Origin of the sequence: Plesiocystis pacifica SIR-1 (genome assembly GCF_000170895.1) — a bacterium.
Lineage (GTDB): Bacteria > Myxococcota_A > Polyangia > Nannocystales > Nannocystaceae > Plesiocystis > Plesiocystis pacifica.
The window spans coordinates 1-56,356 of sequence record NZ_ABCS01000003.1 but is presented as its reverse complement, the minus strand read 5'-3'; the positions used below and the strand labels follow the sequence as shown (position 1 = coordinate 56,356).

The window sequence follows — 56,356 nt, the reverse complement described above, 5'->3', positions numbered from 1 at the left end:
GTGGCCTCGTCGCCACCCTCACCCGAGCCCTGCGTGGGCCATCCGTAGCCCGCCCTGCCCTTCACTTGGCGATCGTTCTCGAGCCTCCTTCACCGCAGCCTCCGCGCTGCCGACCTCGCTCCCTTCGACGACCACGCCCGGAAGAGTTGCGAGAGCCGTGCCAACGCGAGGCGCGAACGGGGGGCTCCGCCGGCCCCCCGCTCGTGCTCCCCCAATCATGGCTGTCCCACCTGCGATCGCGCGCAGCTTGTAGCTCCAAGGGACACCCCGGCCACAACAGGGCATCGGGCCAACGCCTCGCTCACCCCTTCGCAACGACGCTCTGCGTCGAGGTGGGTCGGCCTGCCCCGTCGACGGCGCTTGCCAACGCGCGCGCGCAAAATTCACAACCCCCACCGCGAGCGCGCTCGCGCGGTGGGTGGACGCGTGCTTCGATTGACTGACCGCCATCCCAGAGGCGTCGCGTTTTGACCCCGGGCCGACCCGAGCCACACCCCAATTCGATCGATCGGGAAATACGCGCACTCTCCAAGGTGGTGTGAATTGGTCACTCGGTCAGGCGAGCGCGGACTACCGTCGCCCACACCCGCCCACGACCCTCGCCCAACACAGCATCGGCCCGCCTTCAGTCCGCGCACCGGGCCCCTGCCCCTGCGCGTTATGCTCACTTCGTGCGCACACGGTCCGCCCTCCCCCTCACCCTCGCCGGCCTCCTGGGCCTCGCGCTCTACCCCGCGACGGGCCACGCCTTTTGTGGCTTTTACGTCGCGGGCGCGGACGCCTCTGTATTCAATGACGCGACCGTTGTCGTGCTCATGCGCGACGGTGAACGCACGGTCTTGTCGATGCAAAACGACTATCGAGGTCCGCCCGAGGCCTTCGCCATGGTCGTCCCCGTCCCCGTCGTGCTCGGCGAGGACGACGTGAAGGTGCTCCGGCCCGAGCTCTTCGAGCGCGTCGAGACCCTGTCCTCGCCCCGCCTCGTCGAGTACTGGGAGCGAGACCCGTGCGCCGTCGGGCCCGGGCAGGCGGGCATCCTCGGCCTCGTCGGCGCCGGCTCGGGGGGCGGGGGCTACGGCGCGGGCTTGGGCGGCCTGGGCAAGCGCACGGTCACCGTCGAGGCCGAGTTCGCCGTGGGCGAGTACGAGGTCGTCATCCTCTCGGCGACGGAGTCGAGCGGCCTCGACACCTGGCTGCGCGAAGAGGGCTACGCCATCCCGGCCGGCGCCGAGCCCCTGCTGCGCCCCTACGTCGAGCAGGGCTCCAAGTTCTTCGTCGCCAAGGTCGACCCGAGCAAGGTCCGCTTCGACGCCCAGGGGCGCACCACCCTCTCGCCCCTGCGCATCCACTACGACAGCCAGGACTTCGCCCTGCCCGTGCGCCTGGGGCTGATCAACGCGCCCGCCAGCGCGGGCCAAGGCGGCGGCGAGCAGGACCTGCTCGTCCACATCCTCGCCCCCGGCACCCGCTACGAGCTCGCCAACTACCCCAACGCCTTCATCCCCACCAACCTCGACGTCGACGTCAGCGCCAAGCAGCACTTCGGCGAGTTCTACGTGTCCTTGTTCGACCACACCCTCGAGCAAAACCCCGGCGCCGTGGTCACCGAGTACGCCTGGGGCTCGAACACCTGCGACCCCTGCCCCGGGCCCGCGGCGCCCATGACCAACAAGGAGCTGCTCGAGCTCGGCGGCGACGTGCTGCCCAACTGGAGCGGGCGGCTGCGCGGCGGCGGCGTGGGCTCGCGGGTGCGCATCGACATGGCCGAGTTCGCGGTCGCTGAGGGCCTCGACCGCGACATCGCCCGCCGCATCGTCCGCGCGCACACCAACGAGCTGCGCAGCTGCCACAGCCAGGCCATGAGCCGCTCGCCCAAGATCGAAGGGCGGATCGAGCTCGACTTCACCATCGGCGCGACGGGCAGGAGCGCCGACGTGGAGGTCGCCAATAGCAGCGTCGACGATCCCCTCCTCGACCAGTGCGTGGTCGAGGCCGTCGAGCGCTGGAAGTTCCCCAAGCCCAAACGGGACGCGGGCATCATCGCCGTACACATGCCGCTGGTCATCACCGAGGGCGGGCCGGCCCAGAGCTTTGGCCCCACCGCGAGCGCGAACTTCGTGCTGACCCGCCTGCACGCGCGCTACGACCAGAGCAGCCTCGGTGAAGACCTGGTGTTTCAGGCGGCCAAGCCCGTGGTCGGCGGGCGGGAGCTCCGAAACGAAGACGGCGAGCTCGAGCAGGGAGCCGCGCCCGTCGACTTTGGCCGGGACGCTTTCCAGGCGCGCTACGCCGTCCGCCACCCGTGGGCCGGCGACATCGACTGCGACCTGCCCATGCGCGGCGTGTGGGGCGGGCCGCCGGCCGAGCCCGGGGAGGAGGTCGGCCCCTGGGGCACCGAGCCCGCCGCCCCCCAGGTCGCCCGTCAGCTCGCGTCGACCAAGCGCGGGCTCGGCCTGAGCAGCTTCGTCACGGCTTCGACGGGGACCATGCTCGGCATCGAGGCGAGTCCGCCGGAGCCCGAGCCCACGGCGGAGCCCGAGACACCCGCTCCCGCGGTGAGCGAGGCCGAGCCCGCCGAGCCCGCCGAGACGCCCGAAACCTCGGGCTGCGCCTGCGCCCTCGAGCCCGAGGCCGGCGAGACGCCGCGCTCCTGGCTGCTCACCGCGCTCTTGGGCCTGGGCCTGATCCGCCTGCGTCGACCCGGCTGAAGTACCGACTCACACCGGTCGGCGCCCCGCGTGGGAGCTGACCACTTCGATCGAGAAGCCCTCGGGCGCGAGCGCGACGAAGTGGGCGTGGATCCTGCCGTGGACGATCGCGCTGGCTTCGAAGCCCGCGTCGAGGAAGCGGGCGCGGGCGGCTCCGAGCTCGTCGTACATGAGGTCGAAGCTCGCCGGCTGGTCCTCGGCCAGCGCGTCCTCCCGCTCGCGGACGACGACGTGCGTGCCGCCGCGCAGCTCGAAGATCGCGAAGTCGGCGCGCGCGAGGATGCGGCGCAGACCGACGGCCTCGAGGCGCCTGGCGGCCGCCGCGACGCCGTGGACGCGGAGGAAGGCGTGGCCGAGGGCGGCGGCGGGGCGCAGGTCCTTGGTCGGTGCCGGGGTGGGGACGGTCGCGGAAGTCATGGCCATCGCGGGCTCATACATCGCTGCGCGCGGCGGCGTCACCACTCGGAGCCCCTCGCTCCCCAGAGAGTCGGCATCACCGCGCGCGTCACGTGGGGGACGAAACCGGGTACGCTCGGGCATCGTCAACGAAGGGCACCCAACCCTTGGTGCGTGACAGTTCGACTGAGAGTCTGCCCTGGACCTCCCTGCGCACACATGAATGCTGCCCCTGCGAAGCGCACCTCGCAGGTGAGCGCGATCGGTAGAGTTCACTTTTCGGGAGGTTCACGACGATAGCAAAGGAGCACTCATGGACCCCCTTCACAAAAATTGCGCAGGTCTCGATGTTCACAAGCGGAACATCGTCGCATGCGTTCGGACCCAACGAGGAGCGAAGGTCAGCAACGAGGTCAAGACCTTCGGGACCAACACGGATGACCTCGTCGACCTGTTTGACTGGCTCGCATCACTCGAAGTCGAAGAGGTCGTGATGGAGTCGACCGGCGTCTACTGGAAGCCGGTCTGGAAGGTCTTGGAGTGCGGGTTCAAGCTTCACCTCGCCAACGCGCACGAGGTCAAGAACGTCCCTGGGCGCAAGACGGACGTCAAGGATGCGCAGTGGTTAGCCGAGTTGATGGCGCATGGCTTGCTTCGGCCAAGCTATGTACCTGACCTCGATCAACAAGAGCTCCGCGAGCTGACTCGGACAGCTCGCATGCTGGCGCGCGAGCGAGCACGCTACAAGCAACGGATCCAAAAGCACCTCGAGGCCTGCAACATCAAGCTCGGGAACGTGATCTCGAACGTGATGGGCAAATCTGGGCGACGGATCATCGAGGCACTGGCCGACGGGAAGATCATCGACCCGGCTGAGCTCGCAGACCTGTCCGAAGGGTCGATCTACGCCAACAAGTGGCTGGCGCTCGCCAAGTCGCTCAAGGGCACGTTACGCCCGCATGACCGGTTCATGTTGGCGTCCGAGCTGCGGATGTACGACGCGATGCAAAAGGAACTCGACCAGATCCGGGCTCGAATCGAAGAGGTCCTTCCGCGCCCTTTTGACGAAGCAGTCGAGTGGCTGGTTGCGATCCCTGGCTTCAGTCGGGAGACCGCGACCGAAGTGCTCGCGCAGATCGGAACGGACATGAGTCATTTCCCGAGCGCGGATCATCTGGTCTCGTGGGCCTGTCTTTGTCCGAAGGCAGACTCGACCGCCGGAAAGGCCCGAAGTACGAGGACCCGGAAGGGCTCGAGCTGGCTCAAGCCGATACTCATCCAGACGGCCTGGTCGGCGGTGAGGACGAAGAACAGCAGGCTGTGCCGCTACTTCAACGGCATCAAGCGTCGGCGCGGGCCGAAGAAGGCGATCGTGGCAACGGCGGCCAAGCTCTTGCGCATCATCTACGCGCTCCTGCGCGATGGCGTGATCTACGAAGAACGCGTGGCGAGCGAAGACATCAAGGAGCAAGAGCGTCGGCAGCGGCGACAGCTTCTGCGACTACACCGTCAAGCCAAGGCGCTCGGCTATAGCTTGAGTCCTGCGGTCATTTGACGAGCGCTCCTCACGCCCGACCGCTGACTTTCTGCGAGAGACTGGTTTCTCGGTAGGGATGGCGCCCCAGGCTGACCAGCGCCTCCTCCCCGCAGCGCGCCGCGGCGACGGCTTTGCCCCCCGCCAGCGCCCGCGCGAAGGTCTCGGTCACGATCAAGCGCCGGCCGAGGACCTTGCACAGCGACTCGACGCGGGTGACCTCGTTGACGGCGCGGCCGATGACGGTGAAGTCGAGGCGCCCGGTGGCGCCGATGTTGCCGTAGGTGACGGTGCCGACGTGCAGGGCCACGCCGAAGTTGAGCGCGGCGCGGCCCTGCTCGGCCCGCTCGGCGTTGAGCTTCGCCAGGGCATCGAAGGCGTCCCGGACCGCGAGCAAGGACGCGCGGCACGGGGGCATCGAGGCCGCCGAGAGCTCGCCAGGGGGCGGCGCGACGAAGATGCCGAGGACCGCGTCGCCGATGAACTTGAGCACCTCACCGCCGTGGGCGGCGATGGGGTCGGCGACGCACTCGAAGTAGCGATCGAGGGTCGGCAGGACCTCGGCCATGCTCGTGCCGTCGACCATGGTGGTGAACCCGCGCAGGTCACAGCTCCAGATCACCGCGTCGATGGGCTCGCCCTCGCCCCGGCGAAAGGCCCCGGCGAGCACGCGCTGGGCGGCGTTGGGGCCCAGGTAGGTCCGCAGCAAGCTGGCCGTGACCGAGCGCTGCGAGGCCAGCTCGACGCGCAGGGACAGGGCCGGGACGAGGGCGCGGAGCAAGGACATGTGGCGATCGAAGCCCCGGCGCGTGCGCGAGGCCAGGGACATGAAGCTCGCGTGCTCGCCGGGCAGCAGCAGCGCGACGTAGTCGAGCATCCCCTGCTCGGCCAGCTCCGCGGTCACGGGGAAGCGGCCGGCGTCCTCGACGTCGCCCAGGTCGACGCGGATCTCCTCGCTCCCGGCGTAGAGCTGGGCCACCGGGCTGGCCTGGTAGCGCGCGTGGTCGAGCATCGAGTTGGTCCGCACCTTGCGGACGAGGCCCTCGCCCGCGGTCCACACGAAGTTGTCGACGAAGACCTCCGGGTGCAGCGTCCGGACGCTCGCGCTGAAGCGATCCAGCTCGATGCCTGCGGCGCGCAGGGCCTCGATGAGACCCAGGAACAAGGCGGCGCCGTCGAGCTCGCGGGTGGCGGGGTCGAGGAGCCAGGCGACGAGCTGGGCAGTCCGCGGGTCAGCGACGACGTCGGCGTTGGCCTCGACCACGGCGCCCTCCCTTCTGCTCGCGGCCCTGACCCTCACTCCGGCCCTCGCGCAGCATGGAGTCGGGCGCGGTGATCACCCGCAGCTCCCCCGGGGCCAGGCCCTCGAGGTCCCAGGGGCCCACAGACCAGCGCACGAGCCTCAGCGTCGGGAAGCCCACGGCGGCGGTCATGCGCCGGACCTGACGGTTGCGGCCCTCGCTGAGCGAGAGCTCGATCCACGCGGTCGGGATGGACTTGCGCTCGCGGATCGGCGGGTCCCGGGGCCACAGCGGCGGCGCGTCCAGGCGCCGAGCCCCGGCCGGTCGCGTCCAGCCGTCCTTGAGCTCGACCCCCTCGCGCAGCGCGTCGAGGGCCGCGTTTGTGGGCGTGCCCTCGACCTGCGCCCAGTAGCGCTTGACCGAGGCGTGGCGCGGCGAGGCGATGCGGTGTTGCAGCGCGCCGTCGTCGGTCAGCACGAGCAGGCCCTCGGAGTCCTTGTCGAGGCGCCCGGCCGCGTAGACCCCGGGCTGGTCGATGAACTCCGCGAGGGTCCGCTGACCGTCCTGCGCGGTGAACTGGCTGAGGACCCCGCAGGGTTTGTTGAACAACACGACCTTGGCCACGGCTCACCGGAGTGTAGCTACAATGGCGCCCCCGTGAGCACCCCCCTCGACGCATCCGACCTCGCCGCGCTCGCGGCCCTCGACGCGCTGCTGCAAACGAGCAGCGTGACCGGGGCGGCGCGCCGCCTGGGGCTGTCCACGCCCGCGGTCAGCCACGCCCTCGCCCGTTTGCGCGAGCGCTTTGGCGACCCCCTGCTGGTCCGCGCCGGCCGGGGCATGGTGCTGACCCCGCGCGCCGAGCAGCTGCGCCCGCGGGTCCGCGACGCGCTGAGCCTGGCGACGCTGGTGTTCGAAGATCCCGGCGCCTTCGAGCCGGCCTCGATGGAGCGCAGCTTCACCCTGAGCATGACCGACTACGTGCTGCGGGTGTTCGGCGGGCCCTTCGAGGCCCGGGTCCGCGCGGCCGCGCCGGGCGTCGACCTGCGCGTGATCGTCAACGCGGTCGACGACGCCGAGCGCCTGCGCGCCGGCGACACGGACCTGGTCGTCGGCATCTACGGCGCCCTGCCCCCGGAGCTGCGCACCCGCGCGATCATCAGCGAGCGCCTGGTGTGCGTGGTCCGTGAAGCTCACCCCGTGCTCGCGCCGACCAAGCGGCGCCTGACCCTGCGCCAGTTCGTGACCCTCGAGCACGTGCAGATCGCCCCGCGCGGCCAGCCCGGGGGCTACGTCGACGACCGCCTCGCCGAGCTCGGCCACGCCCGCCGCGTCGCCCGGGCCGTGCCCTTTTTCCAGCTCGCCCTCGAGATGACCGCCAGCTCCGACTACCTGCTGACCGTGTCCGAGCGCATCGCCAGGCAGCTCGGCCCCGAGCTCGGCCTGCGCGTGCTCGAGCCCCCCAGCGAGCTCGGCCTCGAGCCCTACGCCCTGAGCATGGTCTGGCACCCGCGCTTCGACGCCGACGCGGGGCACCGCTGGCTGCGGGAGCAGCTCGTCGAGAGCACCCAGGCCCTCGACGGCCTGAGCCACGCCCGGCCGCGGCGGCGCCTCGACGCGAGCGATCCGACGGCCGGCGAGGCGAGCGGCCGACGGCGCCGCAAGGCCAAGAACTAGATGTTTCGTTTTGTGCAATACATCTTTCAATGATGTTCGATTGATGCACAGTCCTCGCCGGCCCACAGTGGTCCTGCACCGCACGGGAGCCAGCCATGACCGCCAACATCAACCGCACCAACACCCAGACCCCCAAGCGCGTCCTCATGGTCGCCGCCAACCCCTCGACCTCGACGGTGACCCAGTGGCCCGTCGGCTTTTGGTGGGCCGAGCTCACCCACCCCTACTGGGCCTTCGTCGAGGCCGGCTACGAGGTCGAGATCCGCAGCCCCGAGGGCGGGGCGCTGGCGGCCGACGGCTTCAGCGACCCCGAGGACGACAGCGGCTACTCGGCCGACGACATCCTCAGCCTCGGCTTCAAGCGCTCGGCCAAGCACCGCGGGCTCATCGAGGACACCAAGAGCATCGCCGACGTCAACCCGGCGCACTACGACGCGGTGTTCTTCGTCGGCGGCCAGTCGCCGATGTTCACCTTCCGCGGCAACGCGGCGGTCCAGCGCCTGGTCGCGGCCTTCTACGAAGCGGGCAAGGTCACCGCGCTGGTCTGCCACGCCACCTGCGCCCTGCTCGAGACCACGCTCAGCGACGGCACGCCGCTCGTCGCGGGCAAGACCTGGACCGGCTTCGCCAACGCCGAGGAGCAGTTCGCCGACAGCTTCGTCGGCCAGCGCATCCAGCCCTTTTGGATCGAGGACGAGGCCCGGGCCCTCGAGGGCACCAACTTCGTCGTCGACCAGGCCTTCCGCGAGTACGCCGTGCGCGACGGCCTGCTCGTGACCGGCCAGCAACAGTTCTCCGGCGCCGCCGCGGCGCGCCTGGTCATCGAGGCCATCGGGCGCTAGCCATGCAGCCCGCAGACTTCGTCGCCCTGGCCATGGCCCAGCCCATGGGCCACCCGATCGGCCCCGCCGACGGTCCCCACGGCCAGGCCCAGGCCCACTACGGCTACTCCATGCGCGTGCACAGCGGGAACCCCAACCCGCCGGGGGTCATCGCCCTGACCTGGATCGCCGGCAAGGACGAGGGCGAGCGCGCGCGAATCCGCGAGCACTCCAAGCAAAACCTCGCGGACTTCCTGGCCGAGCCTGGCTTCATCTCGATCGTCACCGGGTTCCTGGGCCTGCGCGGGTTCACCGTGACGGCCTGGGAGGACGAGGCGGCAATGAGTCGAGCCCTCGGCAAACACCACAGCCAGGCCATGCGCGAGCTCTTCGGTGAGGACTTCGTGGCGAGCGTGTGGACGAGCGTGTGGACGGCCGAGCGCATGAACCGGCTGTGGCTGCGCTGCGGCGCATGCGGTCTCCTACAAAGTGGCAACGACGATCACGACGTCTGCACCAGGTGTGGCGAGCCGCTGCCGTCGCGGCCCGGCTACTGGTGAGCGCATCACACGCAACTGGAGACAGGCGGACGGCAGCCGTGGCATCATTCGCGCAGATGTCCGTTCTTCGCCGTGCCCCGAGTCTCTTCGTCCCCGCTCTCCTCACCCTGGCTCTGAGCGCGGGGCTGGTCGCCTGCGACAAACCAGCGGAGGAGCCCGCCGAGAAGGTCGACGAGAAGAGCGAGCAAGACAAGCTGGTCGAGGAGCGCCTGGCCAAGAAGAAGGCCGAGCGCGAGGCCAAGAAGAAGGCCGAGGAAGAGGCCGAGGCGGCCAAGCAAAAGGAGCTCGACGAGATCTGCGTGCTGCCCGACGCCAAGGAGATGCCCAAGGACATCGACAAGGCGTGCAAGGCCGTCGCCCAGGCCAACGACGACTTCATGAACCGCCTCTACGAGGGCGACGCCCTGACCCGCTGGAACGAGGCCAAGGGCACCCAGCTGCCCATGACCGAGGGCCAGTGCAAGAAGACCGGCAGCGTCGAGGTCGCCGCCTGCCAGATCAACGGCATGAACGAGGCCAGCCCCGAGCTCAGGAAGGCCCTGCCCGACATCCTCCGCGCCTGCATCGAGAAGTTTGGTCCCGGGGCGGCCGGAGCCGAGGGTGGCGAAGCGGCCGGCGGCTGAGCGGCGACCGTGAGCGAGCCGACCAAGACCAACCGCGAGCGGCAGCGCGAGCAGACCCGGCGCCGGCTCTACGAGTCGGCGCTGGCCATCTTCCGCCGCGACGGCGTGCACGGCTGCCGCACCGAGGACATCGCCAAGGCTGCGGGCGTCAGCCGGGCGAGCTTCTACTTCCACTTCCCGACCAAAGAGCACGTCCTGCTCGCGCGCATGGCCGAGACCGAGCAGGAGATCTGCGCGGCGATCGAGGCCCTCGGCGAGCAAGCCCCCATCGACGCCGTGCTCGCGACCCTCAACGCGACCATGGCCGGGATCTGGGAGCGCGACCCGGAGCTCCTCCCCGACCTCGCCGGCGCGGCCCTGCGCTTCACGGCCACGATCATGGACGACCAGGAGGCCACGCCCCTGCGCGCCCTGTTGTCCGAGCGCTTCGCCCTCGCGGCCGAGCGCAAGCAGATCGAAGCCATGCTCCCGCCCAAGCTGCTCGGCGACTTCTACCTGGCCAACACCCTCGGCGGGTTGTTGGCCTGGTACGGCAATCAGGTGATGCCGCTAAAGTCCGTGCTCGACGCGGCCACGCACATGTTCTGGAATGGCGTGCGGGCGCCCAGCTGAGCCCATCACACCCTCCTGACTTCGCCCCCTGGCACGGTGAAACACGGAGGCCCGCGAGTATTGTACGGATGACATGGGCCAGGAAAAACGATCATTCCTGGCCCCTTAGCTGCGAGATTCGTCAACTCGCCCACTGAAGTCACTTCGTGCCTCTGGCTATCATGGAGCCATGGGAAGAGGGCTGGGTTGGTTCACGAGCGCGCTCGGAGTCGCGTGCGTGCTGATGCTCGGCTGCGACGCGGGGGAGGGAGAGGGAGAGGGCCCGAGCGCAGCGCCCAGCTCCGCCCGAGCGGAGCTCGCCGAGCCCGACGTGGAGGCCGAGCCCGACGCAGAGCCGGCGTCCGAGGACGGCGACGACGCTGGCGGTGAGCTCGTCATCGAGGTGTCCACGACCGGCGACGACGACGGGCCCCGCAGCTCCAGCGCCCTCACGCCCGAGAGCCTGGTCGTCGACGCCGAGCCCCTCGCGCTGCCCTGGCGCGAGCGCGGGCGCGTCGAGGCCGACGTGGAGCTCCTCCCCCTCGCCAGCGGCGTGCTCGCTCGCTCCGAGACCAGCTACTTCGAAGGCGACTCCGAGCGCGGCCTGGTCGAGCGCCCCGAGCTCGAGCTGCCGGCGGGCGGGCTCGACGGGTTGGTTGGCCGCTGGCCCGGCGACGTGTGGTTGACGACCCGGACCCCGTCCGAGGCCGGCGACCGCGTCGAGCTCGGCTTCGTCCACCGCAGCCGCAAGGGCGAGTGGGTCCCCGGCCGGCACAAGTACCGCGACCGCTGGTCTGGCGAGGACCTGGGCGCGGCCAAGAGCTGGCGCGGAGGCATGTTGGTCCGCCGCGGGTCGACGCTGATCCCCGTGGGCGGGCGCAAGCGGACCATGAAGATCGGGCCGCGCATGGGCAAGCGGGTCGTCGAAGTGTTCGAGTCGCGCTCGGGCACGGTCTACTCGATCAGCGAGCGCTCCGGGGCCTACTACGCCCAGCGCCGCTGCATGGACTTCCCCTGCGTTCAGGACGAAGCCCGACGCCTGCCCCACGGGACGCAGTGGCGCTTTGGCCCCCAGGCCCCGCGCCACCAACACGGGCTGTCGATCCTCGCCGACCTCATGCTCGAGGGCAACACGGCCCACCACATCCTGCACTGCGGCGTCCACGGGTGGACCCTCGAGTCCCTCGTCGAGCGCCCCCTCGGTCTGTGGGCGAGCGAGGCCGGCGAGCTGTGGCTGAGCGTCGCCGGCGTCGACGGGCCGAGCTCGCGGCAGCTGTGGGTTCGGGACGGGGCCGAGCGCTGGCACGCCGTCGCGCTCCCAGCCGAGGTCGAGCGCTTCTCCGTGGCCTACGTCGAAGACGGCGACGAGCTGTGGATCGCCGCGCGGCAGGGCGAGCACAGCGTGGTCTACTCGACGCCCGCGAGCCCCGAGGTCGAGCTCGAGGGCTGACGCCCCTTCCTCTCGGGCTCACAGCTGATCGGCGAAAAAGCGCGCCGCCTGCTCGGCCAGCGCCTCGGGCTCGCGCAGCGGCGACGAGCACGACTGATCCGTACACAAGAACACCGCCGCCGAGCCCGTGTCGGGGTAGCGCTCCCCGGGCGAGCTGCGCTCGAGGCTGCCCCGCGGCTCGTAGATGCGCAGCGCCGCCGTCCACAGCGCGTCGGCCTTGGCGTCCCCGGGCACGCCGACCACGGTGATGTCCACGGGCGTCGCCGCGAGCAGCTCGACCGCCATCAAGTAGCCCCCGAGGCTCTTGCCCGCGGACTTCATCTGGTCCGGGCTGCCGACGCCGATCAACGCCTGGCGAGCCAGCTCGAGCCAGGGGGGCTGCGGGGCATCGCCCAGGCTCGCGTCGTGATCCTCGATGCGGTGCAGCTCGATCAAAAAGCGCGCCGCCATGGCGTTCTCGACTAGCGGCTTGCGCCGCTCGTTGAACACGCCGACGGCGTCCGGGTCGGCCGTGTGCGCGTAGAAGCCACCGGCCTCGTCCACGAGCTGCGCCTGCATGGTCTGCGCGACGCCCCGGGCCGCCTCGAGCCAGCGCGCGTCGGCGGTGCAGCGAAACAGCCCGAGCAGCGCCCAGCCCATCACGGCCTGGTCCGCCAGGTAGACCATGCCCGAGTCCCCGCCCGCGAGCGCGCCGTGGCTGAAGCCCCCGTCCGCGCGCCGATGGGTCTCGAGCAGGCGCTCCCCGGCCGCCATGGCCAGGCCCAAGGCCCGCCCAAAGCGAGCCGGGTCGGCGCGGTAGAGCTCCGTCAAGCCGTGGATGATGCGCCCGTTGAGGTCGGCGTAGATCGCCGTGTCGACCTTGGGCGGCGCGTACTTGCGGCGCTGCCGGGCGCTCAGGGCGTAGAATTCCTTGCCGACGAGCTCGGGCGCGTCGGCGTCCTGGCTGGTGTAGAAGCCGCCCGCGGGGTCGCCCATGCGCGCTTCGAGGTAGCGCAGCACGAGCTCGGCGTCGTCGGCCAGGCGCGCCCGCGCTTTGCCGTCGAGGACCGCCGCGTCGAGCATGAGCGCGTGGGCGTAGTTCTCGAGGGCCCCGCCCTGGACCGCCGCGATCTTCTCGAAGTGCGGCTGATCCCACACGCCGCGCAGCGAGTACTGGTACACGCCGCCCCACTCGGGGTCGATCAGCGGGCGCTGGGCCTCGAGGGTGGCCAAGGCCGCGTCGCGCCACTGCAGCTCGTCGCCGCCGCGGACGTGCGCGCGCATCAGCGCGAAGTCGAGGACGCCCCACCACGGGTACTTTTGCCGGGCGCCCCAGCCGTGCGCCTCGGGGTCGTAGTAGCGATCGACGATCCCCGCCGCTTCGGCCCGGAGCGCCTCGAGGTCTTCGCTGCCCGCCGCGCGGGCCTTGGCCTGGCCGCGGGCGAGCAGCTCGGTCCGCGGCTGGAGCTCGCCCGCGTCGCGCTCGGCGATCAGTTCGCGGAGCAGGCCCGCGAACTCCCCGGCCTCCTGGTAGCCGCGCAGGTTCAAGATCGGCTCGGCCTGCGGCGAGAGCACGGCCGTCGCCGGCCAGCCCCAGGCGCCGTAGCGCTCGGACACGTCCGGGCGGGCGTCGGAGTCGACGCGGATGACCACGAAGTGCGCGTCCAGGAGTGCCGCGACCTCGGGGTTGGCGTAGGTCTTCGCCTCCATGACGTGGCACCAGTGGCACCAGGTCGCGACCACGTTGATGAGCACGATGCGGTCCTCGGCGGCGGCGCGCTCGAAGGCCTCGGGCCCAAACTCGGCCCAGTCGAGGGCCTCGGCGTGGCCCGCCTCGGAGCGGGCCGCGTCCGAGGGCGCCGCGCTGCGCTCGGGGGCGCAGGCGAGCAGCGGCAGGCAGGTCAGCAGGGATAGACGCGCACGGCTCGACATGGTCGTCGAGCATACGCCGAAGCCGGCCCCGAGATTACGCGCTGGTGTGACGCCCGACCCGCTCGGCCTTCTCGGCCTTCTCGGCCTTGGGCAGGCCGTCCTCGGCGCCCAGCTCCCCGCCCGCGTTCAGGGGGATCAGCGTCCAGCCCGTGAACCCGTAGAGCATGCCGATCATCGGGTTGAGCAGGTTCAAGAAGCAGTAGGGCAGGTAGGCGAAGGTCGCCACGCCCAGGGTCGAGGCCATGAACGCGCCGCAGGTGTTCCAGGGGATCAGCGCGGAGGTGATGGTCCCGCCGTCCTCGAGGGCGCGCGAGAGGTTGCGCGGATCGAGGCCGCGCTTTTCGTACTCCTCGGCGTACATCCGCCCGGGCACGACGACGGCGAGGTACTGGTCGGCGGCGAGCAGGTTGACGCCGATCGAGGTCAGGATCGTCGCGGTGATCAGCGAGCCCTGGGACTTGGCGACGACCAGGGTCTTGCTGGCGAGCACGCGCAGCTGCCCGGTGCGCTCCATGATCCCGCCAAAGCACATGGCGCAGAGGATCAGCAGCACCGTGCTGGCCATGGAGTTGAGCCCGCCCCGGGCCAACAGCTCGTCGACGGCAGCCGAGCCCGTCTCTGGTTTGTAGCCGTCCATGGCCGTGGCCAGCACGGCGTCGAGGGGCATGCCGAAGATCCAGGCCAGCACGCCGCCGAGCAGGGCCCCGGTGAGCAAGGTCGGCAGGGCCGGGAGCTTGAAGGCGACCATGACCGCGACGACCGCGGGCACGAGCAGGTGGAGCAGGCTCGGGCTGAACTGGCCGTCGATCACCCCGGTGATCGCCGACACGTCCGTGCCCGCGCCGGCCGCGTCGAAGCGCAGGCCGAGGATCGTGAACGCGGTCATCGACAGCAGCCAGGCCGGCACCGTCGTCCACAGCATGTGGCGGATGTGGGGGAACAGCTCCGCGCCCGCCATCGCCGGCGCGAGGTTGGTGGTGTCGGACATCGGCGAGAGCTTGTCGCCGAAGTAGGCCCCGCTGATCACGGCGCCGGCGGTCATCGCCGGGTCCACGCCCATGGCCTCGCCGATGCCGATGAGCGCGATGCCGACGGTCCCGGCCGTCGACCAGCTCGAGCCCGAGACCAGGCTGACGATGGAACACACCGCGCAGCTCGCCGGCAAAAACCACGCCGGCGAGAGCAGCTTCAGGCCCCAGGCGATCATCGCCGGGACGATGCCCGCGGCGATCCACGTGCCCATCAACACGCCGATCGTCAGCAGGATCAGCGCCGCGCCCATGGCCATGGAGATGGCCTGGACCATGCCGTCTTGGATGGCCTTCCACTCGTAGCCGTGGGCCCACGCGACCAGGCCCGCGACGCTGGCACCGAGGACCAGCGGCAGGTGCCCCGAGCCCTCGAGCACGATGATCGTGTAGGCGAGCAGGGCGATGAGCACGGCGACGGGGATCAGCGCCCAGCCGAAGGGGATCGGCCCTGGCTCGAGGGCCCGAGCGATCGCGCTGGCCCCTCCGGGACCCTCCGCCCTTCGCCCCTCATCCCCGCTTGGTGTCGGTCCAGCGCCCACTTGGAGCACCTTGCCCGCTCGGGCTAGAAAGGACAAGCCTCATGCGCGACGCCGACCTCGACCTCGACCCCGACCTCGACCTCGACCTCGACCTCGACCTCCTCGCTTACATCGACGCGCTGCCCAAGGTCGAGCTCCACGTCCACCTCGAGGGCAGCATCGTCCCCGCCCTCGCCCTGCGCCTGGCCCAGCGCCGCAAGATCCAGCTCCCTGGCCTCGGGCCCGAGGGGGCCGGGAGCGTCGAGGATCTGCGCCGCGCCTATCGCTTCCGATCCTTCCGGGACTTCATCGCCATCTACGTCGGCCTGTCGCGCTGCCTCGATCAGGCCGAGGACTTTTGCGAGGCCGTGCTCGGCATCGCCGAGGGCCTCGCGGCCCAAAATGTCCGCCGGGCCGAGATGACCTTCACGCCCATGACCCACGTGCACCAGGGCGTCGACGCGGACGCCATGCTCGACGGCCTCGCCGAGGGTCGCCGCCTCGCCCTCGAGCGCCACGGCGTCGACTTTGCCTGGGTCTTCGACGTCGTCCGCAGCTTCCCCGATCAGGCCGCGCCGACCCTCGCGCTCGCGCTGCGTGCCCGGGAGCGCGACGGCAGCGTGATCGCCCTGGGCGTCGGCGGACCCGAGGGCCCCGACTACCCCATCGACGCCCTCGCCCCGGTGTTCGCCGAGGCCAAGGCCGCCGGGCTGCGCAGCGTCCCCCACGCCGGCGAACAGGACGGGCCCGCGAGCGTGCGCGCCAACCTCGAGCGCCTGCAGGCCGACCGCATCGGCCACGGCGTGCGCGCCATCGAGGACCCCGCGCTCGTGGCCGAGCTGCGCGAGCGGGCGATCCCCCTCGAGGTCTGCCCGACCAGCAACGTGGCCCTCGGCGTCTACCCCAGCCTCGCCGACCACCCCCTCCCGCAGCTCCTCGACGCCGGGCTGGCGGTCACCTTGGCGAGCGACGATCCGCCCCTGTTCGGGACGACCCTGGTCGACGAGTATCGACGCTGCGCGGCCACCTATGGCTGGGACAAAGCGCAGCTCCTGGCCATCGCGCAGGCCGGCGTCGAGCACAGCTTCCTCGACGCCGATCGCAAGCGCGCACTGCTGGCCGAGCAAGCTGCGATCTGAGCAATTACGTGCCACATCTCGGGGTCGGGTTGGCCGCGCGACTCACAGCTCGAAAGTGCTCTGCGCGAACATGACACCCTGGACACCGTCGCTATCGCGTTAGGGTCGGGGCATGGATTGGCGGCGACTTTCCCCTTCCCTGTGCCTTCTCGTTGGACTCACGGCCTGCCCCTCTAGCGAGACCGACGAAGGCAGCACGACCTTCTCCGACGTCGGCAACACCGACGCCGACACGACCACCGGCGATGACGAGGTCGGCACGGAGACCGAGTCTGGCGAGACCGGCGAGACCACCGAGACAGGCACCGAAGAGACCACCACCGAAGAGAGCACCGAGACCAGCGTGGGCGAGTGCGGCGACGGTCAGGTCGACGGAAACGAAGAGTGCGACAACGGGGCCGAGAACGCCGAGGACGCCGAGTGCACCCCCGAGTGCACCCTCGCTACCTGCGGCGACGGCTACGTCTACACCGCCGACGAAGAGTGCGACGACGCGGGCGAGTCGGCGACCTGCGACGCCGACTGCACGGCGGTGATGTGCGGCGACGGTGTGGTCAACGCCGCGGCGGGCGAGGCCTGCGACGACGAGGTCGAGAGCGCGACCTGCAACGCCGACTGCTCCGCCTCGACCTGCGGCGACGGCATCCTCAACGTGACCGCGGGCGAGGAGTGCGACGACGCCAACGACGACAACACCGACGACTGCGTCATGGGCTGCCTCGGGGCGACCTGCGGCGACGGCTACCTGTGGGAGGGCAACGAGGTCTGCGACGACGGCAACACCGACGAGACCGACGGCTGCCTGAGCATCTGCGTCGCCGCCCTGCCCTCGTGCCAGGCCTGGCTCGACGCGGTCCCCGACTCGACCAGCGGCCCCTACACCATCGACCCCGACGGGGACGGCGGCGTCGATCCCTTCGAGGTGTTCTGCGACATGGAGACCGACGGCGGCGGCTGGACGCTGATCCTCAACCGCGTGGTCGACTCGGACAACACCGGCCAGCCCGACCTCGACGCGACCCTGGGCACGCCGGACGCCCTGCGCCAGACCAACTGGCAGTTCGACATCGGCCTGTTCTGGACGGACGCGACGGAGGTCGCCTTCGCCGACAAGGAGAACGCCTCGTGTGAGGACTGCACGATCGGGGACTACGACGCGGCCATCAAGGTGCCCCGGCCCAACGCGGCCGCGTGGAGCAAGAGCTGCGTCGGGACCTCGGCGAGCGTGACCGGGACCAAGCTGGTCGGGACGCCGGGCAACACCAACACCTTCCAGTGCGCCGCCTCCCTGGGCTGGGGCAACTGCTCGGGCAACGTCTGCCACTACGGGACCCACAACACCAACACCGCCAGCAACGGCGCGTGGTCGCAAAACCAGTGGAACGAGATGCACTTCCCGAGCACCTACTCGAGCTACGCATCCTACGGCAACTACGCCAACCCGCCCTCGGCGTGGTGCCGGTCCTGCGGCGGCGGGCTGCCGGAGGTGCTCAACAGCTCGGCGACCTGCTGCGGCAATACCAACAACAACGCCCGCTCACGCTGGACCATCTGGGTCCGCTGAGCGCTGCTTTGCCCCCACGGGCATCGCAGCACCGGGGACGCTTCGTCGCTGTCCGCTCCTCCGCTCTGGTCGTGGGGCAATGGTGTTCGTGCCTTTGAGAGGGCTCGTGGTCGCCCCCGCTCGCGGGGGCGTGGACTCCTGCATGGTCCCCGAGTCGTAGGTATGGCGTCGTCCACGACGGCCAACATGATCAGAGCGCGTCGAGCAGCTGCCACGCCCCGGCTTCGAGGGTGCGCGGCAGCTCGACGGGGCCGTGGCGCACCCGAGCCAGGCACAGCACGTGGCTGCCGAGGGCGGCGAAGATCCGCTTGACCTCGTGGTAGGCCCCGTCGAGCAGGGTCACCGTGGCCAGGGCCTCGGTCCCCGGCGGGGTCAGCAAGGCCGGGTGCGCCGCGGCCTCGTCGAGGGCCCCGAGCGCGACCACCCGCGGACGCAGGCCGTCGCGCAGCTCGAGGGCGACGGCGCCATCGTCGTCCCGAGGCGGCGCCTCGAAGGGCGCGGCCAGGGCCACGTGATAGGTCCGCGGGACGGCCCGGCGCGGGTGGGTCAGGGCGTGGACCAGCTGGCCGTCGGTGGTCCACAGCAGCAGGCCGACGGCGTCGAGGTCCAGGCGGCCGACGGCGCGCAGCTCTGCGAACAAGGGCGCGCCCTCGAGCAGGGCGTAGGCCGTGGGGTGGCGACCGTCCGCCCGCGCCGTCACCACCCCGTGGGGCTTGTGCAGCATCAGGTGGGCGTGCTCGCGCAGCACGAGCTCCTCCCCGCGCACGCGCACGCGCTCGCCCACGTCCACGGGCATGCGCGGGTCCTTCATCGCGCGACCGTCGAGGGTCTCGACGGCGCCCCGGCGGATCACCCGACCGATCACCCGCCGGGGCACGCCGAGGTTGCGCGCGAGCAGCTTGTCCAAACGCGGCATGGCTCGCTCCTCCGGTCCCTCAGCGCGCGAACACGTCGCGCTCGCGCAGCTCGACGAGCTCGCCGTAGCGGCTCAGGGCGTCGAAGTCGACGACCTTGGGGTTGGCGACGACGACCAGCGCGACGGGCCGGCCGTCGATCTGCGCCTCGCGGAAGGCCTCGATGTCGGCGAACTCCAGGCCCGGGTAGGCCTCGATCTTCGCCCGCCGCGGGTCCTCGGTGTAGCCCCGCCGCTGCCACGCCTCGATGGTGCCCTGGAGCTCGCGAAAGCCCGGGCTGCTGGTCTCGAGCCCGCGCAACATCGACGCGCGCAGCGAGCCCATGCGCTCGGGCTTGGCCGGCATCTCGCGCAGCAGGCCGAGCATCACGTCGACGGCCTCGAAGGTCTTGTCGCCCTGGCAGCCGATCGCACCCAGGAAGTAGCCGCGCTGCTCCGGGGTCGCGTCGCGGATGAAGGCGCCCCACGCGGAGTAGGCCAGCGCCCGGTACTCGCGGACCTCCTGGAAGATCAGCCCGGTCATGCCCTCGCCCAGGTAGGCGTTGAAGGCGTCCGCCGAGGGCTGCTGGGCCGCGGGCACGGGGTCGCCGTCGATGACGAACCACAGCTGGCTCTGAATCGCCTTGCGCCGCGCGAGCACGTAGACGGTGTCGCGCTGGGGCAGCGCCCGGGGCAGGACCACGGGCGCGACCGCGGCCTTGCGCCCGGCGGGGCGCGGGTCGTCCACGCTCAGCGCCTCGGCGAGCAGCGCCTGGACCGCGCCGGGCTCGCGCTGGCCCATGTAGCGGATCTCGAGCTCGTAGTCCTGGGCCGACTTCCACACCTCGACGACCGCCTCGGGGTCGAGCTTGCGCGCGCCCTTGGGCCCAAAGTCGCGCAGCTGGGGCGAGCGCTCGCCGTACATCACGTAGTTGGTGGTCGCCCGGGCGATGGTGCTCGGGTCCTTGCGCTCGACCTTGGCCGTGCCCGCGCGCTCGCGCATCAGGTTCTTCCACCGCTTGCGGTCGACGACGGGCGCCGTGACCAGCTCGTCGACCAGCGTCGCGGCCTCGGCCAGGTTCGCCTCGGGGCCCTCGAGGTAGACCACGGTCTCGTCCAGCGTGGACCACATCCACGTGCTCGTGCCCAGCAAGGACAGCTGCTCGCGGACCTGCGCCGGCGAGCGCGAAGCGGTGCCCAGGCGCTCGACGTAGTCCGCCGCCAAATTGAGCTCGCGCAGCTGCTCGGTGCCCACGCCAAAGCGCAGCTCGAGGGTGTAGGTGTCGTTGAAGGGGTTGGGGTTGGTGCGCAAGACCACGCCCTCGCCCATGGGCGTCGTCGTCACGTCGGCCTCGAAGTCGACGTAGCGCAGCGCCGGCGGGTTGCTCGGCTTGGCCATGATGGCCTCGTAGAAGCTCGAGTGCGCCCCGGGCTGCGGCTCGACGGTGGGGTAGTTGGGCTTGGTCAGGCGCGGCTGCTTGGGGAAGCCCATGCGCGAGCGCATCGCCAAAAAATCGTCCGCGAAGTAGGTCTCGGCCACGCGCATCACGTCCTCGCGGGTGACCGCGTCCAGGCGCGCGCGGTAGTCGAGGTAGCCCTGCCAGCCCGCGCCGTCGTAGCGGATGAAGCTGCTGGCCATCGCCAGCCCGCGGCCCTCGTTGTCCTCCCACTGCTGGTCCTCGGCCCGGCGCAGGCCGTCGCGCAGGGCCAGCATGCGCTGCTCGTCGAACTCGCCCTCGGCCACCCGCGCGTACTGGGCCAGGACCTTCTTCTCGGCGCCCTTGAAGGTCTGCCCGAGGATGCGCGGGGCGAAGAACAGGATGTCGAAGCCGTGGTCGGCCAGGTCGAGGGCCAGGGGCAGGGCGACCAGGACCTTGCCGTCGTTGACCAGCTCGTCGATGAAGCCCGAGCCCTGGTCGTTGCTCAGCAGCTCGCGCATGACCTCGAGGGCGGCGCGGTCGGGGTGGCTGGGCTCGGGGGTGCGAAAGCCAAACGCCGACACGCGCAGGGGCGTCAGGCGCAAGGACACGCGCTCGCGGCCCTCGAAGGGCTCGACCGCGCCGCCGCGCTGCTCGGGCTCGGGGCCGCTGCGCAGGCCGCCGAAGCGCTCGGCGATGATCGGCATGATCGCGTCGGCGTCGAAGTCCCCGGCGAGCACCAGGGCCATGTTGTTGGCGACGTAATACTTGTCGAAGTAGGCCTGCATGGCCACGAGCGAGGGCCGCTTGAGGTGCTCGACCTCGCCGATCACCGACTGCGTGCCGTAGGGGTGCGCGGGGAAGGCCCGGGCCATGAACTGGGTGTAGAGCTCGGCCTCGAAGCGATCGAGGGAGATGTTCTTCTCCTCGTAGACCGCCTCGAGCTCCGTGGGGAACAGGCGGAACACCGGGTCGGTGAAGCGGTGGGCGTAGATCTCGAGCCACGGCTCGACCTGCGAGGCCGGGAAGCTGTTGTGGTAGACGGTCTCGTCCTCGGAGGTGAAGGCGTTGACCCCCACGGCGCCGAACTCTTCGAGCAGCAGGTCGAGCTCGTTGGGGATGGCGTAGGCGTAGGTCTGCTCGACGACCTCGGCGATCTGCCCTTGAATCTCGGCCCGCTCGGCGTCGCTCTCGGCCTGCTTATGCTGCTCGTAGAGCGCGACGAGCTGGGCCTGGAGCGGGCCCTCGGCCTCCCAGTCCGTCGTGCCCAGGCTCTGGGTCCCCTTGAACAGCATGTGCTCGAGGTAGTGGGCCATGCCGGTGTTGTCGGCGGGGTCGTTCTTGCCGCCCGTGCGCACGACCACCGCCCCGAACACCTGCGGGCGCTCGTGGTTCTCGCTGAGCAGCACGGTCAGGCCGTTGTCGAGGACGACCTGGCGCACGCCGATGGGGTCGTCGGCGAAGGTCTGGAAGGTGAAGCTCGGGGCCGGCTCGCTCGCCTGGGCCGGGCTCGCCGGAGCCTCCCCTGCAGCCTCTGCGCCCTCGCTGGCTTCCTCGCTGGCTTCCTCGCCATTTGGCGCCGAGGAGCCCTCCGCAGGCCCCTGCGCCTCGGCCGTGGGCGGCCCCGCGAAGAGCCAGAGGATGGCGAGGGGGAGCGAGAGCTTGGCCACGATCGACCTCTACCACGGCTGTAGGGTATGGTGCGCGACGTGGGTCGCCCCGAGCCCCTGCCAAACGAGCGCGAGATCGTCGAGCGCGCCATGAAGGGCGACAAGCGGGCCTTCGAGCGGATCTATCGGCACTACGCGCCGATCCTGTTCAGCTACGTGCTCGTGCCGATGCTCGGCGACAAGGACGACGCCCACGACTGCGTGCGCGAGACCTTCATCTCCGCCAACCGAGCCCTGCCCCGCTACGAGTGGCGCGGCTCGAGCATCTACCCGTGGCTCAAGGTGCTGGCCAAGAACAAGGCCCGCGATCTGTTCCGCGCCTCGGGTCGTCGCCAGCGCCTGCGCGGCGCCTTCTCCCACCACATGGGTGTGTTCGGCGACCGCGAGCCCGAGACGCCCATGGAAGAGGTGGTCTTGCGCCAGAACCTGCGCAAGCGCATCGACGGCGTGCTCGACGGGATGAACCCGCGCTACGCCCGGGTCCTGCGCCTGCGCCTCCTGGAGGATCGCAGCCGCGAAGAGTGCGCCGAGCTCCTCGAGGTCAAGATCGGGACCCTCGACGTGCTCTTGTTCCGCGCCGTCCGAGCCTTCCGCAAGGCCTGCGAGAAGTCCGGGGTGCAGTTCGACATGAACGAGGTGCGGGCGTGAACGCGCAACGCCTTGCACGCGGCGCCAAGCCCCCACAACGGGGCGGCGTGCAGCTTTTTACAGTCGACGTAAGCTGCCGGAAGAAGCTGCCGTTTCCCGCATCGCCTAGCCAAGACGAACTCAGGGGGCTCGCGCGTCCCCACCGAGCTGCCCAGCTCGTGACCCAACGCGCGTCGGACCCGGAGGGTGTCCACCATGACTGACACGAACCAGCCCAGCAGCGATCCCCAGCGGATCAGCGTCCTCAGCCCAGATTGGGAGGACGCCCTGCGCCGGGGACAGGAGCAAGAAGGTGAGCGCGGCTCCGTGGAGCCCGAGCTCGCCATGGTCCACCTGCTCCGCCACACCCGCGAACCCGAGAGCCTGTCGGCTGCCGAGCTCGACTCGATCTGGACCGAGATCGAGGCCGAGGTCGGGGCGACCGGCGTCCCCTGGTGGCGCAAAGCGTGGGTCTGGTGGACCGCCCCCGCCCTCGCCGCGGCCGCGGTGTTCGCCTTCGTGGTGATCCCCGGCCAGCAAGAGGCCGACAGCGTCGCCTACGAGAGCGCGCCCGCCCCCGCCCAGGAAGAACTGGCCCAGGCCGACGCGGCCAAGCCCGCCCCCGCCGGATTCGCCCGCGAAAGCGCGGACGCCGAGCTCGAGGGGGCCAACGAACTGGCCGAGAAAGCCGAGAACATGGAAGACGCGACCGCGGGCCCGGCTCGCAAGGCCAAGGCCGGCGGCGCGGGTCGGGCGGGCATCGGCGGCCTCGCCAACCGTGCCCAGAGCCCGCAAGCTCAGGCCCTCACGTCGAGCTACATCCAGCTCGAGCCCCAGGGTCGCGTGGCCTTGAACGTGGCGGTCGAGACCAGCCGAGACACCCTGCGCGAGCAGCTGCTCGCCAAAGCCCGAGGAGGGGGACGATGAGCTTCGCCCAGTTCATGAAGGAGTCGGGCCAGCTGCTGACCGGGGTCATCCTCGGCGCCGTGCTGACCATCGGCGGCCTGGCCATGGCCGGGAAGCTGCAACCACCGGGCGATCCCGAGGCCCTCGTCGCCCTCGCCCAGACCGTCGACGTGACCGACAAGAAGGTCGACATCATGCTCGAGCGCGGCGACGTGGCCGGCGCCATCGAGGCCCTCGAGAGCCTGCGCAAGACCCCCTGGCCGTCGCGCGAGCGGGGCGGGGACGCGGCCGTGCAGCTGCGCCACGACGCCTACGGCCGGCTGCTCCAGCTGCGCCTCGACAACCCCACCGTCGACCCCAAGACCGACGCGCAGCTGCTCGAGCTCGCCAACGAGGGCCTGGACGGCAAGGCGTGGGAGCAGCTCGACTCCAACCCCTTCACCGCCCACCTGCTCGCCCTGCGCGGCGAGGTCCTCGAGCGCCTCGGCCGGGACGACGACGCCCTGCTGATCTACGAGCAGGCCCTCGACCTCAACCGCGACCTCCTCGACGAGCTGCTCGGAGGCGCGCGGTGACGCCAAAGCCCGCGGCACGCCCCTTGGCGCTGCTCTTGGCCCTTGGCGTGGGCGCGTGCGTGATGAGCGAGGAGGCGCCCGCCCGCGACACCGCCCGCGAGCTCGAAAAGAGCGCCGACGAGAAGCTCGGCGACGCCCACAAGGACGAGCCCGCCCCCGAGCCCACGGCCTCGGCCGAAGCCGAAGCGCCGCCGGATCTCGAAGAGTACGAGCGCCGCCTCGCGGCCAACGAGGCCCGCCTGCGCGCCCTCGGCCTCGACCTCCCGGGGGACAGCTCTGGCAGCGCGGCCGAGGCCAACACCGCCGCGACCAGCAAGACCGCGGAGGCCAAGGCCGACGCGAACAAGCCGGTCGAGTCCAAGCCCAAGAAGAAGAAGCCCAAGGCCGCTTCGAAGAAAAAAGAGAGCAAGCGCCCGCGCACCGACGGGATCGCCGGCAGCGCGCCCGGGGCCGCTCCGGGTGCGGGGGGCGGGGGCAAGAGCAAGGGCACCAGCCACAGCGGGGTCTTCGACGACCGCGCCGAGGAAGAAGCGCAAGAGGAAGACCGCGACGAGCGCTCCAAGGACGCTGAGCCCTCGGAGGCCAAGGCCGTCCAGGGTCCGGCCCAGGGTCAGGCGCCGGGCCTCGATCCCGCCCAGCGCTGCGAGTCGCTGTGCGCCCTCGGCCAGTCGACCTGCGAGCTGCGCGAGGCGATCTGCGAGCTCGCCGAGCGCCACCCCGACGAAGACGATTATTCGGCCGCCTGCGAGCGCGCCACCGGCGACTGCGAGGTCGCGTCTGGAGCCTGCGATGCCTGTGAAGACTGAGCCCTCTCGCCGACGATCCGTGCACGGAGCCGCCGCTGCCCTGGCCGCGCTCGCGCTCCTCGGGGGCGCGCCGCTGTCGTGCGCGAAGCAATCCGCGTCCACCGAGGCGCCGATGGCCGACGAAGCCGCGCCCCCGGACGCCGCGCCCATGAAGGGTGCGGGCGATCCCCTCGCGGAGCTCGACGACCTCGAGCTGCAGATGCGCGGCCTGGGCCTCGAGCCCTCGAACCGCCGCTTCGCCGAGGCGCCGCCCACCGACGCGGCCGACCTCGACGTGAGCGTCACGGAGGGCGACGGGGCCGTAGCTGGCGAGCTCGGAGGAGACGCCCCCGGACACGCGAAGGCCCCGACCGCCGCGAACTCCACACAGCCCGCCCCGCCCACCGACTCGGACAACTACGCCGACGAGGCTCCGATGATCGAGGCCGAGGCTCAGCCCGAGCCCGTCGAAGAGACCCGCGCCGCCGGCCGGGACACCCGCGGAGACAAGCAGCAGGCCCGCCTGTCCAAGAAGGCCGAGCGCGAGCGCTGCGACGCGGTCTGCGGCTTGAGCGAGGCCATCTGTGAGCTCGAGATCCGCATCTGCGAGATGTCGGAGGAGCACGAGGGCGAGGCCACCTACGCCAACGCCTGCGAGCGCGCCATCGACGATTGCGAGGTCGCCGGCATCGCCTGCGACCACTGCGGCTGACGGCCCAAGTCGACGAGAGGGGCAAGCTGGACTCGCTCTGGCCGACTCGCAGAGTCGTGGACGTGGGGCAGGGAGGGCGTGGCGTCGTCCACGACGGCTAAAATAGACAGAGGGACGGACAGGACTCGTTCTGGCCGACCCGCTGCCCCCCCGGATCCCTGGGACGCGAGATCGGGTACCCTCCCCTCCGTGCTCCCCCAAGCGGTCTTGCTCGATCTCGACGGCACCCTCGTCGACAGCGAATCCTTCCACACCGAGGCCATCACCCGCTACATGGCGAGCCGCGGCGTGGCCCTGGAAGACCGCGAGCGCGCCTTCGTGATCGGCCACGCCTGGCAAGAGATCCACGCCGAGCTGAAGGTCCAAGAGCGCCTCGGCGACGACCTGCCCGCGTTCCTAGCCGGCGCCCACGAAGCCAAGGCCTCGCTGCGCGCCGAGGGCATCGACATCCAGGTGCTGCCCGGCGCCCGCGAGCTCGTCGCCCTGCTCGTCGAGCTGAACGTCCCGGTGTCGATCGTGTCCGGCTCGAGCCGCGCCGAGATCGAGGAGGCCCTGGTCTCCCTCGGCTTCGGCGAGCAGCTGCGCTTTTGGCTCGGCGCCGAGGACTACCCCAACGGCAAGCCCGCCCCCGACTGCTTCCTAAAGGCCGCGGGCATGCTCGAGGTCGACCCCGCGGGCTGCCTCGTGTTCGAGGACAGCCACGCGGGCATCGGCGCGGGCCTGGCCGCGGGCATGCGCGTGGTCGCGACCTCGGCGACCATCCTCCCCGCGGGGACCCCAGGCCACCAAGATCAGAGCCGGGCGCACCGCATCGTCCCGGGTCTCGAGGGCATCGACGCCGACTTCCTGCGCGCGGTGATGCAGGGCTGAAGAACTGGACTGGAGCCGCGCGTGGGTGAGGACAGCTGGAATCGCCTCGGGGACGACCTCGAGCCCCCGCCGCCCGCCGTCGATCCCGAGTTCGCTGGGGGCCTCGGCGTGGGCCCGCGCCTGGTCTTGCTGCCCGACCCCGAGTCCCGGGTCGCCCTCGAGCGCGGCCTGCTCGGCATCCCCCTGAGCCTGCGCATCGCCAGCGCCGCCCGGGAGGCGGGCTTCTCCGAGATCATCGCGGCCCCCGGCCTCGCCCTCGCGCCCGAGGGCTCCCGCGAGGTGTCCGTGGGCGATCCCCTCCACGGCCCCGGGCTGATTGTGTTCGAGGGCACCTTCGTCGACCCGCGGATCCTCCGGCTGATGGTCGAGCACCCCCTCGAGGAGGACGAGCGCTTCACCCTCTACGACGGCGTCGCGCGACCGGCCGGCTGCTTCACGGGCGATCTCGGCGTGATGCCCATCACCTTGCCCGTGTCCGAGGAGCTCGACTGGCCCGAGGGCCTCGGCCCCGAGGACCTGGCCCGGGTCGTCTACACCGAGGACATCGAGCGCGTCGAGTGGCTGGTGCTGCGCACCGAGGCCCGCCGTTCTCGCACCTCCGGGTGGCGCGGGACCGAGACCGAGCACGTGCGCCACTCCCTCGCCGGCGAGTCTCGCTGGCACCGCGAGATCAGCACCCGCACCCTGCGCTGGCTCGCGCGCTCGAACCTCGCCGTCGCCCAGCTCGAGCTCATCGCCCTGGGCGTCGCGCTCTCGTCCGGCGTGGTCGTGCTCGCCAACTCCTGGGCCGCCCTCGTGTTCGCCGGTCTGCTGCTGCTCGCCGGGGTGCACGTCGCGCGACTGCTCGCGCCGCTGCGCTTTTTGCGGGACGAGGCCATCTCGCCCCGCGACGAGTACGGCCGCCCGGAGGTCTGGGTCCCCGGCGACACCCTCGCAGGCGCCACGCGACCCCTCGCCCACGCGACCTTCATCGCCTGCCTGACCTACGTGCTCATCGCCGAGACCGATCGGTCGAGCGTGGCCGCCCTCGTGCTCCTGGCAGCAGGTGGCGTGGCTTCGCTCCTGTGCCTGGCCCACGCCCGCGCCCGGCTGCGCGGCGACGACGAGAACGTGCTCGTGCTGCCCCGCGCCGCGGCGCTGATCAAGCGCCTGGGCGTGTCCATGCCCTCGTGGGTTCAGGGCGCCCCCTTGCTCGAGATTGGCGCGATGGTGGGCACGCTGACGGGCGAGCCAGGCGTGCCGTGGACCTTCCTGGTCGGCGCGGCGGTCTCGCGCCTGTGGCGGTGGTTCACCGCGCCACCGCCGGCCTAGTTCCCCTTCCAAAACCGGGACCACAACCGGGACACCCGAGCAGGACGAAGGCACCAGGTTGGACCCTGGCGTGGCGTGCGACCCGGGGCCCGACCCGGCCTCCAACCTGACCCCCGGCGAGGTCCCCTGGAGGGTCGGCCCTCCCGCCAGACCGGCCTCCCCGCCGATCGCCTAAACTGCCGAAAACAAGCGTTTTTCGCCCCCTCGGGTGGGTGGCGGATGTTTGACCACCCCTTGGCCCGGTGCTAGCGTTTCCTCGGCCCAGACCCTCAAAACGCTCGCTCGCACTCCAGCGAGAATCGCTTTGCCGCGGCCACCACTGTCATGGCAACCGTCAAAATCCCTCTCCTCCCCCTCCGAGAGCTGATCGTCTTCCCCCACGAGGTCGTCCCCCTGTTCGTGGGTCGCGAGAAGTCGATCAACGCCCTCGAAGAGGCGATGGCCTCCGACCGCCAGATTCTCCTGTGCGCGCAGAAGAAGGCCAAGGTCAACGACCCCAAGCCCGACGGCATCCACAACTTCGGGACCATCGGCACCATCGTCCAGCTCCTCCGCCTGCCCGACGGCACCGTCAAGGTCCTCGTCGAGGGCAAGAGCCGCGCCCGCATCCAGGAGTACCTCGACGCCGAGGACAAGTACTTTTGGGTCGAGGCCGAGATCGTCGAGACGCCCGAGATTGATCCGGAGCAAGAGCCCGAGTTCCAGGCGCTGATGCGCTCGGTCCAGGCCACCTTCGAGAACTACGTCAAGCTCAACAAGCGCGTGCCCCCCGAGCTCGCCGTCAGCGTGCAGAGCATCGACAACCCCTCGCGCCTGGCCGACACCATCGCCGCGCACGTCAACTTCAAGCTCGCCGCCAAGCAAGACCTGCTCGAGACCGAGAACGTCTGGACCCGGCTGGAGACCCTCTACGAGCTGATGCAGAACGAGATCGAGATTCTCCAGGTGGAGAAGAAGATCCGGACGCGCGTCAAGAAGCAGATGGAGAAGAACCAAAAGGAGTACTACCTCAACGAGCAGATGCAGGCGATACAAAAAGAGCTCGGCTCGCAAGACGAGTTCAAGAACGAGCTGCAGGAGCTCGAGGACAAGATTCGCCGCAAGAAGATGACCAAGGAGGCGACCGAGCGCCTCAAGAAGGAGCTGCGCAAGCTCAAGATGATGAGCCCGATGTCCGCGGAGGCGACCGTCGTCCGCAACTACATCGACACCGTGCTCTCCCTCCCCTGGGCCGACAAGACCGGCGACAAGCTCGAGATCAGCGACGCCGAGGTCATCCTCGACGAGGACCACTACGGGCTCGAGAAGCCCAAGGAGCGCATCGTCGAGTACCTCGCCGTGCAGGCGCTGGTGAAGAAGGTCAAGGGCCCGATCCTGTGCCTCGTCGGGCCGCCCGGCGTCGGCAAGACCTCGCTGGCCAAGTCCGTCGCCCGGGCCACCGGCCGCAAGTTCGTGCGCGTGTCCCTGGGCGGCGTGCGGGACGAGGCCGAGATCCGCGGCCACCGGCGCACCTACATCGGCGCGATGCCGGGCAAGATCATCCAGGGCCTGCGCAAGTCCGGCTCGTCGAACCCGGTGTTCCTGCTCGACGAGATCGACAAGATGTCCATGGACTTCCGCGGCGATCCTTCGGCGGCCATGCTCGAGGTCCTCGACCCCGAGCAAAACCAGGCCTTCGTCGACCACTTCCTCGACCTCGACTACGACCTCAGCGACGTGCTCTTCCTGTGCACGGCCAACAGCCTGCACACCATCCCCCTGCCCCTGCAGGACCGCATGGAGATCATCCAGCTGACGGGCTACACCGACGAGGACAAGCTCAAGATCGCCCGCCAGTACCTGCTGCCCAAGCAGCGCGAGCTCAACGGCCTCGACGAGGTCGAGGTCAACTTCAGCGACGGCGCCGTCAAGGAGCTGATCAACTACTACACCAAGGAAGCCGGCGTCCGCTCCCTCGAGCGGGAGATCGCGGCGGTGCTCCGCAAGGTCGCCCGCGACTACGTCAAGGACAACAAGAAGAAGAAGACCTTCAAGGTCGACGCCAAGATCACCCAAAAGTACCTGGGGCCGCGCAAATTCCGGTACCAGCGCGGTGAGGACGAGGATCAGATCGGCATGACCAACGGCCTGGCCGTGACCATCTTCGGCGGCGACCTGCTGCCCGCCGAGGTCACGATCACCCCCGGCAAGGGCAAGGTCACCCTGACCGGCAAGCTCGGCGAGGTCATGCAGGAGTCGGCCCGCGCCGGCCTGACCTACGTCCGCTCGCGCTGCCTGACCTTCGGCCTCGACCCGGACTTCTACGAGCACGTGGACTTCCACATCCACTTCCCCGAGGGCGCCGTGCCCAAGGACGGCCCGAGCGCGGGCGTCACCATGGTCACCTCGGTCGTCTCCGCCCTGCTCGGCGCCCCCGTGCGCAAGGAGGTCGCGATGACCGGCGAGATCAACCTGCGCGGCAAGGTCCTGCCCATCGGCGGCCTCAAGGAGAAGATCCTCGCCGCCTACCGCAGCGACATGAAGATCGTCGTGTGCCCCCAGGACAACGAGAAGGACCTCCACGACGTGCCCAAGAACGTCCTCAAGGCCCTCGACATCCGCTTCGCCAGCACCATCGACGAGGTCTTGCGCTGGGCCATCGCCCCGCTCGACGAGGAGCACCCCAACAAGACCTTCCGCCGCTTCCTCGCCGGGGAGGCGCCGGCCGAGGCGACCGATTGGGTGGAGGCGCGGGAGTACCTCGAGGAGCGCGACCGCAAGAAGAAGCTCGAGAACGAGGGCGCGACCGGCCACGGCCCTCATTGATTTGGACCCCCGCGGGCGTCGGTGGTTGGCGTCCGCGAGCTCCGCTCGCTCCCAGGCTGTAGGGCCTGGGAGGCCTTGCTGCCCCCTAGAAGGGGGCTTTTCGTTGGTTTTGCAGCCGCGTTGGGCTTCGACGTGGGAACCTTCGCTGGTTCTCAGGCGTCGTCGAGCATCGCCATGGCTTCGGCTTCGGTCACCACGGTCCGCTCGCCGGCGAAGGCGTAGCCCTCGGGCTTTTGGTCGTGGAACCACTCGCGGCTCAGCTCGAAGCCGCTGGTGTCTTCGAGGGCGCCCAGGAAGATCGAGGTGAAGCCGCGGTAGGGGCCCTCGGCGGTCAGGCGATAGAACAAGCTGGTCCCGCAGCGCGAGCAAAAGCCCCGCTCGGCGATGGTCGAAGAGTCGTAGGTGCGGATGTGCTCCTCGCCCTGCGTCCAGCTCAGCGAGCGGGTCCCGATAGTCAGCGGCGGGCCGCCCGACCAGCGCAGGCACATGCCGCAGTGACAGGTCGAGAGCTGGTGGTCTCCGAGCTCGGCGTCAAAGCGCACGGCTCCGCACAGGCAAGCTCCGCTGCGTTTCATGGGCCCAGCTTAGGTCCTCGGGCCTGCATCGGCCATTCGAAAGATCGCCGGAATTCGCGGGGCATCGCGCTCGAATCGCCAACTTCGTTTGCAGTTGCGAGCCGCACATCCCCCCAAAAAGTTCGCCCGCGCTCGGCCCAACTCGAGCCCGAGCTGCTACTCCTGGAGGCATGCATTGGACTTCAACTTTGAGCGTAGTCAGCTTGAGCCTGGCCCTGGCCCTGTCGACGACGGCCTGCGGCGGCACCGAGGGCGAGGGCGACGGCGACGATTCGACGGGCGGCGAAGAGCCCGGCGACTCCGGCGAGCAAGACGACGAGGCCTCGAGCTCCGAGGAGTCGAGCGACTCGAGCGAGTCTTCGGACACGAGCGAGTCGAGCACCGACACCAGCGAGGCCGAAGAGTCGTCGACGGACAGCGAAGAGTCGAGCACGACCGGGACGCCGGGCGAGCCCCTGCTCACGGACATGCGCATGTTCGTGTTCGGGCACAGCCTCATCAACCATGAGTTCACCGACGACCCGCCCCCGAGCAACGAGCTGTCCGTGCCCCACTGGCAGTACCTGCTGGCCCAGGAGGCCGGCTACGACTACGCGGCCACCGGGCAGTACGGCTTCCTGCTCCAGCACATCAACTTGCCGCCCATCGCCCAGTGGGGCTTCGACATCGTGCCCGCGCCGTGGGACTCGGACGCCGAGCCCTTCGCCGACGCGGACTTCACCACGGTGATGCTGACCCCGGCGAACTTCGTGCAGTACAAGCCCGCGATCGAGCCCTACGACGGGGAGAACCCCGACGCCCACAGCCCCGTGAGCGCGACGACGACGATCGTCGAGTGGGTCGGGGAGCAAGAGCCCGGGGCGCAGGTCTACATCTACGAGAACTGGCCCGACATGGCCGGCTTCATCGCCAGCTTCCCGCCCACCCCGGGCGAGCTCGCCGGCTACCACGAGCACACCCTCGCGGACTTCCACGACTGGTGGCTCGACTACCAGGACGCGGTGCTGGTCGCAGCCCCCGACGCCAACGTGCGCATGATCCCCGTCGGCCCGATCCTCGCCACGCTGCTGACGGACTCGCCCCTGAGCGCGATCCCGGTCGAGGATCTCTACGAGGACGACGCGCCCCACGGCCGGCCGACCCTCTACTTCCTCGCCGGCCTGATCACGACCACGGCCACCTACGGCGTCCCGGCGCCCGAGGGCTTCGCGGTCCCCGAGCTGGTCCACCCCCTCGTGGCCGAGCACTACGACGAGGTCGTCGCGCGCGTGTGGGACGAGCTCGACGCCTTCACCGACGAGCGCGGCGTGAGCCGCGTGTGGTGAGCGCTCCCTCTCGCTAGCGGGCATTTCAGGGCGCGGGCCCCAGCGCGTCTCTGCTAGGCTGGGGCCCGGAGACCGCGTGCCCCGCGAAGACCCCCACAGCGCAGAAGACCCGCTCCTCGGAGCGGTCCTCGGCAACCGCTACAAAGTCCTCGAGCTCGTCGGCGAGGGCGGCATGGGCCAGGTCTACCGCGGGCAGCACGTCGGCCTCGACCGGCCCGTGGCCATCAAGGTCCTGCGCCACGAGTTCGGCATGGACCGCTCGCTGATCGAGCGCTTCTTGCGAGAGGCCCGGGCCGCGTCGCGCATCGGCCACGAGAACATCGTCGACATCATCGACGTCGGCAACATCCCCGAGGGCGGGGCCTACTTCGTGATGGAGTTCCTCGAGGGCAACGAGCTCGAGGACCTGCTCAACCGCGAGGGCCGCATGCCCTGGGCCCGCGCCCGCGGCATCCTCATCCAGATCGCCCGGGCGCTCGGGGCCGCCCACAAGGTCGGGGTGATCCACCGCGACATGAAGCCCAGCAACGTCGTGCTCGTGCACCGCGACGGCAACCCCGACTACGTCAAGCTGCTCGACTTCGGCATCGCCAAGATCGAGGACGAGGCCGGGCTGACCCAGACGGGCATGGTGTTCGGGACCGTGGCCTACATGTCCCCGGAGCAGGCCATGGCCCAGTCCGTCGACTCCCGGGCCGACATCTACGCCCTCGGCTGCCTGGCCTTCGAGCTGCTCTCGGGCCAGCTGCCCTTCGACGACGTCAACCCCACGCGCATGCTCGACATGCACATCGAGGACCCCGCGCCCAAGCTGCGCGAGGTCTCGCCCCACGCCGGCATCCCGCCCGCGGTCGAGGTCGCCGTGCTCCGGGCCATGGCCAAGGCCGCCGACGACCGCTTCCAGACCATGGCCGCGTTCGCCGACGCCCTCGCGGCCGTCCCGGCGGACTACGAGGTGCCCGGCGCCGGCAAGCGCAAGCGCCCGCCCCGGCCGCAGGTCCGGCGCGCCCCCATCCTCGCCCGCAAGCGGGTCACCAGCGCGCCCATCGACGTGCGCGGGGCCCGGGTGCCCATGCCCCCAGAGCTGACCATGCTCAGCACCCTCTACGTGGCGCTGGCGGCCAGCGACGGCGAACTCGACGGGGCCGAGACCGAGCTCATCGTCGAGCGCGTCCACGAGTGGCGCAGCTCCCTGGCCCGCCGCGACGTCGGCACCCTCTTGCGCCACACCCTCGCCGACTTCCAGGCCATGGCCAAGGCCAGCCCCGACGGGGGCCTCGCCGCCCGCAACAAGCGCGTTAGCGAGGCCTGCGAGGACCTCCAGCGCCTGCTCGAGCGCAAGCAGCTCGCCGCGATCCTGGCCGACCTCTACGAGATCGCCGGCGTCGACGGCCGCGTCCCCGACGAAGAGCTGCGCTTCATCGTCAAGGTCACCAGCTTGCTCGGCCTGACCCCCGACCCGCGCCTGCTCGCCACCGCCTACCTCTACCTCACCCTCAGCCACGCCGACGGCGTCGTCGACCCCGAGGAGGTCAAGGTCGTCCACGAGCAGCTGCGCAGCTGGGCCCCCGAGGCCTCCGAGGCCGAGGTCAAGACCGTGATCCGCTGGGCCCGGGCCGAGTTCGAGCGCCGGCCCAGCGTCGACGAGCAGCTCGCGTGCGCGCAGGAGGCCGCGAACCAGCTGAGCCTCAGCGCCGACCCCGACGCGCTGCGGCGGATCCTGGCGGATCTTTGGCGCATCGCGGGGGCTGACGGGTTCATCGCTGATGAGGAGCAGCGCTTCATCATGGACATGGTGGAGCGCTTTTCGGGGCGGAGTTAGTCGGCCGCGTTCTGCACCCAGCGGACTTCGTCGCAACCATCAAACAGGTAGCGCGTCCCGCTGCGCTCGCCCCAGGCCTCGACCTCGATCTCGACCCAGCCATCCACGATGCACCCGAGCTCCTCGTCGTAGTCGACCGCCCAGGTCGTCGAGGTGTGCACGTCGCCGGTTCCCTCGCCCGGGTCAATCCCCAGGAAGCTCCCCCGCCCCGGCAGCTGCACGGTGATCTGCTGCTCGAGGGTCCCGTGCAGGCGCCCGTCGATGCGCTCGAAGTTGCCGTGCAGTTGGGTCCCGTTGAACGCTTCCCCGTCGTGGGCCCAGTTGGTGTGCAGGTCGACGTCGAGGGTCCCGCCGTCGAGCAAGGCCTCGCCGAACACCCGGCCGGACTCGTCGACGTGGCAGTCGTCGAAGCGGTAGCCGACGCTGGCGGCCCCGGACACGCACAGCGGGTGCAGCACGGGGACGACGCTGGTCGCTTCGACGGGGCTGTCGCCGAGCACGGCGAGGGTGTGCAGCTCGGCGAGCAGGCCGTGCATGGCGAGGATCTTGCGGTGGGTCCCGCGGCGCTCGACGGTGCTGTTGGCGAGGTAGGCGGACTCGCTGATGAGCGAGACGGCCTCGAGCTGGTCGGCCGTGGGAGCGACGCGTTCGCCGTAGTCCAGGGGCGCTTGGCAGGCGGTCAGGGCCAGCGCGGCGGGGAGAGTCAGAGTGACGATCCAGGACTTCGGCGAACGCTCATGCTTCATTGAATAAAGCCTGATCCGAGACGCCATTCGGCGGTACGAGGGTTTCTTCGCGCTTCGTTGGCCAATTGCACCTGGTCGGATGCGCGCACCGAGGGTTTCCAACCAAGGGTGGGGTTCGGGCCAGAACCTCCCGAGCCCCGCGATCTGTGGTGACCATCGGTTACGCCCGGTTCGCGACCACCCCCCATCGGTTCGCCGGCATGCCGAGTGGGCTTTTGGACACCTCGAAAGTCACAAATTCGCGCTCTGCGACCCAACTCTGGGCCAGCCCGCGCGGTCGGGTCCAGCGGAGCGTCGGAGGCCCGTCGGTGGCACTGGTGTCCCTGACGGTTCGGGGGTCGGGGCCGCATTCTGAATTCATCGAGGTCGCCATGAACGTCTCCGCCGCCACCACCTACGAGCTCACCTTCTCCTTCGCCCCCACCTTCAGCCTGCCCTCGAGCCCCTCCCGGGTCGGCCCCACCCCCGCGGGCAGCTTCGTCGACGGCCTCGTCGCCAACCTCGACGCGACCTTCCGCCTCGACGCGGCCCAGCGCGAGCTCGCCAGCTTGCTGCTCTTCGGCCGCAAGCTCGGGGCCATCGCCCGCACCCTCGGCGTCGACTCCCGCGCGGTCCAGGCCCGCTGCAAGGCGCTGTTCGAGGCCACGGGCACCGACGGCCGCGAGGGCCTGTTCGAGCTCGCCGCCAAGCTCACCGCGACCCGTCAGCTCAGCGCGATGTACATGGCTCAGAGCCTCCGCAACTGAGTGCTGTTTTGCCCCCACAAGCGCCTGGGACCGGGGGCGCTTCGTCGCTATCCGCTCCTCCGCTATGGCTTGGTGGGCAATGGGGTTCGTGCCTTCGAGAAGGCTGGTGGTCGCCCCCGCGAGCGGGGGCGTGGACTCGTTTGACAGCCTCTGAGTCGTGGACGTGGGGCAGGGAGGGCGTGGCGTCAGTCGAACAGTGGCGCTCCTCGAACTCCCACGGCGAGACGCATGACCCGCGTACCGAATAGCTCGGTGTAGTAGATCGAACACGGATCGAAGTCCGGCCCGCGACCAAAGGCGAGGCTCGCCGGGCTCTCGAGCTCCCCCGCGACCAGCTCGCCCTCGCCCAGCTCGGTCAGCCCCCCGTCCACGGCCCAGATCTCACCGAAGAGGTTGGCGGCGACGTAGACCCGGTCGTTCTCGTCGACGGCGATGCCGTCGGGGGTCGAGCCCTGACCGATGTGGAGGATCTCGACGCCGGTGCTCTCGTCGGGGAAACCCTCGCCGTCGACGGTGTAGGCCGTCAGCTGGCCCTCGGGGGTGAAGGTCGAGGCGACGTAAAAGCGCTGCCCGTCGGGGCTGTAGGCCATGCCGTTGGGCGAGGGCACGTCCTCGATGATCACCGACACCTCGCCCTCGTCGCTGACCCGGAACACGCGGGTGTCGACGTCGTCGGTGATCAGGGCGCTGCCGTCGGGGGCGATGGCCACGAAGTTGGGGCTGTCGATGCCCGCGGCGAGCTCGCTGACCGCGGCGTCGGGGCTGACCACGTAGACGGCTCCGTCGGGCTCGCCGAACACGCCGAGCGAGGCCACGACGAGGCTCCCGTCAGCGCGGGCGGCCAGGCCGAGGGCGTCGGGCACCGTCGCGTACTCGGCGACCTCGCCGTCCGGCGACACGCTCCAGACCGTCCCGTCGGTGGTCACGTAGAGCTCGCCGTTGGGGCCGAAGGTGATGCCCTCGCTGCCGCCGTCGAAGCCCTCGGCGAGGACCTCGAGCTCGCCGACCGCGAGGTCCTCCCAGCACGCGTTGGGGTCTCCGGTCTCCGTCTCCCCCGTATCGGTCTCGGTGTCCGTCTCGGTGTCCGTCGTGTCCGTCTCGCCGGTGTCCGCCTCGGTCTCGGTCGTGTCCGTCTCGCCCGTCGACCCGACCTCGTCCTCGCCCTCTTCGCTCGTCCCCGGACACGCCGAGAGGACGAGCGCCGCACAACCAGTCACCGCCAAGCGCGAGAGACCCCGCAACCGTCCAAGCTGCGCGTCGACCAGAACCTCGTTTGCCTCGTACACACCGCCTTCTACTCGGGGTGCGCGTCAGGCACAAGCTAGCGCGGCGGGACGAACTCGTCGCAGGCCCCGGACAACCCTTCGATCGCGTCCGCGAAGAAGGTGTCGTAGCTCGACGCGGTGATCTGCCCGACGGCCCCGTGGGTGAACAGGTCGATGAACAGCAGGTGATCGGGGGAGTCGTCCTTGATGATGCCGAGCGTCACGATGTTGCTCTCGATGCCCTGCTTGGCCTCGACCATGGCCTCGAACCAGGTCCCTGGGTGCCCCGGCGAGTGCTCGCTCTCTCGCGCGATCTTGCCGACCGCCGACCTCGGCGTGGCCGCGTCGGCGACCCTGGGCCGCGGACCCTGGCGCGTCGCTCAGGGCGCGAAGCCGTCGAGCTCGCGGTAGCGCTCGCGCAGCTGGGTCTGGCGCGAGCGCATGTCCAGGGCCTCGCCGCGGACGTAGACCTGCTCGGCCCAGGTCGAGAACTCGAAGGGATCCTCGCCGTCCCACACGACCACGCTGGCGACCTTGCCCACGGCGATGGTCCCGTAGTCGTCGTCGAGTCCGTAGGCCTTGGCCACGTTGAGGGTCACGGCGCTCAGGGCCGCCTTGGCGTCGAGGCCGTTGGCCACGGCGATGCCCGCCTCCTGGGTCAGGTTGCGGACGTTGTGGGTGTCGAACACGGCCAGCGCGACGGTCACGCCCGCGGCCTGCAAGAGCGCGGCGTTGTCCATGCGCGAGCCGAGGCCGTCGAGGCTGCCCGGGAGGTTGCGGGTCGGCTGGACGACGACGTGGACCTTGGCGGCGGCGAGCTCTTCCTTGACCTTCCAGCCCTCGGCCGCGCCGAGGATCGTCAGCTCGACGCCCAGCTCCCCGGCGAGCTCGACGAGCGCGAGCAGATCGCTGGCCCGGTTGGCGCGCACGACCAGGGGCACCTCATCGTCGAGCACGGGCCACAGCGCCTCGAGATCGGCCGGGTGCCCAGCGAGCTCGCGGGCGGCCCCGCGGTCGAAGTTGCGCTCGTTCTCGCGCAGCCACTGGGCGTCCTCGAAGGCCCGGCGCAGCTCGGCGAGGGTCGCCGCCCGCGAGCCCTGCACCGCCCGGCCGCCGTTGGCGACCACGGCCACGGAGCGCTCGGCGACGATGCGCCGGTGGTCGTTGGGCAGCAGGTCGATCCACGCGACCGAGCCCGAGATCAGCCCGCCCCGGGGGGCGACGGCGGCCGTGGTGATGCCCTCGATGGCCTGCACGGCGATCAGCGAGGAGTCGGCGTTGACCGCTGGGCCCGGGTCGTAGCTGGCGCGGATCGGGCTCTCGTCCTGGCGCGCCTCGTCGTGGGTGCTGTCTTCGAGGCCGATCTCGACCAGGCCCAGGGCCGTGTCCGCCGCGATCAGCCCGGGCGTGAGGGTCTTGCCGCCCAGGTCGACCACCGTGGCCCCGGGGGCGTCGGCCGCCCCGAGGGTTCCGGGCTGGACCTTGGCGATCTTGCCGTCCTCGATGAGCACGGAGCCGTCGTCGATCACCGTCCCGTCTCCGACGTGGATCTTGGCGTGGATCAGCAAGGTCGCGGGCGCGGCCTGGGGCTCGCTCGCGTCCGGGTTGTCGGCGACAGGCGGCGCGGCCTGAACGGCCGAGAGGAAGGGCGGCGCGAAGGCCAGGGCCGAGGCCAGCACGACCAGCGAGAGGCGAAGTGCGGGGCGGGTCATGGTCAGGGTGCCTCCTGCAGGTCGTCGCGCAGGCCGAGGTCGAAGTCGCTGCGCGGGCGGCCGGTCTCGCCCTCGCGCTCGTAGACGAGCTCCCCGTCGACGAACACGACCTGGGCGCGGGTGTAGACCGAGAAGGGGTCGCCGCTCCACACGACGACGTCGGCGTCCTTGCCGGGCTCGAGGCTGCCGGTCACGTCGTCGACGCCCAGGGCCCAGGCCGCGTTGATGGTGATCCACTCGAGGGCCTGCTCGGGGGTGACCTCGATGCCTGCCTTCCGCCCGGCGAACATCGCCTTGGCGGCCTCTTGGTTGAGGCGCTGGATGCCCTCGGCGGAGTCGGAGTGGATGATCGCCCGGCCCCCGGCCTGGGTGAACAGGGCCGCGTTCTCGCGCACGCCGTCGTAGGCCTCGGCCTTGAAGCCCCACCAGTCCGCCCAGATCGACACCGAGGTCTCGGCGGCGGCGAGGCGGTCGGCGATCTTGTAGGCCTCGACGGCGTGGTGGAAGCTGCGGATCGAGAAGCCAAAGCTGGCCGCGAGCTCGAGCATCAGCGACATCTCGTCGGCGCGGTAGCAGTGCATGTGCACGAGGATGTCGCCGTCGAGGACCCCGACGAGGGTGTCCATGCCGAAGTCCCGGGGCGGCGGCTGGGGCTGCTCGCGGTACTCCCTGCGGCCGCCTCCGCCTCCGCCCTCGCCATCTTCGCTGGACCGAGACGGGCGCGGGCGCCGGTCCGACTCGGTCTCCCACATCGCCAGGGCGCGCTCGTAGCTGTCCCAGCTGCGCTGGTACTCCACGGCCTCCTGGAAGGCCTTGCGGTAGCCCGCGACGTTGCCCATGCGCGTGGTCGGGCCGCCCTTTTCGCCGTAGACCCGCTTGGGGTTCTCGCCGCAGGCCATCTTGAGCCCGGCCGGCGCGGCGGCGAAGCGCATGTCCTCGGCCGAGCGCGAGTTGGGCCGGAGCTTGACGGTGAAGGTCCGCCCGCCGATGAGGTTGGCGGAGCCCGGAAGGATCTGCGCGACCGTCACCCCGCCCGCGATGGCGTGGTTGATCTGCGGGTCCTGAGGCCAAAAGCCCTCCTCGGCCCGGACGTAGGGGGTCACCGGGCTGGCGACCTCGTTGCCGTCGCCGTGGGCCCGAAAGCCCGGCGAGGCGTAGACGCCCATGTGCGAGTGGGTGTCGATGATGCCCGGGGTGATCACGGCGCTGGCGTCGAGCTCGATCACCTCGGCGTCCTCGGGCACCTCGACCGCGTCGGCGGGCCCGACCGCGGCGATGTCCGCCCCGCGGATGAGCACGGCCCCCGGCGCGAAGGTTTGACCCGTCGCGGTCAGCACCGTTCCCCCGCGCAGCAAGATCGCGGCGCCCTCGGTGGGCGCGGGCGGGGGGCTCTCGGCGTCTCCCGCGGTCTCCCCGGTGCCATCGGGGACCTCGGTCTGCGTGGGCTTGTCGCAGGCGAGGGCGCCCGAGGCGAGGCACGCGAGCAGGGCCACCTTCATCGATGAGGTGCGCATGGCGGGCACGCTACGCCCCGGTGACTGGCTCCCGCAAGGGTTGTTTGGCCCGTACACCCCCGCCCAGGCCGCCCACCGAGCGCCAGCTCCGAGACGCGCCCGCCCGGCTCTGCTACGGTCTCGCCGTGCAGCCGGATCCCGAGGCCGAGAGCCAGGCCGAGACCAGCCCCGAGGAGGCCCCAGCAGACCCATCGCCCCAGGGCGGCCGCGGGCGCAGCTGGATGTCCCGCTGGCTCTACGCGGCGAAGGTCGACAGCTGGCCCAAGCTCCTGGTGCCGTGCCTCTTTGGCCAGGCCCTGGGAGTCTCCGCCGCCGGCGCCCTCGACTGGAGCGCCCTCGCGCTGGGCCTGGGCTTCACCCTCTTCGACCTCTTGTTCGTGGTCTTCCTCAACGACTGGGGCGACCGCCGGGTCGATCGCATCAAGCGACAGATGTTCCCGGACGGCTGCTCGCCCAAGACCATCCCCGACGGGATCCTGCCCGCGCGCGCCCTGCTGATCGCCGGGCTCATCGCGGGCGTGGGCGCCCTGGGCCTGGCCGCCCTCGGCCAGTTCGCCATGGCCCGCCCGAGCCTGCTGCCCGCGGCCGCCGGGCTGTTGCTGATCTTTGTCGCCTACACCCTGCCCCCGGTGCGCCTGAACTACCGCGGCGGCGGCGAGTGGCTCGAGCTCGTCGGCGTCGGCGTGGGCCTGCCGCTCTTTCACCTCTACCTGCAAAGCGGCGAGCTGTGGACCCGCGAGCTGCTGATGCTCCCCGGCTTCGCGCTCTTGGCCCTGTGCAGCGCCGTCGCCAGCGGCATGGCCGACGAGCAGAGCGACCGCCGCGGGGGCAAGCGGACCTACGTCAGCGAGTACGGCAACCGGGCCGCGCGGGCCCTGGTCGAGCGCGTGATGCTGTTCGCGGCGCTGCTGTGGGCGGTGTCGATCCGCCTGGCCCACGTCGTGCCCGCGCCGATCGGCGCCCTCGCCCTCGTCGTCGTGCTGGTCAACTGGAGGCGCCTGCGCAAGCTCAGCCCCCAGGCGACCACCAACGCCTTCGAAGCGCAGCGCCTCTACAAGCACTACCTGCACCAGGCGCAGTGGCGCAGCGCGATGATCCTCGTCGTGGTCATCGTCGGGCTGACCTTGCTGGGGTGGGACGGTCAATGACCACGCTCTTGGCCCGGTCGAGCGCCGCGACCCCGGCCTGGCGCGACCCCCATGCGCCGTGGCGCCCCCGAGTGTCCGCGGTCCAGGGCCGACTCGAGCGCGAGGCCGGCTCGCCCCGGAGCCTCGACCCGCGCCGCGAGCGGGCCACCGAGCTCGCCGCCCTGGTCGCCGCGACCTTCGAGGCCGACAGCCTCCCGGACGCGCGCAGGGCCCCGGCCGCCCTCGTCGCGGCCCTCGCCACGGGCCTGGCCGACCTCGCCGAGGCCCCAGCTCGACGCCTTCCCGGGCAACCTGTTTTGGGACCTCGACCTCATCGCCGCCGACGTACTCCGCCAGGGCCTCGAGTCCGCGGGCGGGCCGGACGGGGCCGCCGCCCTGGCCCTCGTCGAGGACCGCTTCGCCCGCATGGTCCGTCTCCAGGCCCTCTACGGCCGCGGCACCGCCATCAACTTCACCTACGTGCACGACTTCGTCTACGGCTTCGACTGGGCCAAGTGGGTGCGCCGCGAGCCCAGCGTGCAGCGGGACGTGCCCGGGCCGTTCAGCGCCGAGTTTTTGGGCTACATGGAGCGCCGCGGCCACGAGCTGCTCGAGCTCATCGCCGCCGACGACGGCAAGTACCCGACCCTCGCCGCTGGCGTGCCGCGCAACCCCTTCCCCTTCTCCCGCGAGCCCGCGGCCGAGGTCGAGCTGCACGCCGAGCTGGCCCGCCGCGACCTCATCCCCGTGCCCACCTGGGACGCTGGCGCCATCGCCATCGACTGGGACCAGCGCTGGCGCGAGCCCTTCCAAGATCGCCGCGTCGAGGTCGCGGGCGAGCTGGGGCTGCTGTCCTAATCCAGGGAACCCAGCGGTGCGCATCGTCAGCCTGCTGCCCAGCGCCACGGAGATCGCCTGCGCCCTCGGCCTCGGCGAGCACCTGGTCGGGGTCAGCCACGAGTGCGACCACCCGCCCGAGCTCGCCCGCCGCGTCGGCCCCGAGCTGCCCGTGCTCACGGCCAGCATCCTCGACGCCGGCCTGAGCCCCAAGGCGATCGACACCGCCGTGCACGAGGCCCAGCTCGAGGGGCGGCCGATCTACTCCGTCGACGGCGAGCGCCTCGAGGCCCTCGCGCCCGAGCTCATCCTCACCCAGGGCGTGTGCAGCGTGTGCGCCGTGACCCCGGCGACCATCGAGACCGCCCTGCAGCTGATCCCCGTCGAGGTCCTCGGCCGCGCCCGGGAGGCGCGGGTGCTGTCGCTCGCGGCCAAGACCTTCGAGGGCGTGCTGGCCGACATCCAAGCCGTGGCCGAGGCCGCCGGAGTCGTCGAGCGCGGCCGAGCCCTCGTCGCCTCCCTGCGCGCGCGCTGGGCCGCGATCGCGGCGGGCGGTCCCGTGGCCCCGCCCGCTTCGGCTCCCGCTGGGCGCGAGCAGTGCACCGCCTTTTTCCTCGAGTGGCCCGACCCGCCGTGGAACGCCGGCCACTGGGTCCCCGAGCAGCTCGCCGCGGCCGGGGTCGTCGACGCCTTCGGCGAGGTCGGAGGCGCGAGCCGTCCCCTGCCGTGGTCGGCCATCGCCGCCGCCGATCCGGACTGGATCCTCGCCGGCGCCTGCGGCTACGACCTCGCCACCAACCTCACCCACGCCCGCGCGCTGCTCGAGCGCCCCGAGGTCCAGGCCCTGCGGGCCGTCCGCGAGGGGCGGGTGTGGGCCCTCGACGCCAACGCCATGTTCAGCCGGCCGGCCCCGCGCCTGGTCGAGGGCGCCGCGTGTCTGCGTGCGATCTTCACCGGCCAGGCCGACGCCCTCCCCGAAGGCTTCGCGGCTCCCCTGCTCCCTTCGCTCATGGTCTGAGTTCTGCTCTACCCCCACAGGCACTGAGGACCGGGGGCGCTTCGTCGCTATCCGCTCCTCCGCTTTGGCTTGGTGGGCAATGGAGTTCGTACCTTCGAGACGGCTGGTGGTCGCCCCCGCAAGCGGGGGCGTGGATTCGTTTGCAGGCAGGGAGGGCGTGGCGTCGTCCGCGACGGCTAAATAGCCAGAGACTGTGGATTCATTCACTGGCTTGAGTCGTGGACGTGGGGCAGGGAGGGCGTGGCGTCGTCCACGACGGCTAGAATAGACAGAGGGGCGGACAGGACTTGTTCTGGCCGACCCTCTGAGGCGGCCTCAGGCCCGAGCTTTTTCTCGAAAAACTCGCGGCTCACAGCGGCGGGCCGAGCAGCCAGCCCACGACGTCGATGCGATCGACAAAGTGAAGGATCGGCGCGACGCCCTCGGGCAGCGCGATGCCCCAGCCCTCGGTCACCGTGCAGGTCTCGATCTCGGCCTCGGCCCGGCGCAGCGGCCAGGGGAGGTGGTGAATCTCCCCGCGCCGGACCCGGCCGCGGCGATCGGCGGCGTACAAGCAGTAGCGCCAGGTCAGCCAGTGCTCGAGGCTCCCGCGCTCGGCCCGGTAGGGCTCGCCCGCGCCCCGGTAGCGCCCGCGGAACACCCCCGCCGGCGCGTCCCCGTGGCGGCGCTCGCTGAGGTAGTCGATCCACCCCTCGCCGACGCCCTCGCAGCGCATGCGCGCCCGGTAGTAGGGCAGGTGAAAGCCCGTCCGCGCGGCCCAGACCGCCAGCGGACTGGCGGCGTCGAGGGAGTAGAACCACACCCCGGGGCGCCCCTCGGCGACGACGTAGGTGCGCACGTTGAGCTCGGCGAAGGCCGAGGGCCCAGGGAGCCAGTTGAGCCCCCGCGGGCCGACGTGGGTCATGCGAAAGGGCACCACGCCGATCCACGCCTGGCCCTCGAAGGTGTCGAGCTCGAGGCCGGCCGGCAAGGACGCGCGCAGCACCTCGGCGTCCACGGGCCAGTGCGCGAACAGCAGGTCCAGCCACGACATGGTCATGTGCCACGGCCCCGGCGGCATCGCGTAGGGCCGGTGGTCGCGCTCGTCCAGCAATGCCGACCAGTTGGGTGCCACGGGGGAGTCCTATCAAGAAACACGGCCTCGCGCGCAGCGGAGTGCCACCTCACCGCAGAGCGGGGGCCTGCCCCTCTGCCCAGCGCGCCGTAATTTCCGACATCGTCGGGCGACTCCTCGACGATGGCCACCGCTCTCCAACACTACTCGGAGCTCGTTCCCGCGCTCATGACCGGGGCCGCCCTTGGAATCGTCACCCTCGAGTGGATCGCCCTGGGCCTGAGCAGAAAGATCAACCGTCACCGCGAGGGCGTCGTCAACGTAGCCAGCGCGGTCTTGACCTTCATCCCGATCTTCGCCCTCAACCAGGTCCTGACGATCGCCGCGATGTTCGGGCTCTACCACCTGAGCCCCCTCGAGCTCGGCCTGGCCTGGCCGAGCTGGCTGCTCGCCTACCTCGCCTACGACCTCAGCTCCTACGCCGTCCACCGCCTGTCCCATCGAGTCCGGCTGCTGTGGTGCGTGCACGCGGTCCACCACGCGCCCCAGGAGATGAAGGCCTCCGTGTCCTTCCGCGGCTCCTTCGCGGACTTCCTCGTCACGCCGCACACCACCTTGTGGCTGCCCCTGCTCGGCTTCCACCCCCTGATGATCATCATCGTCGAGGGCGCGGCGATGATCTGGGGCGTGCTCTTGCACCTGAGCGAGCACGCCCTCCCGCCCCGCGACCTCCCCGGGCTGCGCCGCGCGCTGATCACCCCAGCGGTGCACCGGCTGCACCACGCCAGCAACCCGGTCTACGTCGACAAGAACTACGGGCTGACCTTCGCGCTGTGGGATCGCCTGTTCGGCACCCACCAGCTCCCCGCGACGAGCGAGGCCCCGCGCTACGGCCTCACCAAGCCCATCGACAGCGCGAACCTGTGGGTGTCCCAGACCGATGAATTCGCGGCGCTGTGGCGAGATGTCCGAGCCACCCCCCGCATGGCCGAGAAGCTCGGCTACCTGTTCAAGCCCCCAGGCTGGCACCCCTAGCGGGCCTAGACGCCATCAATTGAACAGTCGAACAAGTGTTCGCATTGACTCGCCCACCAACATTGGCGAAACGAACAGTCCGCGATGGCGCGTGCACTCTCAACCTTCGACAGCAACGCCAGCCACGGCCGCGTCGATCGCTTCGGCGCCGTGGCGAGCAGCCTGTGCGCCATCCACTGCACCGTCGCGGCCCTCCTCCCCGCGCTGTTTGGAACCCTCGGGCTCGGCCTGTTGTTGGGTCACGAGGCGGAGTGGATCTTCACCGCCGTCGCCCTCGGCTTCGCCGTGCTCGCGCTGATCTTCACCTGGCGTCGCCATCGCTCGACGCTCGTGGCGGGATTGATGGCGGTGGGCATCGTCGGGTTGATGGCCTCCCGGGGCCTGGAGATGGGCGGCGAGCACGACGAGCACCACGCCCAAGAAGCGCACGGCGAGCACCACGGGCACAAAGACCACCACGCCCAGGCCCACGCCCCTGGCGAACACCACGAGGGCGGCTCCCACCTCGCCGGCACCGTGGTCGGGGTGCTCGCCGGCATCTCCCTCGTCAGCGGCCACGTGATCGGCCTGCGCAAGTCTCGGGAGTGCCGCGAAGACTGTGCGGAGCCCCGCTCGAGCTGAGCTCCCCGCTCGGCGGCTCCGTCCACGGGAGCAGCCGCCCGCGCTAGCCCGCGTCGCTGCCCGGCAGGTCCAGGCCGTAGGCCGGCAGGATCTCGCCGGTCAGCGCCTGCAAGGTCGCGCGCGCCTTGAGGTAGTCGAGGCCCGCGAGCAGCTTGGTGTTCTCGGCGTTGAGCAGCTCGTCGATGCGCTGGAGCACGTCGTAGTTGGTCGAGCGGCCGACGTCGAAGCGGGCCTGCTCGGCGTCGAGGTTTTGCTGGGCGAGCTCGATGGACAGGTCGGCGAGCTCGATGCGCTTTTGGGCCGAGCGCATGTTGTTGATCGCCGTGATCACCTGGGTCGAGGTGTTCTGGCGCACCGACTTGAGGTTGAGCTCGGCCTGGCGCAGCTCGGCGAGCACCCGCTGGTGGTTGCCCCGGGCGACGCGGTTTTGCACGGACCAGGTCAGGTCGAGGGCGCCCGACACCGTGTACTCGGCGAACAGGCCCTTGGTCGCGATGTCGTCGGTGACGAAGTTCTGGAAGGCCTCGCCCCAGCTGCCGGACTCGCCGGGGGTGCCCGCCTGGGGATCCGGGCTGGTGTCGACGCTGCGGCCCTGGGGCGTGAAGGTGCCGGTGAAGTCGAGCTGCGGCAGGCGCTGGTTGGCGGCCTCGAGCTCGTCGATGCGCTTGGTCGCCAGGGCGACCTCGAGCTGGCGCACGGCCGGGTTGGCGGCGATGGCCTTGTCGATCTCGGCGTCCATGTCGATGGGCTCCGGCTGGATCGCGTCGACGGGGTTGGTCGAGGGCATCACGCCGAGGGCCTCGCGGCCGGCGAACTCCTGGCCCATGAGGGTGCGCAGGTTGAGGCTGGCCGCGAGCAGCTGGTTCTCGGCCAGGATCACGTCGGTCTCGCGCTGGGCGAGGCTCTGCTCCACGGCCTTGGCCTCGACGGCGGCGAGGCGACCGGCGCGGACCTGGGCCTCGGTGCGCGCGAGCTGCTCTTTGGCCAGCTCGACCCCGGTGCGCTTGTTCGCGAGGTCGCGCTGGGCGTAGAGCACGTCCCAGTAGGCCGCGACCAGATCGCGGATCATGTTCTGGGCCGAGACCAGGATGTCGGCCTCGGCGCTCGACTTGGCCAGGCGCGCGCGGTCGAGCTGGGCGCGGTTGACCTTGACGCCCATGCCCCGGAGCAGCGGGTGGCTGAAGGTCAGCCGCGGCGTGATCTGGTAGCTGGCCAGGGTCGCCGAGCCGAGCTCGGGGTTGAAGAAGCTGATCGGCTGGTCGGTGAGGTTGCGGTTGACGTCGATCTGCAGGGCGATGTTGCCACCGGTCTCGAGCCGCCGAGACACGCCGAGGTAGCCGCTGACCTGGCGCGAACCCGTGCTGAAGATGAAGGCCGAACCACGCGGGACGCTGCTTTGCAGCGAGGTCGAGAGCCCGGCGGTCAGGGTCACGTCGAAGGCACCGGCGGCGGCGAGGATGTTGGCCTCGCTGACGTCCACGGCGACGACCTTGGTCTGCAGGTCGACGTTCTCCTCGAGGGAGATCTGCAGGACCTCGGACAGCTGCAGCTCCTCGGTCGCGTAGGGCAAGGTCGCGTCGATGTCGCCGAAGCGGTCGCGCAGCGAGCCGTCGGCCGGCGCAGGCGCGGGACCCTCGACGGCCTCACCGTCTTGGCCGGCGGGGGCCGGAGGCGCGGGAGATGCGGAGGCGTCCTCGGGACTGGCCGGGGGCGCCGACCAAACCAGGAGCATCGAGAGCAGAGCTGAACGTGAGCCGAGCACCGGGGTTCAGGCGCCTGACTACGCCCCGGACGGCCCAGGGTCAAGCGGACGCCGCCTTCGACGGGCTTCGACCCCGGCCGCAGCCAGCGAGTTTTATGGACCAGGGAGACAAACAAGCCCGATGCGACGATGGGACTTCGAGGCCTCCCCAGGGAGGGGGTGGCAACAGCCGGGCCGCCCGGCCGGCTCGAAAACCCTTCCTGCAGCGATGGTGCGTAAGATGACCCACGTTCTCTAGTTGGGGGTTAGGAATGGTCGGTATTCCATGACCTGTGCGGCGATCACCTCGGTTCATCCCCTCTTTCCCTCACGCGTCGGCGAGTCCAGCCCGCAGACCGACGATGTAAGGTGGTCTCTGACGCCCCGTTGTTTGCGCGAATCCCACGCGCGCCCAACCCTCGTTCCGGGGCTCTTCCAGCCCTCGAACGCACGACATCCCGCCCCTCCCGATGGGGGTCCGATCGCGGGAAGGACGCAAGTGGCGAACGAACCCTCCACCCATGCGACGTCAGTCCCAGCCGCAGCGAGCGTCGCTGCGCCGCCCGCCAGGGCCACCCCCGCCGCGGGGGCCCGGAGCGCGGACGATCTGGACCGCGAGCGCCAGCTCGTCGAGCGCGCCCAGCAGGGGGATCAGCGCGCCTTCCGGGCGCTCTACATGCTCCACGCCAACACCGTGTTCCGCTGCGCGATCATGCCGCTGGTCCGCGACCGCAACCTCGCCGAGGACCTGCTCGCCGACACCTTCGTGCGCGCCATGGAAAACATCCACCGCTTTCGGTGGCAGGGGAAGGGGCTGCTGCCGTGGCTGATCCGCATCGGCAAGAACTTGTGCCTCGATCACCTGCGCAAGGCGGGGCGGACGACCGCCTGGCCCGAGGGCTTCGAGCAGCAGATCCCCGACCTCTCGGACAGCAACGCCGAGTCCCTGCTCGGCCGCTCCGAGCTGTCCGACGTCCTGCGCGAGCGCATCGACGCGTGCATGGCCGAGGTCAACCCGCGCTACCGCAAGGTCATGCGGCTGCGCTTGATCGAGCGTCGACCTCGGGCGGAAGCCGCCGCCGAGATGGACGTGAGCGTGGGTACACTCGACGTGTTGCTGTTCCGCGCTTGCCGATCCTTTCGCACCCACTACACCCGGCGCTACGGTAACGATGGCGCCCTCGAGTTCCTCGCCCCCAAGTGAGCCCCGCCTCCCTCTCCTAGCCATGAGCGAACCCAAACTGGATCTGAGCGCCATCGAGCGCGAGCTCGCCGAGCTGGGCGAGGACGGGCCGAGCGCCGAGGAGCTCGCGCTGCTCGAGGGCGGCGCGGTCGAGCACAGCGGGCCCGTCGCGAGCGTGGTGTTGCTGAGCGAGCTGAGCCAGCCCCACGCCTTCGACGACCTGTCCGAGCTCGAGACCCACCGAGGCTGGCGCAAGGTCGAGGCGCGGCTGGGCGACGAGGCCGCGAAGCGAGCTGGCGGCCCGGGCTCGACCGAGCCCGCGAGCAAGCCTGGCGGCGCTGGCTCGGGCTCGCCGCGGCGCTGGCTCTACGCCGCCTTTGGCGTCGCCGCGGCCGCGGCCTTGACCCTGATCGTCGTCGACCCCAACGGCAACGAAGGCAACCAAGGCAGCGAGGCTTCCGCGAGCGTCGACGCCGAGGAGCTGGCCGCCATGGGCAAGGAGGCCCGCGGCCTCCTCGACGCCATCGACGACGGCAAGACCGACACCGAGCGCGCCCAGGCCATGCTCGCCGACTACGAGGCCCGGCTCTCGCCGAGCGACGCAGGCGACGACAATCGGGGGGGCGGATGACCCGGCGCGCGCACCTCGGCCGCCCGTGGATCGCGGCCCTGGCCCTCGCTCTGGGCCTGAGCTTTGGGCTCGCGGCATGCACCGACGACTCGGGCCTCGGCGAAGCGGGCGAGGTCGGCAGCGAGCTCGACGCCCGCCTCGAGACCCACGTCGTGCTCCCCGGCGCGCCCTCGGCCGAGGGCCTCGCCTACGTCCGCGCCGTCGCCACGGCCCACGCCAAGGCCGACGCCGAGCCGGACCTGGGCGCCCGCGCGAGCGTCCTCGAGCGAGCCCTCGAGCAAGCCCCGCCCGCCGATGACGGCAGCGCCGAGCTGCTCCGCTACAACCTGGCCGCCCGCGCGGCGCAGACCCGCCTCGACGCCGATCAGCCCGAGCGGGCCCTGACCCTGCTCCAGCCCCTGCTCGCCCCCGAGCGCTCCCTGCCCGTCGACCGCGCCAGCGCCCGCGGCCTCGTGCTCCTCGGGGACGCGGCCGCGCGCACCGGAGACGCCAACCTCGCCATGGGCAGCTACGCCCGGGCCCTCGAGATCTTGACCATGCTGCTCGAGGAGGTCGAGCCGTGAACCGTCCCGCCATGACCTCCCCCACCCGCTTCTCTCTGCTCGCGCTGGCTCTCGCGCTGGGCCTGTCGGGCTCGGCCTGCGACGCCCGCGGGGGCACCCACACGATCTCCCCCACGGGCCCCAACGGCGTCGACTCTGGCCTCGCGCCTCAGGGCGGCTTCGAGGGCGAGTCCATGGCCGAGCTCGCGGCGCGCCTCGAGAAGCTGGTCGAGAGCCAAGACGCCATGGTCGCCGCGGCGAACCAGGACACGGACAAGTGCGAGGACACCTGCGAGCTCTCGCGCTCGATCTGCGACGTCAAGACCAAGATGTGCCGCATCGCGGACGAGCAGGTCACCAACGACGAGTTCCAGAACCTGTGCCGCAAGGCCAAGCAGCGCTGCGGCGACGCCTCGCAAAGCTGCATCCGCTGCGTCGAGCATCACGAGCGCGCCAGCCAAAACGGCGACGGCGCGGACTGCCGCGGCGAGTCGTCGGCGCCCGAGTCGACCGAGCCGCCCGCGGCCGCCGAGCAGCCCGAAGCTTCCGCTTCCGAGTGAGCCCGCCGCCCTGCCGCGCCTCAGCGCGTGGGCGGGTCGAGGGGCAGGTGGTCCAGCAAGGTCGAGGTCTCGAACTTGCGGATCGTCGTGGTGTCGCTGCGCAGCGCGAGCGAGTGGACGACGGTCCGCGGACCGTGGGTCCGCACGCCGCTCAGGATCGGCCCGTCGGTGACGCCCGACGCGACGAAGAAGCAGTGGCCGCGGACCAGGTCGTGGTGGCGCAAGAGCGCGTCGGGCTCCTTCAGGCCCATGTCGATGGCCCGCTCGCGCTCCTCGCCGTTGCGGTAGGCCAAGCGCCCCTCGAACACCCCGCCCAGGCAGCGCAGGGCCGCGGCCGCGAGCACGCCCTCGGGCGCGCCGCCCTTGCCGATGAACAGGTCGATGCCGCTGTCGGGCAGGCCCGTGGCCACGCAGGGGTTGACGTCGCCGTCGCTGAACAGGCGCACGCTCGCGCCGACCTTGCGCATCTCCTCGACCATGGCGTCGTGGCGCGGGCGCTCGAGCACGTGCACGACCATCTCGCTGGGCTTCTTGCCCTTGGCCTTGGCCAGGTCGAGGACGTTCTGCGCGGGGCTCTTCTCGAGGCTGACCACGCCGACGCCCTCGGGGCCGGCGGCGATCTTGTGCATGTAGGTGTCCGGGGCGTTGAGCAGCATGCCCTTGTGGGCGACGGCCAGCACCGCGAGGGCGCCGGTCTTGCCGTGGGCGCACAAGTTGGTGCCCTCGAGGGGGTCGACGGCGATGTCGACCTCGGGGAACTCGGGGTTCTTGGGCCCGACCTTCTCGCCGATGTAGAGCATCGGCGCCTCGTCGCGCTCGCCCTCGCCGATGACGATGGTCCCGCGCGCGGGGACCTTGTCGAAGGCGCGGCGCATGGCCTCGACCGCGGCCGCGTCCGCGTCCTCCTTGTGGCCCAGGCCGATCCAGCGCGAGCAGGCGATGGCGGCCGCCTCGGTCACGCGCACGTACTCGAGCAGGAGCTTGCGGTCGCTGGGCTGGAGAGCGGGGGTCTCGGCTTGGGCCATGGGGCCCTACCTACTACATTTCGCGGACGCGAGCCGCTGACACCAAGTCGACGCCTGGCTGTCGCGCGATTGCGCCACGAATGCTCACAAACGCGGCGTAGCTGCTCGACTCCGGCCGACTATTCGCGTCCCAAGGCGTCCCAGCGGGCCTCGAGCAGGGGGTAGACCTCGTCGGGAAAGCGGGCGGCCCGGAGGTCGTCGAGGCCCATGCAGCCGTGGCGGGTCTCGGCGCGCAGGACCTCGATGGGCTCGGGGCCCTCGAAGGCGTGGCGGTCGCCCGGCTCGACGGTCAGCCGGTACACGAAGGTGATCCGCGCGGGCGAGAGCTTGGCCATGGTCACCCACACGCTGACCAGATCGTCGTAGACCGCCGGGGCCACGTAGGACACGGCCAGGTCGATGACCGGCAGGCCGTAGCCGAGGCGCTCGAGGTCGGCGTAGGCGAAGCCCATGCCGCGGATGTACTCGACGCGGGCGTACTCGAGGTAGCGCAGGTAGGTCGCGTGGTAGACCACGCCCATGCGGTCGGTGTCGGCGTAGATCACCCGCTGGTGCGCCGCCCGGGTCAGGCCGGCCTTGGGCCCGACGCGCTCGTCCGTGACCAGTCGGCGCCGGCTCACGCGGGCTGCTCCCCGAGCATGCGGAAGCGGTGGGTGGGCGCGAGGGAGAACTCGAAGGCGTCGACCTCGGCCAGGGCCGCGCGGACCTTGGCCTCGGCGGTGCGCTCGGTGATGATCACCATGTCGATGGCCTCGCCGGCGTCGGGCGTGTCCTGGTTCATGCGCTTGATGCTGACGCCGTGGCGCCCGAGGCAGCTGGCGACCCGGCCGAGCACGCCCGGGATGTTGGGCACGTGCACGCACAGGTAGTTCTCGCACTCGAGGGCGTCGAGGGGGCCGGGCGCGCTGCCGCGGATGGTCCGGAAGGCCCCGGGCGGCGGGCCGCCCTCGGTGAAGCCGACGATGTCGCGGCACACCTCGATGATGTCGGAGACCACGGCGACGCCGGTCGGCATCATGCCCGCGCCCTTGCCGTAGTACATCGACTCGCCCAGGGCCTCGGAGCTGACCGCGACCGCGTTGTAGGCCCCGCGCACGCCGGCGAGCACGTGGCTCTTGGGCACGAAGGTGGTCTGGACCCGGACCACGGGCTGCTCGCCCCGGTAGTCGCCGATCGCCAGGGACTTGAGCACGCAGCCGAGCTCGTCGGCGGCGCGGATGTCGAAGGGCCGCACGCGGGTGATGCCCTCGGTCGGGATCGCGTTGGGGTCGACGCGCACGCCGACGCTGACCAGGGTGAGCAGCGCCAGCTTGTGGGCCGCGTCGCCGCCCTCGACGTCGAGGGTCGGGTCGGCCTCGGCGAAGCCCGCCGCCTGGGCGTCGGCGAGGGCCCGCGCGTAGCTGACCCCGGTCCGGCTCATGGCGTCGAGGATGTAGTTGGAGGTGCCGTTGACGATGCCGACGACGCGGTCGATGCGGTCGCTGGCCAGGCCCTCGCGCAGCGCCCGGAGCACGGGGATGCCTCCGGCCACGGAGCCCTCGAAGTAGATGTCCAGGCCCTGGCGCGCCGCGACCTCGAACAGCTCCTCGCCGCACTCGGCGAGCAGGGCCTTGTTGGCCGTGACCACGTGCTTGCCGGCCTCGAGCGCCCGGAGCACGTACTGGCGCGCGGGCTCGATGCCGCCGATGAGCTCGACGACCACGCGGATGTCCGGGTCGCTGAGGACCTCGTCGACGTCGCGGGTGAGCAGCGCGGGATCGACCTCGACCTCGCGGGGCTTGTCCAAGCTTCGGACGAGAATTTTTTTGATCACGGGCCGCGCCGCGATGCGGTCGCGGATCGCCGAGGCGTTCGCGCTGAGGATGCGCAACACGCCCTGGCCGACGTTCCCGAGCCCGAGCAAACCAATGTGTATGCTGCGCACGGTCGCGGACCCTAGCCGCCGACCTCGCACCCGTCAAAGGGCTTTCCTGGGCCAAGCCAGAGCAAGCCGGAGGGGGGAACCCCGGGGTGGGGTCGCGGGTGCAACGCGAAGGCAACGGCGAGCCGTGAACTGGCGCACGTGCGCACCCAAAGGCGTCGATCTGGGCCGCTGGTGGCGGGTGCGCGGCGCGGACCGACGCGCTACCCTGCGCTCTGCGTCACACCGCTCCGCTCGCTCTTCCCCGCCCCCTCTCCGAAAGACGCCATCCCCTCATGAGCACCATCATCTCCGTCCACGCCCGCGAGATCCTCGACAGCCGAGGCAACCCCACCATCGAGGTCGAGGTCGCTACGGAGTTCGGCAGCCTCGGCCGCGCCGCCGTGCCCTCGGGCGCGAGCACCGGTGAGCACGAGGCCATCGAGCTGCGCGACGGCGAGGCCGACCGCTTCCTCGGCAAGGGCGTCCGCACGGCCGTGGCCAACGTCAACGACACCCTCGCGCCGATCGTCGAGGGCCTCGAGGTCGCGGAGCAAAACCGCATCGACCGCGCCCTGCTCGACGCCGACGGCACGCCCAACAAGGCCAAGGTGGGCGCCAACGCGATCCTCGGCGTGTCCCTGGCCTGCGCCCGGGCGGCCGCCGACGACGTCGGCCTGCCCCTGTTCCGCTACCTCGGCGGCGCCCACTGCCGGACCCTGCCCGTGCCCCTGATGAACGTCATCAACGGGGGCGCCCACGCGGACAACAACCTCGACTTCCAGGAGACCATGCTGGTCCCCTTCGGCTTCGAGCGCTTCAGCGACGCCCTGCGCGCGGGCGTCGAGGTCTTCCACCACCTCAAAAAGCAGCTCAAGAAGGCCGGCAAGGTCACCGCCGTCGGCGACGAGGGTGGCTTCGCCCCGAGCCTGGGCAGCAACGCCGAGGCCCTCGAGACCCTGATGGAGGCCATCTCCGCGGCGGGCTACGAGCCCGGCAAGCAGATCGGCCTGGCCCTCGACGTCGCGGCCAGCGAGTTCTACGACAAGGACAAGCAGCGCTACGTGCTCGCCGGTGAGGGCGGGCGCGAGCTGAGCTCCGAGGAGCTCGTCGACCTCTACGCCGAGCTCGCCGGCAAGTACCCGCTGATGTCCATCGAGGACGGCATGGACGAGAACGACTGGGGCGGCTGGAAGGCGCTGACCGACCGCATCGGCGGCAGCTGCCAGCTCGTCGGCGACGACCTGTTCGTGACCAACCCGACCCGCCTGCAGCGCGGCATCGACGAGGGCTGCGCCAACGCCCTGCTGGTCAAGGTCAACCAGATCGGCACGCTCACCGAGACCCTCGAGGCCATGCGCCTGGCCCACCGAAGCGGCTACAACTGCGTGGTCTCGCACCGCAGCGGCGAGACCGGGGACACCTTCATCTCCGACCTGGCCGTGGCCACGGAGTCCGGGCAGATCAAGACCGGCAGCGCCTCGCGCTCGGATCGCATCGAGAAGTACAACCAGCTGCTGCGCCTCGAGGAGCTCCTCGGGGCCGACGCGGTCTACCCCGGTCCCCGGCTGTTCGGAGCGCGCTGAGAGATCGCATGCGTTGGCTCCTCGGTCCTGCTCTCGCCGCCTTGACGGCCGCCTCTGGTCCCGCCCCTGCGGGCGCGGAGGCGGCCGAGCCCGCTGAGCCTGCTCAGCCTGTAACCGAGGCGGCCCCGGAGCCCACGCCCAAGCTCGACCTGCGCGTCGAGACCGTCCCCACCAGCGAGCGGCCGAAGGCCAGCCCGGACGACGAAGACCAGGGCGCGGCCCCCGGCCCCGAGCTCCTCGACGTCGTCCTGCCCAGCGGCGTCCGGGTGATCGCGGCGACCGACGAGAGCCTGCCCGTGGCCGCGGTGGTCCTCGCCCTCGAGGTCGGCACCCGCGACGACCCCAAGGCCTTCCCCGGCCTGGTCCACGCCCTCGCCTACCACCTGCAGCAGGGCAACCGCGAGCTGGGCCCGGGCGAGGCCATCGCCACGGCCCACGACGCCGGCGGGCTGGCGGGCATGGCCGTGGGCACGGCCCAGGTCCGCTTCGAGTCGCTCGTCCCCGTGTCGCAGCTCGACCCCCTGCTGCGCGCCGAGTCCCTGCGCCTGCGCGCGCCCAACATCAGCCGCGAGCTGTGGCTCAAGTCGCTCAGCTACGCCCGCAACGACGCCCCGCAGCGGCCCCTGGTCCCGCTCGAGGCCACGGCCGCGGCGTGGTCCGACGCGAGCATCGCCCACGACGGCCGGCAGGTCAGCACCGCCCTGAGCGAGATGCCCGAGCAGGCCGTCTCGGCCCAGCTCTCGCGCCTGTTCGACTACCGCTCGGCGACCCTGGTGATCGTCGGGCCCGAGACCCCGGAGGACCTGCTCGCCCGGGCCGAGCCGCTGTTCGCCAGCTTGCCCGCGCGCCCGCGCAGGGTCCCCGCCGCCGCCTCCGTGCCCGAGAGCGCCGACGGGCCGCGGACCCTCGCCATCCCCAAGCAAAAGGGCAACACGATGGTCTGGGCCGTCGAGGGCAGCCCCCGCGCCCGCGCCTGGGCCCAGGTCCTGTGCGGCACCCTCAACCGCCAGCGCCGCGCCGCCGAGGAGCCGCGCAACGCCCGGGTCCGCTGCACCTACGCCGACGACGCGCGCCGGCCCCTGCTGATCGTCCGCGCCGACGGCTTCGAGGCCCAGCTCGGCCCCGAGCCCCTCGTCGCCGGCCGGCTCCAGCGCATCGCCGACCTCGCCCAGCCCAGCACCCAAGCCCCCGGTGAGCCCGAGCTCGCGGCCCTGCTCGAGGCTCAGCGGGCGCGCATGAACCGGGACATCCGCTTCAACCTGCGCACGCCCCTCGAGCTCGCCATCTACCTGGCCGCGGCCGAGCCCGGTCCGGCCCAGGCCGGCACGCGCCGGCTCCCCGTCGACGAGGTCCTCGGCCTGCCCATGTTGGCGACACCGCCCGCGGACGCGGCCCTGCCCGTCGCCGACCCTGCGCCGGCCGACGCCGACGCCGACGCTGGCGACGACGCCCCGCC

At 71.0% G+C, this 56,356-nt stretch carries 50 protein-coding genes; 32 read left to right on the top strand and 18 right to left on the bottom strand.

Going from position 1 to position 56,356, the window contains the following annotated elements:
- Positions 1–671: 671 nt before the first annotated feature.
- Complete coding sequence (locus PPSIR1_RS41625; RefSeq protein ID WP_006969377.1) at positions 672–2,708, top strand: TonB family protein; 2,037 nt, start codon at positions 672–674, stop codon at positions 2,706–2,708.
- 9 nt (positions 2,709–2,717) lie between these two features.
- On the opposite strand, the gene PPSIR1_RS02365 is transcribed toward PPSIR1_RS41625, so the two are convergent.
- A complete protein-coding gene (locus PPSIR1_RS02365; RefSeq protein ID WP_006969376.1) occupies positions 2,718–3,131 on the bottom strand; it encodes a hypothetical protein in 414 nt (137 codons plus the stop codon).
- Positions 3,132–3,417: 286 nt separating this feature from the next.
- On the opposite strand from PPSIR1_RS02365, the gene PPSIR1_RS02360 reads away from it, so the two are divergent.
- Positions 3,418–4,659, top strand: coding sequence for an IS110 family RNA-guided transposase (locus PPSIR1_RS02360; RefSeq protein ID WP_006969375.1), 1,242 nt, complete (start codon positions 3,418–3,420; stop codon positions 4,657–4,659).
- A gap of 10 nt (positions 4,660–4,669) precedes the next feature.
- Here the strand turns inward: PPSIR1_RS02360 and PPSIR1_RS02355 are convergent, their stop codons facing one another.
- Positions 4,670–5,902 (bottom strand): adenylate/guanylate cyclase domain-containing protein, encoded by a 1,233-nt coding sequence (locus tag PPSIR1_RS02355; protein ID WP_006969374.1) that lies wholly within the window; start codon positions 5,900–5,902, stop codon positions 4,670–4,672.
- Positions 5,871–6,503: a pseudouridine synthase gene (locus PPSIR1_RS02350; protein WP_006969373.1), complete on the bottom strand. Its 633-nt coding sequence runs from the start codon at positions 6,501–6,503 to the stop codon at positions 5,871–5,873. The genes PPSIR1_RS02355 and PPSIR1_RS02350 overlap by 32 nt, the downstream gene beginning before the upstream one ends.
- 33 nt (positions 6,504–6,536) lie before the next feature.
- Between PPSIR1_RS02350 and PPSIR1_RS02345 the strand changes: the two genes are divergently transcribed.
- The 6 genes from PPSIR1_RS02345 to PPSIR1_RS02320 all read left to right on the top strand — a co-directional run bounded on the left by PPSIR1_RS02345 (position 6,537) and on the right by PPSIR1_RS02320 (position 11,601).
- The gene (locus PPSIR1_RS02345) at positions 6,537–7,556 is read left to right on the top strand and encodes a LysR family transcriptional regulator (RefSeq protein WP_006969372.1); all 1,020 of its coding nucleotides are present in this window, start codon (positions 6,537–6,539) and stop codon (positions 7,554–7,556) included.
- Positions 7,557–7,651: 95 nt separating this feature from the next.
- Positions 7,652–8,398, top strand: a complete 747-nt coding sequence (locus tag PPSIR1_RS02340) for a type 1 glutamine amidotransferase domain-containing protein (protein WP_006969371.1) — start codon at positions 7,652–7,654, stop codon at positions 8,396–8,398.
- Positions 8,399–8,400: 2 nt separating this feature from the next.
- Positions 8,401–8,937, top strand: coding sequence for a hypothetical protein (locus tag PPSIR1_RS02335; RefSeq protein ID WP_006969370.1), 537 nt, complete (start codon positions 8,401–8,403; stop codon positions 8,935–8,937).
- 56 nt (positions 8,938–8,993) lie between these two features.
- On the top strand, positions 8,994–9,560 hold the full coding sequence (locus PPSIR1_RS02330) for a hypothetical protein (protein WP_006969369.1): 567 nt from the start codon (positions 8,994–8,996) through the stop codon (positions 9,558–9,560).
- Positions 9,561–9,569: 9 nt separating this feature from the next.
- Positions 9,570–10,172, top strand: a complete 603-nt coding sequence (locus tag PPSIR1_RS41620; protein ID WP_006969368.1) for a TetR/AcrR family transcriptional regulator — start codon at positions 9,570–9,572, stop codon at positions 10,170–10,172.
- A 169-nt stretch (positions 10,173–10,341) separates the two neighbouring features.
- The gene (locus tag PPSIR1_RS02320; protein WP_157595131.1) at positions 10,342–11,601 is read left to right on the top strand and encodes a hypothetical protein; all 1,260 of its coding nucleotides are present in this window, start codon (positions 10,342–10,344) and stop codon (positions 11,599–11,601) included.
- Positions 11,602–11,619: 18 nt separating this feature from the next.
- On the opposite strand, the gene PPSIR1_RS02315 is transcribed toward PPSIR1_RS02320, so the two are convergent.
- The gene (locus PPSIR1_RS02315) at positions 11,620–13,512 is read right to left on the bottom strand and encodes a thioredoxin domain-containing protein (protein ID WP_006969366.1); all 1,893 of its coding nucleotides are present in this window, start codon (positions 13,510–13,512) and stop codon (positions 11,620–11,622) included.
- Between the two features lie 34 nt (positions 13,513–13,546).
- Positions 13,547–14,986: a Na+/H+ antiporter NhaC gene (gene nhaC / locus PPSIR1_RS02310; protein WP_086000959.1), complete on the bottom strand. Its 1,440-nt coding sequence runs from the start codon at positions 14,984–14,986 to the stop codon at positions 13,547–13,549.
- A gap of 137 nt (positions 14,987–15,123) precedes the next feature.
- Here nhaC and add point away from each other — a divergent pair, with 137 nt between their 5' ends.
- On the top strand, positions 15,124–16,200 hold the full coding sequence (gene add, locus PPSIR1_RS02305) for an adenosine deaminase (protein ID WP_006969364.1): 1,077 nt from the start codon (positions 15,124–15,126) through the stop codon (positions 16,198–16,200).
- Positions 16,201–16,312: 112 nt separating this feature from the next.
- The gene (locus PPSIR1_RS02300; protein ID WP_006969363.1) at positions 16,313–17,764 is read left to right on the top strand and encodes a fibrinogen-like YCDxxxxGGGW domain-containing protein; all 1,452 of its coding nucleotides are present in this window, start codon (positions 16,313–16,315) and stop codon (positions 17,762–17,764) included.
- 190 nt (positions 17,765–17,954) lie between these two features.
- Here the strand turns inward: PPSIR1_RS02300 and PPSIR1_RS02295 are convergent, their stop codons facing one another.
- Both PPSIR1_RS02295 and PPSIR1_RS02290 read right to left on the bottom strand, forming a co-directional pair.
- Positions 17,955–18,680, bottom strand: coding sequence for a pseudouridine synthase (locus PPSIR1_RS02295; RefSeq protein ID WP_045115229.1), 726 nt, complete (start codon positions 18,678–18,680; stop codon positions 17,955–17,957).
- 19 nt (positions 18,681–18,699) lie between these two features.
- Positions 18,700–21,744, bottom strand: a complete 3,045-nt coding sequence (locus PPSIR1_RS02290; RefSeq protein ID WP_006969361.1) for a M16 family metallopeptidase — start codon at positions 21,742–21,744, stop codon at positions 18,700–18,702.
- 39 nt (positions 21,745–21,783) lie between these two features.
- On the opposite strand from PPSIR1_RS02290, the gene PPSIR1_RS41615 reads away from it, so the two are divergent.
- From PPSIR1_RS41615 to lon, 8 genes are all read left to right on the top strand, one after another.
- Positions 21,784–22,392, top strand: a complete 609-nt coding sequence (locus PPSIR1_RS41615; RefSeq protein ID WP_157595130.1) for an RNA polymerase sigma factor — start codon at positions 21,784–21,786, stop codon at positions 22,390–22,392.
- A 195-nt stretch (positions 22,393–22,587) separates the two neighbouring features.
- Positions 22,588–23,298, top strand: coding sequence for a hypothetical protein (locus PPSIR1_RS02280; protein ID WP_045115228.1), 711 nt, complete (start codon positions 22,588–22,590; stop codon positions 23,296–23,298).
- A complete protein-coding gene (locus PPSIR1_RS02275; protein ID WP_006969358.1) occupies positions 23,295–23,852 on the top strand; it encodes a tetratricopeptide repeat protein in 558 nt (185 codons plus the stop codon). The genes PPSIR1_RS02280 and PPSIR1_RS02275 overlap by 4 nt, the downstream gene beginning before the upstream one ends.
- A 62-nt stretch (positions 23,853–23,914) precedes the next feature.
- Positions 23,915–24,658 (top strand): hypothetical protein, encoded by a 744-nt coding sequence (locus PPSIR1_RS02270; protein WP_045115227.1) that lies wholly within the window; start codon positions 23,915–23,917, stop codon positions 24,656–24,658.
- Between the two features lie 19 nt (positions 24,659–24,677).
- Positions 24,678–25,349, top strand: coding sequence for a hypothetical protein (locus tag PPSIR1_RS02265; protein ID WP_006969356.1), 672 nt, complete (start codon positions 24,678–24,680; stop codon positions 25,347–25,349).
- Positions 25,350–25,538: 189 nt separating this feature from the next.
- Positions 25,539–26,219 (top strand): HAD family hydrolase, encoded by a 681-nt coding sequence (locus PPSIR1_RS02260; protein ID WP_006969355.1) that lies wholly within the window; start codon positions 25,539–25,541, stop codon positions 26,217–26,219.
- A 21-nt stretch (positions 26,220–26,240) separates the two neighbouring features.
- Positions 26,241–27,530 carry a hypothetical protein gene (locus PPSIR1_RS02255; protein ID WP_006969354.1) on the top strand — a complete coding sequence of 430 codons (1,290 nt, stop codon included), beginning with the start codon at positions 26,241–26,243 and terminating at the stop codon, positions 27,528–27,530.
- A gap of 324 nt (positions 27,531–27,854) precedes the next feature.
- The gene (gene lon / locus PPSIR1_RS02250; RefSeq protein ID WP_006969353.1) at positions 27,855–30,335 is read left to right on the top strand and encodes an endopeptidase La; all 2,481 of its coding nucleotides are present in this window, start codon (positions 27,855–27,857) and stop codon (positions 30,333–30,335) included.
- 152 nt (positions 30,336–30,487) lie between these two features.
- On the opposite strand, the gene PPSIR1_RS02245 is transcribed toward lon, so the two are convergent.
- The gene (locus PPSIR1_RS02245) at positions 30,488–30,910 is read right to left on the bottom strand and encodes a GFA family protein (RefSeq protein WP_006969352.1); all 423 of its coding nucleotides are present in this window, start codon (positions 30,908–30,910) and stop codon (positions 30,488–30,490) included.
- A 203-nt stretch (positions 30,911–31,113) separates the two neighbouring features.
- Here PPSIR1_RS02245 and PPSIR1_RS02240 point away from each other — a divergent pair, with 203 nt between their 5' ends.
- Positions 31,114–32,235 (top strand): hypothetical protein, encoded by a 1,122-nt coding sequence (locus PPSIR1_RS02240; protein ID WP_006969351.1) that lies wholly within the window; start codon positions 31,114–31,116, stop codon positions 32,233–32,235.
- A gap of 76 nt (positions 32,236–32,311) precedes the next feature.
- On the top strand, positions 32,312–34,057 hold the full coding sequence (locus PPSIR1_RS41610) for a protein kinase domain-containing protein (protein ID WP_006969350.1): 1,746 nt from the start codon (positions 32,312–32,314) through the stop codon (positions 34,055–34,057).
- Here PPSIR1_RS41610 and PPSIR1_RS02230 read toward each other — a convergent pair.
- A complete protein-coding gene (locus PPSIR1_RS02230; protein WP_006969349.1) occupies positions 34,054–34,803 on the bottom strand; it encodes a hypothetical protein in 750 nt (249 codons plus the stop codon). The two genes, PPSIR1_RS41610 and PPSIR1_RS02230, sit on opposite strands and share 4 nt — an antisense overlap.
- A gap of 371 nt (positions 34,804–35,174) precedes the next feature.
- Between PPSIR1_RS02230 and PPSIR1_RS02225 the strand changes: the two genes are divergently transcribed.
- Positions 35,175–35,549 carry a helix-turn-helix transcriptional regulator gene (locus PPSIR1_RS02225; RefSeq protein WP_006969348.1) on the top strand — a complete coding sequence of 125 codons (375 nt, stop codon included), beginning with the start codon at positions 35,175–35,177 and terminating at the stop codon, positions 35,547–35,549.
- 185 nt (positions 35,550–35,734) lie between these two features.
- Here the strand turns inward: PPSIR1_RS02225 and PPSIR1_RS02220 are convergent, their stop codons facing one another.
- From PPSIR1_RS02220 to PPSIR1_RS02205, 4 genes are all read right to left on the bottom strand, one after another.
- A complete protein-coding gene (locus tag PPSIR1_RS02220; RefSeq protein ID WP_157595129.1) occupies positions 35,735–36,766 on the bottom strand; it encodes an SMP-30/gluconolactonase/LRE family protein in 1,032 nt (343 codons plus the stop codon).
- Between the two features lie 104 nt (positions 36,767–36,870).
- Positions 36,871–37,074 (bottom strand): hypothetical protein, encoded by a 204-nt coding sequence (locus PPSIR1_RS02215; RefSeq protein WP_006969346.1) that lies wholly within the window; start codon positions 37,072–37,074, stop codon positions 36,871–36,873.
- A 120-nt stretch (positions 37,075–37,194) separates the two neighbouring features.
- Positions 37,195–38,526, bottom strand: coding sequence for an amidohydrolase family protein (locus tag PPSIR1_RS02210; protein ID WP_053335301.1), 1,332 nt, complete (start codon positions 38,524–38,526; stop codon positions 37,195–37,197).
- Positions 38,527–38,528: 2 nt separating this feature from the next.
- The gene (locus tag PPSIR1_RS02205) at positions 38,529–40,040 is read right to left on the bottom strand and encodes an amidohydrolase (RefSeq protein WP_045115226.1); all 1,512 of its coding nucleotides are present in this window, start codon (positions 40,038–40,040) and stop codon (positions 38,529–38,531) included.
- 125 nt (positions 40,041–40,165) lie between these two features.
- Between PPSIR1_RS02205 and PPSIR1_RS02200 the strand changes: the two genes are divergently transcribed.
- From PPSIR1_RS02200 to PPSIR1_RS02190, 3 genes are read left to right on the top strand one after another with little or no spacing between them, the layout of a single operon-like run.
- Complete coding sequence (locus PPSIR1_RS02200; RefSeq protein ID WP_006969343.1) at positions 40,166–41,188, top strand: prenyltransferase; 1,023 nt, start codon at positions 40,166–40,168, stop codon at positions 41,186–41,188.
- 51 nt (positions 41,189–41,239) lie between these two features.
- Entirely contained in the window at positions 41,240–42,025 is a 786-nt protein-coding gene (locus PPSIR1_RS47300; protein ID WP_157595128.1) for a hypothetical protein, read from the top strand.
- Between the two features lie 16 nt (positions 42,026–42,041).
- On the top strand, positions 42,042–43,022 hold the full coding sequence (locus PPSIR1_RS02190; RefSeq protein ID WP_006969340.1) for a cobalamin-binding protein: 981 nt from the start codon (positions 42,042–42,044) through the stop codon (positions 43,020–43,022).
- A gap of 349 nt (positions 43,023–43,371) precedes the next feature.
- On the opposite strand, the gene PPSIR1_RS02185 is transcribed toward PPSIR1_RS02190, so the two are convergent.
- Positions 43,372–44,136, bottom strand: a complete 765-nt coding sequence (locus PPSIR1_RS02185) for a YqjF family protein (RefSeq protein WP_198154436.1) — start codon at positions 44,134–44,136, stop codon at positions 43,372–43,374.
- A gap of 123 nt (positions 44,137–44,259) precedes the next feature.
- On the opposite strand from PPSIR1_RS02185, the gene PPSIR1_RS02180 reads away from it, so the two are divergent.
- Positions 44,260–45,111: a sterol desaturase family protein gene (locus PPSIR1_RS02180; protein WP_006969338.1), complete on the top strand. Its 852-nt coding sequence runs from the start codon at positions 44,260–44,262 to the stop codon at positions 45,109–45,111.
- Positions 45,112–45,195: 84 nt separating this feature from the next.
- Complete coding sequence (locus tag PPSIR1_RS41600) at positions 45,196–45,732, top strand: MerC domain-containing protein (protein ID WP_006969337.1); 537 nt, start codon at positions 45,196–45,198, stop codon at positions 45,730–45,732.
- Between the two features lie 43 nt (positions 45,733–45,775).
- On the opposite strand, the gene PPSIR1_RS02170 is transcribed toward PPSIR1_RS41600, so the two are convergent.
- A complete protein-coding gene (locus PPSIR1_RS02170; protein ID WP_006969336.1) occupies positions 45,776–47,464 on the bottom strand; it encodes a TolC family protein in 1,689 nt (562 codons plus the stop codon).
- 508 nt (positions 47,465–47,972) lie between these two features.
- On the opposite strand from PPSIR1_RS02170, the gene PPSIR1_RS41595 reads away from it, so the two are divergent.
- From PPSIR1_RS41595 to PPSIR1_RS02150, 4 genes are read left to right on the top strand one after another with little or no spacing between them, the layout of a single operon-like run.
- Positions 47,973–48,677, top strand: coding sequence for an RNA polymerase sigma factor (locus tag PPSIR1_RS41595; protein WP_006969335.1), 705 nt, complete (start codon positions 47,973–47,975; stop codon positions 48,675–48,677).
- Positions 48,678–48,699: 22 nt separating this feature from the next.
- Positions 48,700–49,287, top strand: coding sequence for a hypothetical protein (locus PPSIR1_RS02160; protein WP_006969334.1), 588 nt, complete (start codon positions 48,700–48,702; stop codon positions 49,285–49,287).
- Positions 49,284–49,850, top strand: coding sequence for a hypothetical protein (locus PPSIR1_RS02155; protein WP_006969333.1), 567 nt, complete (start codon positions 49,284–49,286; stop codon positions 49,848–49,850). The genes PPSIR1_RS02160 and PPSIR1_RS02155 overlap by 4 nt, the downstream gene beginning before the upstream one ends.
- A gap of 11 nt (positions 49,851–49,861) precedes the next feature.
- Positions 49,862–50,389, top strand: coding sequence for a hypothetical protein (locus PPSIR1_RS02150; RefSeq protein ID WP_006969332.1), 528 nt, complete (start codon positions 49,862–49,864; stop codon positions 50,387–50,389).
- 20 nt (positions 50,390–50,409) lie between these two features.
- Here PPSIR1_RS02150 and glpX read toward each other — a convergent pair whose 3' ends face one another.
- The 3 genes from glpX to PPSIR1_RS02135 form a co-directional block, all read right to left on the bottom strand.
- Positions 50,410–51,414, bottom strand: a complete 1,005-nt coding sequence (gene glpX / locus PPSIR1_RS02145; RefSeq protein ID WP_006969331.1) for a class II fructose-bisphosphatase — start codon at positions 51,412–51,414, stop codon at positions 50,410–50,412.
- Positions 51,415–51,533: 119 nt separating this feature from the next.
- Positions 51,534–52,034, bottom strand: coding sequence for an acyl-CoA thioesterase (locus PPSIR1_RS02140; RefSeq protein ID WP_006969330.1), 501 nt, complete (start codon positions 52,032–52,034; stop codon positions 51,534–51,536).
- Positions 52,031–53,338, bottom strand: a complete 1,308-nt coding sequence (locus PPSIR1_RS02135) for a homoserine dehydrogenase (RefSeq protein ID WP_045115225.1) — start codon at positions 53,336–53,338, stop codon at positions 52,031–52,033. Before PPSIR1_RS02135 ends, PPSIR1_RS02140 begins: the two co-directional genes overlap by 4 nt.
- A 272-nt stretch (positions 53,339–53,610) precedes the next feature.
- Here PPSIR1_RS02135 and eno point away from each other — a divergent pair, with 272 nt between their 5' ends.
- Entirely contained in the window at positions 53,611–54,900 is a 1,290-nt protein-coding gene (eno, locus tag PPSIR1_RS02130; RefSeq protein WP_006969328.1) for a phosphopyruvate hydratase, read from the top strand.
- Between the two features lie 8 nt (positions 54,901–54,908).
- The coding region (locus PPSIR1_RS02125) for an insulinase family protein (RefSeq protein WP_198154435.1) at positions 54,909–56,356 on the top strand (1,448 nt) is incomplete at its 3' end.

Excerpts from the sequence above, each read along its gene's own strand:
- PPSIR1_RS02365 (WP_006969376.1), bottom strand. The coding sequence starts at position 3,131 with ATGGCCATGACTTCCGCGACCGTCCCCACCCCGGCACCGACCAAGGAC.
- PPSIR1_RS02360 (WP_006969375.1), top strand. The coding sequence starts at position 3,418 with ATGGACCCCCTTCACAAAAATTGCGCAGGTCTCGATGTTCACAAGCGG.
- PPSIR1_RS02340 (WP_006969371.1), top strand. The coding sequence starts at position 7,652 with ATGACCGCCAACATCAACCGCACCAACACCCAGACCCCCAAGCGCGTC.
- PPSIR1_RS02335 (WP_006969370.1), top strand. The coding sequence starts at position 8,401 with ATGCAGCCCGCAGACTTCGTCGCCCTGGCCATGGCCCAGCCCATGGGC.
- PPSIR1_RS02330 (WP_006969369.1), top strand. The coding sequence starts at position 8,994 with ATGTCCGTTCTTCGCCGTGCCCCGAGTCTCTTCGTCCCCGCTCTCCTC.
- PPSIR1_RS02320 (WP_157595131.1), top strand. The coding sequence starts at position 10,342 with ATGGGAAGAGGGCTGGGTTGGTTCACGAGCGCGCTCGGAGTCGCGTGC.
- PPSIR1_RS02315 (WP_006969366.1), bottom strand. The coding sequence starts at position 13,512 with ATGTCGAGCCGTGCGCGTCTATCCCTGCTGACCTGCCTGCCGCTGCTC.
- add (WP_006969364.1), top strand. The coding sequence starts at position 15,124 with ATGCGCGACGCCGACCTCGACCTCGACCCCGACCTCGACCTCGACCTC.
- PPSIR1_RS02300 (WP_006969363.1), top strand. The coding sequence starts at position 16,313 with ATGGATTGGCGGCGACTTTCCCCTTCCCTGTGCCTTCTCGTTGGACTC.
- PPSIR1_RS02295 (WP_045115229.1), bottom strand. The coding sequence starts at position 18,680 with ATGCCGCGTTTGGACAAGCTGCTCGCGCGCAACCTCGGCGTGCCCCGG.
- PPSIR1_RS02280 (WP_045115228.1), top strand. The coding sequence starts at position 22,588 with ATGACTGACACGAACCAGCCCAGCAGCGATCCCCAGCGGATCAGCGTC.
- PPSIR1_RS02275 (WP_006969358.1), top strand. The coding sequence starts at position 23,295 with ATGAGCTTCGCCCAGTTCATGAAGGAGTCGGGCCAGCTGCTGACCGGG.
- PPSIR1_RS02270 (WP_045115227.1), top strand. The coding sequence starts at position 23,915 with ATGAGCGAGGAGGCGCCCGCCCGCGACACCGCCCGCGAGCTCGAAAAG.
- lon (WP_006969353.1), top strand. The coding sequence starts at position 27,855 with ATGGCAACCGTCAAAATCCCTCTCCTCCCCCTCCGAGAGCTGATCGTC.
- PPSIR1_RS02245 (WP_006969352.1), bottom strand. The coding sequence starts at position 30,910 with ATGAAACGCAGCGGAGCTTGCCTGTGCGGAGCCGTGCGCTTTGACGCC.
- PPSIR1_RS02230 (WP_006969349.1), bottom strand. The coding sequence starts at position 34,803 with ATGAAGCATGAGCGTTCGCCGAAGTCCTGGATCGTCACTCTGACTCTC.
- PPSIR1_RS02225 (WP_006969348.1), top strand. The coding sequence starts at position 35,175 with ATGAACGTCTCCGCCGCCACCACCTACGAGCTCACCTTCTCCTTCGCC.
- PPSIR1_RS02215 (WP_006969346.1), bottom strand. The coding sequence starts at position 37,074 with ATGGTCGAGGCCAAGCAGGGCATCGAGAGCAACATCGTGACGCTCGGC.
- PPSIR1_RS02210 (WP_053335301.1), bottom strand. The coding sequence starts at position 38,526 with ATGACCCGCCCCGCACTTCGCCTCTCGCTGGTCGTGCTGGCCTCGGCC.
- PPSIR1_RS02205 (WP_045115226.1), bottom strand. The coding sequence starts at position 40,040 with ATGCGCACCTCATCGATGAAGGTGGCCCTGCTCGCGTGCCTCGCCTCG.
- PPSIR1_RS47300 (WP_157595128.1), top strand. The coding sequence starts at position 41,240 with ATGCGCCGTGGCGCCCCCGAGTGTCCGCGGTCCAGGGCCGACTCGAGC.
- PPSIR1_RS02180 (WP_006969338.1), top strand. The coding sequence starts at position 44,260 with ATGGCCACCGCTCTCCAACACTACTCGGAGCTCGTTCCCGCGCTCATG.
- PPSIR1_RS41600 (WP_006969337.1), top strand. The coding sequence starts at position 45,196 with ATGGCGCGTGCACTCTCAACCTTCGACAGCAACGCCAGCCACGGCCGC.
- PPSIR1_RS02170 (WP_006969336.1), bottom strand. The coding sequence starts at position 47,464 with ATGCTCCTGGTTTGGTCGGCGCCCCCGGCCAGTCCCGAGGACGCCTCC.
- PPSIR1_RS02160 (WP_006969334.1), top strand. The coding sequence starts at position 48,700 with ATGAGCGAACCCAAACTGGATCTGAGCGCCATCGAGCGCGAGCTCGCC.
- PPSIR1_RS02155 (WP_006969333.1), top strand. The coding sequence starts at position 49,284 with ATGACCCGGCGCGCGCACCTCGGCCGCCCGTGGATCGCGGCCCTGGCC.
- PPSIR1_RS02150 (WP_006969332.1), top strand. The coding sequence starts at position 49,862 with ATGACCTCCCCCACCCGCTTCTCTCTGCTCGCGCTGGCTCTCGCGCTG.
- glpX (WP_006969331.1), bottom strand. The coding sequence starts at position 51,414 with ATGGCCCAAGCCGAGACCCCCGCTCTCCAGCCCAGCGACCGCAAGCTC.
- eno (WP_006969328.1), top strand. The coding sequence starts at position 53,611 with ATGAGCACCATCATCTCCGTCCACGCCCGCGAGATCCTCGACAGCCGA.